Annotated in this window: 49 protein-coding genes (2 of these 49 cut by a window edge); 29 read left to right on the forward strand and 20 right to left on the reverse strand. The window is 71.4% G+C overall.

The annotated features are described in order from the left end of the window. Positions 1-269, reverse strand: the beginning of a protein-coding gene (locus tag OV427_RS13190) for an asparaginase (RefSeq protein ID WP_267856443.1). 727 nt of this gene lie to the left of the window's left edge; 269 of the gene's 996 nt are visible here — the first part of the coding sequence; it begins with the start codon at positions 267-269; its stop codon lies off the left edge, out of view. 204 nt (positions 270-473) lie between these two features. Between OV427_RS13190 and OV427_RS13195 the strand changes: the two genes are divergently transcribed. The 7 genes from OV427_RS13195 to OV427_RS13225 all read left to right on the forward strand — a co-directional run bounded on the left by OV427_RS13195 (position 474) and on the right by OV427_RS13225 (position 9894). Then, positions 474-1208, forward strand: coding sequence for a 16S rRNA (uracil(1498)-N(3))-methyltransferase (locus OV427_RS13195; protein ID WP_267856444.1), 735 nt, complete (start codon positions 474-476; stop codon positions 1206-1208). Positions 1209-1318: 110 nt separating this feature from the next. After that, a complete protein-coding gene (locus tag OV427_RS13200; RefSeq protein WP_267856445.1) occupies positions 1319-1585 on the forward strand; it encodes a GlsB/YeaQ/YmgE family stress response membrane protein in 267 nt (88 codons plus the stop codon). A 196-nt stretch (positions 1586-1781) separates the two neighbouring features. Next, positions 1782-3071, forward strand: coding sequence for an RDD family protein (locus tag OV427_RS13205; RefSeq protein WP_267856446.1), 1290 nt, complete (start codon positions 1782-1784; stop codon positions 3069-3071). A 51-nt stretch (positions 3072-3122) separates the two neighbouring features. Further along, a complete protein-coding gene (locus tag OV427_RS13210) occupies positions 3123-6098 on the forward strand; it encodes a FrgA protein (RefSeq protein ID WP_267856447.1) in 2976 nt (991 codons plus the stop codon). A gap of 58 nt (positions 6099-6156) precedes the next feature. Beyond that, positions 6157-6942 carry a phosphodiesterase gene (locus tag OV427_RS13215; RefSeq protein WP_267856448.1) on the forward strand — a complete coding sequence of 262 codons (786 nt, stop codon included), beginning with the start codon at positions 6157-6159 and terminating at the stop codon, positions 6940-6942. Between the two features lie 40 nt (positions 6943-6982). Next, a complete protein-coding gene (locus OV427_RS13220; protein ID WP_267856449.1) occupies positions 6983-8512 on the forward strand; it encodes an ATP-binding protein in 1530 nt (509 codons plus the stop codon). Then, positions 8509-9894 carry a sigma-54-dependent transcriptional regulator gene (locus OV427_RS13225; RefSeq protein ID WP_267856450.1) on the forward strand — a complete coding sequence of 462 codons (1386 nt, stop codon included), beginning with the start codon at positions 8509-8511 and terminating at the stop codon, positions 9892-9894. The genes OV427_RS13220 and OV427_RS13225 overlap by 4 nt, the downstream gene beginning before the upstream one ends. Before the next feature lie 9 nt (positions 9895-9903). Here the strand turns inward: OV427_RS13225 and OV427_RS13230 are convergent, their stop codons facing one another. From OV427_RS13230 to OV427_RS13250, 5 genes are all read right to left on the reverse strand, one after another. Further along, positions 9904-11283: a WS/DGAT/MGAT family O-acyltransferase gene (locus OV427_RS13230; RefSeq protein WP_267856451.1), complete on the reverse strand. Its 1380-nt coding sequence runs from the start codon at positions 11281-11283 to the stop codon at positions 9904-9906. 40 nt (positions 11284-11323) lie between these two features. Next, positions 11324-12121, reverse strand: coding sequence for a DUF4190 domain-containing protein (locus OV427_RS13235; RefSeq protein ID WP_267856452.1), 798 nt, complete (start codon positions 12119-12121; stop codon positions 11324-11326). Positions 12122-12181: 60 nt separating this feature from the next. After that, positions 12182-12991, reverse strand: a complete 810-nt coding sequence (locus tag OV427_RS13240) for a hypothetical protein (protein WP_267856453.1) — start codon at positions 12989-12991, stop codon at positions 12182-12184. An 84-nt stretch (positions 12992-13075) separates the two neighbouring features. Beyond that, positions 13076-14074: a class I SAM-dependent methyltransferase gene (locus tag OV427_RS13245; RefSeq protein WP_267856454.1), complete on the reverse strand. Its 999-nt coding sequence runs from the start codon at positions 14072-14074 to the stop codon at positions 13076-13078. Between the two features lie 153 nt (positions 14075-14227). Then, on the reverse strand, positions 14228-17317 hold the full coding sequence (locus OV427_RS13250; RefSeq protein WP_267856455.1) for an aminotransferase class I/II-fold pyridoxal phosphate-dependent enzyme: 3090 nt from the start codon (positions 17315-17317) through the stop codon (positions 14228-14230). 227 nt (positions 17318-17544) lie between these two features. Here OV427_RS13250 and OV427_RS13255 point away from each other — a divergent pair, with 227 nt between their 5' ends. From OV427_RS13255 to OV427_RS13265, 3 genes are all read left to right on the forward strand, one after another. Beyond that, complete coding sequence (locus tag OV427_RS13255; RefSeq protein ID WP_267856456.1) at positions 17545-17961, forward strand: hypothetical protein; 417 nt, start codon at positions 17545-17547, stop codon at positions 17959-17961. A gap of 309 nt (positions 17962-18270) precedes the next feature. Continuing rightward, entirely contained in the window at positions 18271-19662 is a 1392-nt protein-coding gene (locus tag OV427_RS13260) for a hypothetical protein (RefSeq protein WP_267856457.1), read from the forward strand. Between the two features lie 166 nt (positions 19663-19828). Then, complete coding sequence (locus tag OV427_RS13265) at positions 19829-21805, forward strand: rhomboid family intramembrane serine protease (protein WP_267856458.1); 1977 nt, start codon at positions 19829-19831, stop codon at positions 21803-21805. A gap of 7 nt (positions 21806-21812) precedes the next feature. Here OV427_RS13265 and OV427_RS13270 read toward each other — a convergent pair whose 3' ends face one another. Then, on the reverse strand, positions 21813-22970 hold the full coding sequence (locus tag OV427_RS13270) for a site-2 protease family protein (RefSeq protein ID WP_267856459.1): 1158 nt from the start codon (positions 22968-22970) through the stop codon (positions 21813-21815). A 205-nt stretch (positions 22971-23175) separates the two neighbouring features. Between OV427_RS13270 and OV427_RS13275 the strand changes: the two genes are divergently transcribed. From OV427_RS13275 to OV427_RS50580, 5 genes are all read left to right on the forward strand, one after another. Beyond that, positions 23176-23865 (forward strand): Coq4 family protein, encoded by a 690-nt coding sequence (locus OV427_RS13275; RefSeq protein ID WP_267856460.1) that lies wholly within the window; start codon positions 23176-23178, stop codon positions 23863-23865. Positions 23866-23876: 11 nt separating this feature from the next. Continuing rightward, positions 23877-25436 (forward strand): acyl-CoA carboxylase subunit beta, encoded by a 1560-nt coding sequence (locus tag OV427_RS13280; protein WP_267856461.1) that lies wholly within the window; start codon positions 23877-23879, stop codon positions 25434-25436. A 117-nt stretch (positions 25437-25553) separates the two neighbouring features. Then, positions 25554-26162 carry a hypothetical protein gene (locus OV427_RS13285; protein ID WP_267856462.1) on the forward strand — a complete coding sequence of 203 codons (609 nt, stop codon included), beginning with the start codon at positions 25554-25556 and terminating at the stop codon, positions 26160-26162. Positions 26163-26202: 40 nt separating this feature from the next. Beyond that, complete coding sequence (gene accC, locus OV427_RS13290; protein ID WP_267856463.1) at positions 26203-27714, forward strand: acetyl-CoA carboxylase biotin carboxylase subunit; 1512 nt, start codon at positions 26203-26205, stop codon at positions 27712-27714. A 33-nt stretch (positions 27715-27747) separates the two neighbouring features. Next, on the forward strand, positions 27748-28257 hold the full coding sequence (locus tag OV427_RS50580; RefSeq protein ID WP_324289957.1) for a biotin/lipoyl-containing protein: 510 nt from the start codon (positions 27748-27750) through the stop codon (positions 28255-28257). A gap of 66 nt (positions 28258-28323) precedes the next feature. Here OV427_RS50580 and OV427_RS13300 read toward each other — a convergent pair whose 3' ends face one another. Beyond that, positions 28324-29652, reverse strand: coding sequence for a ferritin-like domain-containing protein (locus OV427_RS13300; RefSeq protein WP_267856464.1), 1329 nt, complete (start codon positions 29650-29652; stop codon positions 28324-28326). 288 nt (positions 29653-29940) lie between these two features. Here OV427_RS13300 and OV427_RS13305 point away from each other — a divergent pair, with 288 nt between their 5' ends. Next, entirely contained in the window at positions 29941-30456 is a 516-nt protein-coding gene (locus tag OV427_RS13305) for a YfbM family protein (protein ID WP_267856465.1), read from the forward strand. Positions 30457-30463: 7 nt separating this feature from the next. On the opposite strand, the gene OV427_RS13310 is transcribed toward OV427_RS13305, so the two are convergent. Further along, on the reverse strand, positions 30464-31240 hold the full coding sequence (locus tag OV427_RS13310) for a TSUP family transporter (RefSeq protein ID WP_267856466.1): 777 nt from the start codon (positions 31238-31240) through the stop codon (positions 30464-30466). Positions 31241-31381: 141 nt separating this feature from the next. Between OV427_RS13310 and OV427_RS13315 the strand changes: the two genes are divergently transcribed. The 3 genes from OV427_RS13315 to yhbY all read left to right on the forward strand — a co-directional run bounded on the left by OV427_RS13315 (position 31382) and on the right by yhbY (position 35404). Beyond that, complete coding sequence (locus OV427_RS13315) at positions 31382-32194, forward strand: hypothetical protein (RefSeq protein WP_267856467.1); 813 nt, start codon at positions 31382-31384, stop codon at positions 32192-32194. A 969-nt stretch (positions 32195-33163) separates the two neighbouring features. After that, positions 33164-35041 (forward strand): J domain-containing protein, encoded by a 1878-nt coding sequence (locus OV427_RS13320; protein WP_420718264.1) that lies wholly within the window; start codon positions 33164-33166, stop codon positions 35039-35041. A gap of 72 nt (positions 35042-35113) precedes the next feature. Then, entirely contained in the window at positions 35114-35404 is a 291-nt protein-coding gene (gene yhbY, locus OV427_RS13325; protein ID WP_267856469.1) for a ribosome assembly RNA-binding protein YhbY, read from the forward strand. Positions 35405-35464: 60 nt separating this feature from the next. Here the strand turns inward: yhbY and OV427_RS13330 are convergent, their stop codons facing one another. Then, complete coding sequence (locus OV427_RS13330) at positions 35465-36253, reverse strand: crotonase/enoyl-CoA hydratase family protein (protein WP_267856470.1); 789 nt, start codon at positions 36251-36253, stop codon at positions 35465-35467. Between the two features lie 120 nt (positions 36254-36373). Next, the gene (locus OV427_RS13335; RefSeq protein ID WP_267856471.1) at positions 36374-37684 is read right to left on the reverse strand and encodes a neutral/alkaline non-lysosomal ceramidase N-terminal domain-containing protein; all 1311 of its coding nucleotides are present in this window, start codon (positions 37682-37684) and stop codon (positions 36374-36376) included. A gap of 144 nt (positions 37685-37828) precedes the next feature. On the opposite strand from OV427_RS13335, the gene purF reads away from it, so the two are divergent. Then, positions 37829-39214 carry an amidophosphoribosyltransferase gene (gene purF / locus OV427_RS13340; protein WP_267856472.1) on the forward strand — a complete coding sequence of 462 codons (1386 nt, stop codon included), beginning with the start codon at positions 37829-37831 and terminating at the stop codon, positions 39212-39214. 154 nt (positions 39215-39368) lie between these two features. Here the strand turns inward: purF and OV427_RS13345 are convergent, their stop codons facing one another. From OV427_RS13345 to wecB, 3 genes are all read right to left on the reverse strand, one after another. Further along, a complete protein-coding gene (locus OV427_RS13345; RefSeq protein ID WP_267856473.1) occupies positions 39369-39605 on the reverse strand; it encodes a hypothetical protein in 237 nt (78 codons plus the stop codon). A 73-nt stretch (positions 39606-39678) separates the two neighbouring features. Further along, a complete protein-coding gene (locus tag OV427_RS13350) occupies positions 39679-40698 on the reverse strand; it encodes an RluA family pseudouridine synthase (RefSeq protein WP_267856474.1) in 1020 nt (339 codons plus the stop codon). 131 nt (positions 40699-40829) lie between these two features. Further along, positions 40830-41960: a non-hydrolyzing UDP-N-acetylglucosamine 2-epimerase gene (wecB, locus tag OV427_RS13355; protein WP_267856475.1), complete on the reverse strand. Its 1131-nt coding sequence runs from the start codon at positions 41958-41960 to the stop codon at positions 40830-40832. Positions 41961-42065: 105 nt separating this feature from the next. Here wecB and kdsB point away from each other — a divergent pair, with 105 nt between their 5' ends. Continuing rightward, a complete protein-coding gene (gene kdsB, locus OV427_RS13360; protein WP_267856476.1) occupies positions 42066-42815 on the forward strand; it encodes a 3-deoxy-manno-octulosonate cytidylyltransferase in 750 nt (249 codons plus the stop codon). Between the two features lie 2 nt (positions 42816-42817). Further along, a complete protein-coding gene (locus OV427_RS13365) occupies positions 42818-43684 on the forward strand; it encodes a hypothetical protein (protein WP_267856477.1) in 867 nt (288 codons plus the stop codon). On the opposite strand, the gene OV427_RS13370 is transcribed toward OV427_RS13365, so the two are convergent. Continuing rightward, positions 43677-44525, reverse strand: a complete 849-nt coding sequence (locus tag OV427_RS13370; RefSeq protein ID WP_267856478.1) for an aldo/keto reductase — start codon at positions 44523-44525, stop codon at positions 43677-43679. The genes OV427_RS13365 and OV427_RS13370 overlap by 8 nt on opposite strands. A 107-nt stretch (positions 44526-44632) precedes the next feature. Between OV427_RS13370 and OV427_RS13375 the strand changes: the two genes are divergently transcribed. The 6 genes from OV427_RS13375 to OV427_RS13400 all read left to right on the forward strand — a co-directional run bounded on the left by OV427_RS13375 (position 44633) and on the right by OV427_RS13400 (position 50762). Then, positions 44633-46399 carry an ABC transporter ATP-binding protein gene (locus OV427_RS13375; protein ID WP_267856479.1) on the forward strand — a complete coding sequence of 589 codons (1767 nt, stop codon included), beginning with the start codon at positions 44633-44635 and terminating at the stop codon, positions 46397-46399. 310 nt (positions 46400-46709) lie between these two features. Next, positions 46710-46943: a hypothetical protein gene (locus OV427_RS13380; protein WP_163990590.1), complete on the forward strand. Its 234-nt coding sequence runs from the start codon at positions 46710-46712 to the stop codon at positions 46941-46943. A gap of 72 nt (positions 46944-47015) precedes the next feature. Continuing rightward, positions 47016-48656, forward strand: a complete 1641-nt coding sequence (locus tag OV427_RS13385; RefSeq protein ID WP_267856480.1) for a CTP synthase — start codon at positions 47016-47018, stop codon at positions 48654-48656. Continuing rightward, a complete protein-coding gene (gene kdsA / locus OV427_RS13390; RefSeq protein ID WP_267856481.1) occupies positions 48653-49492 on the forward strand; it encodes a 3-deoxy-8-phosphooctulonate synthase in 840 nt (279 codons plus the stop codon). The genes OV427_RS13385 and kdsA overlap by 4 nt, the downstream gene beginning before the upstream one ends. 34 nt (positions 49493-49526) lie before the next feature. After that, positions 49527-50129 (forward strand): KdsC family phosphatase, encoded by a 603-nt coding sequence (locus tag OV427_RS13395; RefSeq protein ID WP_163990584.1) that lies wholly within the window; start codon positions 49527-49529, stop codon positions 50127-50129. A 12-nt stretch (positions 50130-50141) separates the two neighbouring features. Further along, a complete protein-coding gene (locus OV427_RS13400; protein ID WP_163990582.1) occupies positions 50142-50762 on the forward strand; it encodes a response regulator in 621 nt (206 codons plus the stop codon). 105 nt (positions 50763-50867) lie between these two features. Here OV427_RS13400 and OV427_RS13405 read toward each other — a convergent pair whose 3' ends face one another. Together OV427_RS13405 and OV427_RS13410 are read right to left on the reverse strand one after the other, a co-directional pair. Then, the gene (locus OV427_RS13405) at positions 50868-51311 is read right to left on the reverse strand and encodes an Hsp20/alpha crystallin family protein (RefSeq protein WP_267856482.1); all 444 of its coding nucleotides are present in this window, start codon (positions 51309-51311) and stop codon (positions 50868-50870) included. A 216-nt stretch (positions 51312-51527) separates the two neighbouring features. Beyond that, on the reverse strand, positions 51528-51722 hold the full coding sequence (locus OV427_RS13410) for a CPXCG motif-containing cysteine-rich protein (RefSeq protein WP_267856483.1): 195 nt from the start codon (positions 51720-51722) through the stop codon (positions 51528-51530). 80 nt (positions 51723-51802) lie between these two features. Here OV427_RS13410 and OV427_RS13415 point away from each other — a divergent pair, with 80 nt between their 5' ends. After that, entirely contained in the window at positions 51803-52672 is an 870-nt protein-coding gene (locus tag OV427_RS13415) for a general secretion pathway protein GspE (RefSeq protein WP_267856484.1), read from the forward strand. 55 nt (positions 52673-52727) lie between these two features. Here the strand turns inward: OV427_RS13415 and serB are convergent, their stop codons facing one another. The 3 genes from serB to OV427_RS13430 all read right to left on the reverse strand — a co-directional run. Next, positions 52728-53930, reverse strand: coding sequence for a phosphoserine phosphatase SerB (gene serB / locus OV427_RS13420; protein ID WP_267856485.1), 1203 nt, complete (start codon positions 53928-53930; stop codon positions 52728-52730). Positions 53931-54004: 74 nt separating this feature from the next. After that, a complete protein-coding gene (locus tag OV427_RS13425; protein WP_267856486.1) occupies positions 54005-55648 on the reverse strand; it encodes a serine/threonine-protein kinase in 1644 nt (547 codons plus the stop codon). A 70-nt stretch (positions 55649-55718) separates the two neighbouring features. After that, positions 55719-56303, reverse strand: the 3' portion of a protein-coding gene (locus OV427_RS13430) for a TIGR02266 family protein (protein ID WP_267856487.1). 165 nt of this gene lie beyond the right edge of the window; only the last 585 of its 750 coding nucleotides appear in the window; its start codon lies beyond the right edge, outside the window — the gene reads right to left on this strand; the stop codon is at positions 55719-55721.

A 56303-nucleotide genomic window follows, 5' to 3' on the forward strand; every position in this document is an offset into this window, starting at 1 on the left:
GCGGCGAGCGCCCGGTGCATCGGCTCGCTGGAGTTGGAGCCACACGCCAGCGCCAGCTCGCGCGAGCCGAAGCCGTAGTGGTCCGCCGCGCCGTCCTGCACGAGCGGCAGCGCCTGGAAGGGCTTGGCCGCGGAGCGCCACCAGGTGAAGCGCCGCGGGTCCCCGGCCTGCGCGACGAGCGAGCCCTCCGTGTCCACCACCGCGACGGACACGGCGTGGACGGACTCGACCAGCCCCGAGCGGGTGGTCTCGATGGTCAGCGTGGACATGGCCCCGCGAGATACCAGGACCGGCGCCGCTTTGCTCGGTCCCTTCCCTGCCCGGGCCGGCCGCCTCCCTGCCTGCCCTACTCCACCCGACAGCCCGAGCTGACAGCGCGGAGAAGCGCGCTGGCGCGGGGCGGCGGCTTGCTGTTGAAGTCGCGCCCCTTTGCTTGTCGCGGGACGCCCCGAGCCCGCTGGAGGAAAGCCGCCGTGGTCCGCCTCTTCTGCCCGCTGCCGGAGCCCGCCCCCGCCGAGGTGGAGCTGACCGGAGAACGCCGCCACTACCTCCTCCACGTGCTGCGTCTGGAGGAGGGCGACGCGCTGGAGGTCTTCGACGGCCAGGGCCGCGCCTTCGAGGCGCGCGTGGCGGGCGTGGGGGCGGAGGCCGTGCGCGTGACGCTCGGCACCGCGCGCGTGGCGCCTGCCCGCCGCGCGGTGAGCGTGCTGCAGGGGCTGCCCAAGGGAGACAAGCTGGAGTGGGTGCTGCAGAAGGGCACGGAGCTGGGCGCCACCGCGTTCCTTCCCGTGGCCACCGCGCGCAGCGTGGTGAAGCTGGAGCCGAAGCGCGCGGAGGAGCGCACCTCGCGGTGGCAGAAGATTGTCGAGGAGGCCTCGCGCCAGTGCCGCCGCGACGACGTGCCGCGCGTGGAGACGCCGCGTCCCCTGCTTGAAGCGGCGCGCGCGCTGGCTCCGGGCACGGTGCTGCTGGTGCTGGATGAAGAGGAGTCCGCGGTGCCGCTGGGCGAGGCCTTCCGCGCGGCGGGCCCGGGCACGCCGGTGGCGCTGGTGGTGGGCCCCGAGGGCGGGCTTGCGCGCGACGAGGTGGATGCACTCGGCAAGCTGGGCGCTCGCAACGTCACCCTGGGCAAGCGCATCCTTCGAACCGAGACCGCGGCCCTGGCGGCTCTTGCGGTGATGATGCACCTGGACGGCGAACTCGGGTAGCGGGCGACCAGACGTGCGCCCGGGTTCGTCGGGTTCCCAATGTCGGATGGTGATTCCTAGGTTTCTGCCGTCCGGGACCACATGGGTCCCTCAACACAGGAGAGACACTCATGGGGATCATCGCATTCATCGTCATCGGCCTCATCGCGGGTCTCATCGCCCGCGCCATCCTCCCGGGGAAGCAGAGCATGGGCCTGGTGGCGACGACGCTGCTCGGCATGGTGGGTTCGCTCGTGGGCGGCCTGATTGGCTCGCTCTTCCAGCGTGACGGCCGCCTGTTCGACCTGCACCCGTCGGGCATCATCATGTCGGTGATTGGCGCCATCGCCGTACTCTTGTTGGTCGGGGCAGCGGGACGCCGCCGCGTCCATGCCTAGGGGTGAAGCGCCCCCCACACACGGAACGTCGCGAACGGGACGTGTCGATACAGCGGTTGACGAGCCCCTGACGGTTCCCCAAGCGAGGAACCTCGGGGGCTCGCACTTTTCTTGCCCCCCGCGCGTGAACGCCCTTTCATGTGGCTGTCGTTCAAGCCGGAGGAGTCCGTTGTCCAAGTGCCTGAAGTGCGGTGCCATGCTTCCGCCCGTGGGGGATTGCACCTCCTGCGCCTCCACACTCCATGACACCCCGGTGCCGAGCCTGCTCGACCGGGACATCCGGATTGACCGTCGCTCGGCGGAGCGCGCCTCGGAGCCGGCCTTCGTCGAGGCCGCGAATGCACCGCCGTCCGTGGCGCCGCTGGCCGCGCCGCTCCCGCCTCCCGCCGCGCCGCGCGCCGCCGCTCCGCAGCCCGGCCATCCGGGTGTCGCCGCGCCGCGCATGCCCGCGCCGCAGCCGGGTGTCGCCGCGCCGCGCGCCGCCGCTCCGCAGCCTCCTCCCGCCGCTCCGCGTGCCGCCGCGCCGCAGCCGGGTGTCGCCGCTCCGCGCGCAGCGGCTCCGCAGCCTCCTGTTCCGCCCGCCGCTCCGCGCATGGCGCCTCCGCAGGCCGCGCAGCCGCCAGCCCCCGCCGCCCCGCGCGTGGCACCGCCGCAGGCTCCCGCGGCTCCGCGCGCCGCACAGCCTCCGGCCGCCGGCTCTCCGATGACGCCCGCCTACGGCACGCCCACGGCCGCCGCTCAGCGCGCGCCCGCGGTTCCCGCGCCTTCGGGCCTGCCCCGCATGGAGGCCCCGGCCGCCGCGCCGTCCGGCCTGCCCCGCATGGAGTCCTCGGTCCCCGCGCCGTCCGGCCTGCCCCTCATGTCCGAGACGCCGGTGAGCGCGGCGCCGTCGGGCCTGCCTCGCATGGAGTCCCTGCCGCCGGCTCCCGCCGCCGCGGCCACCGTGGGCATCTCGCGCTCCGAGGCGATTCGCGCGCCCGCCGCGAAGAGCGTCTCCGCCACCGGCAACCCGGCGGAGGTGCACGCGCGTCCGGCCTCGCTGTGGCGCCGGCTGCTGTCCTTCACCATCGACACGGCGGCCATCGCTGGCGTCGCGGCGCTCTACATCACCCTCGCCTCCTCGGTGACGGGGACCAAGGCGCCCGAGCCCGGGCTGGTGGGCCTGGATGCCTTCGTCGCGTGGCTGCGCGCGTTCCACACCGTCCTGTTGCCGGGGTTTTTCCTGGTGCTGGTCCTGGCGCTCGTGTACTGCGCGGTGGCGGCCTTCCTCTGGAACGGGCGCACGCTCGGCCGGCTGCTCCTCGGCCTGCGGCTGGTGGATACGCACGGCGTCGCCCCGGCACCGGGTCGCGCCATCGTGCGCGCGATACTCGCCAGCCTGTCCTTCGTGCTCTTCCTGGGCGGATTCTGGATGGCGCTTTTCGACCGCCGCGGGCAGACACTGCATGACAAGCTGACGTCCACCTTCGTGGTCCAACCGAGCTGACCCTCCGTTTCATTGTGCCTTGCGGCCGCGGCCGTAAGATGCCGCGCCTACATGCCCGCCCGCCTCGCCCAGCTTCTCGTCTCGCGCATGCTTCTCTCACAGGAGAAGGCGGGGGACGTGCTGCGCCAGCACCAGGCACAGGGCGGGCACCTGGACACGGTGTTGTTGGAGCGCGGCGTCGCCGGTGAGGCGGACGTGCTCGCGCTGCTGGGCGAGGTCTCCGGCTTCCGGCCGGTGAACCTGATGGACTTCGAGCCCAACACGGACGTCGCCTCCTTCATCCCACCGAAAATCGCCGAGCGCCTGTGCGTGGTGCCGCTGTCCCTGGACGGCACCACGCTGCACGTGGCGTGCGGCTACCCGGTGCCGAAGAAGGAACTCGACGAGGTGGGCTTCCTGCTCGGCAAGCCGCTCGAGGTGTGGGTGGCCACCGAGGTGCGCATCCGCGAGTGGGTCTCCACCATCTACCGCCAGCCGCTCCCGCCGCGCTTCGCCCAGCTCGCGGCCGCGCTGGACTCCGAGCGCAACGCCGCCGCCACCACGCCCCCACCCGCGCCGGCCGCCCAGGAAGATTCGCTCACCTCGGACATGGTGGAGCGCCTGGCGCGCTCGGTGGCGCAGGAGCCGCTGCCCTCCGAGGTGCGCTCCGCGCCGCGTGAGCCGGCCGCGCCCGCGCGTGCCGAGCCCCCCTCGCGCGAGCCGCAGCGCCCGCCCCCGCCGCCCGCCGAGGCACTCACCCCGGCTCCGCCCGCCTTCGTCCGTGCACCTCTCCGGCTGAACATGCCGAAGGGCGAGCAGGCCGCGGCGCCGCAAGCGGCCCCTCCGCCCGCGAAGGCCGCGCCGCCCGTCGTCGCCGCTCCTCAGCAGCCCGCGCCGAAGGCCGCGCCGCCCGTGCTCACCACCGGCCCGCAGCAGCCCGCACCCAAGGCCGCGCCGCCCGTCCTCACCACCGGCCCGCAGCAGCCCGCCCCCAAGGCCGCGCCGCCCGTCATCGCCGCCAGCCCGCAGACCGCTCCTCCGGCCGTGGTCGCCAGCGGCCCGCAGTCCCCGGCGAGGCCCGCGCCGGTGGGTCAGCCCGCGGTGTCCCCGACTCCGAGCACCGCGCAGGTCCCCGCCAACGGTGCTCCCAGAGTCGCGACTCCGCCCACGCCTCCGCAGCGGCCCGCCTCGGGCCCGCCGCAGGTGTGGCCTCCCGCGCCCGCCTCCGCGCAGCCGGGTGCCAACGCCGTCACCGCCACGGGCGCGCCGCAGGTGTGGCCGCCGGGCACGCCCGCGCAGCAGCCGGCCCCCGAGTCCCCCGCCACGCTGCGCTTCCCCTCGCCGCTGGGCAGGGCCGACGTCCCGCCGACGCCCGCGCGCGCCGCGGAGCCCGCGTTCCTCGTCTTCCCCAACCCTGGCGCCGCACCGCGCTCGCGTCCTTCCGAGCCGGCCGCGCCCGAGGCCCGCCCGCAGCCTTCGGCGCCCGTGAGCCAGGACGTGCCGGACTGGACGCTGACCCAGGCGCGCGCCGCGCTGAAGGAAGCCACCAAGGACCGGGACCGGCTCATCGACGTCGCGCTGCGCTTCGGCCGCCGCACGTTCGACTACGTGGCCTCCTTCGCCGTGGTGCGCGGAGCCGCACAGGGCCTGGAGGCCCGCGGTGAGGGAATGGCGGGCGAGCAGCTCACGACGGTGTCCGTCCCGCTCGACGCGAGCAGCGTCTTCCGCACGGTGGCAGTCACCCGTGGCAGCTACGCGGGCCCACTGCCACCGGACGCGCTCACCCGGCACTACCTGGAGCTGTTCGGCCGGCAGACGCCGCGCACCGTCTTCCTGTACCCGGTGGAGGTGAAGGGCCGGCTGGTGGCCATCCTCTACGGAGACTGCGGCCAGAAGCCCATCAGCCAGCGCCGCCTGTCCGACTACATCCTGTTCTGCCAGGACCTGCCGGCCGCCTTCCAGGAGCTCATCCTCTTCCGCAAGCAGCGCGTGTCGGAGCTGCGCTCGACGGAGGAGGTGGAGCTGACCATCGACGTGGACGTGCCGGTCGCCGCCCTGCCGGCCCCCGCGCCCGCCGTCGTCGCGGGCCTGGGCTGGAGCCCCTTCTTCGGCCGTGGCGCCACGGGCAACATGGGCCGCGCCGCCGCGCTGCCGCCGCGCGCGCAGTCGCAGGAGGAGCGCCCGCCGCCGGACTTCGCGCCGCTGCTCAAGCGCCTCACCGGCCCGGACGCCGCGCAGCGCGCCAACGCCATGGCGGAGCTGGCGCGCTCGCCCGAGGCCAGCGCCAAGGTGCTGTCGCAGCACTTCCCCGGCCCCACCGCGTGGAGCCGCCTGCCCGTGGTGGAGCTGCCCGAGGCGGACGAGCTGGGCCCCATCCCCGGCGCCCTCTCGCGGCTGGGCCGTCCCGCCGCGCACGCGCTGGCGCCGCTGCTGGACTCGCACGACCCGGACACGCGCTACTTCGCGCTGCTCACCGCGGGCAACCTGCCCTACGTGGAGCTGGTGGACGGCGTGCTGCGCGGCCTGTTCGACCTGGAGCCGGACATCTCCAGCGCCGCGCGCGTGGCCGCTTCCGCCCTCAAGCAGCTCCCCCGGCTGGACGCGGCCCTCCGCGACTTGCGCCAGGAGCTGGGCAACCGGGACGCGATGCGCCGCTCGCTCGCCGCGCGGGCCCTGGGCGCGCTGCACGACCGCGAGGCGATTGAAGGCCTCATCCAGCTCACCGGCAGCGACGACGAGATGTGCGCCCAGGCCGGCGCCGAGGCGCTGCGCGAGGTGACACGCGCCACCTTCGGCCTCAGCCCGCGCCAGTGGTCGACGTGGTGGGCGGAGAACCGCAGCCGCCGGCGCGCGGACTGGCTCGTCACGGCGCTGCGCCACCGCGAGCTGGACGTGCGGCTGGCGGCGATTGAAGAGCTGAGCCGCGCCCTCAACGACACGCTCGGCTACTACGCGGACGCCCCCGAGGCCGAGCGCGAGGTGGCGGTGCGCCGCTGGGAAGCCGCGGCGGTGGACCCGGCCAACGCGCGCCGGCTGGGCATGCTGTAGGCCGCCTGCACGAGATGCCGGGGAGCTTGCCCCGGGCCGATGCTGGTAGCCTCCGGTCATGCTCCTCGCGCAGATCTCCGACCTGCACATCAGCACTCCCGACTCGGACGTGGAACGCACCTCCGACAGCTCCCCGTTCCTGGAGCGCGCGGTCCAGCACCTGTGTCGCCTGGAGCCACGCCCGGATGCGGTGCTGATAACGGGAGACCTCGTCCACGACGGACATCCCGAGGAGTACGTCCGGCTCGCGGCCCTGCTGAAGCCGCTGCCCATGCCCTGGTTCGTCATCCCCGGCAACCACGATGACAGGGAGCACCTGCGGGCCGCCTTCGGGCACCTCGGCTACCTGCCCGCGAAGGGCTTCCTCCACTACGTGGTGGAGCAGGGCCCGCTGCGGCTCATCGGCCTGGACACGCATGTGCCGGGCAAGCCGGGCGGGCTGTTGTGCGGCGAGCGGCTGGCGTGGCTCGACGCGCGCCTCGCCGAGGCCCCGAAGCAGCCGACGCTGGTGTTCATGCACCACCCGCCATTCCTCACCGGCGTGCGCGTCATGGATGGAATGGGGCTGGAGGGCGCGGGCGCGCTGGCCGAGGTGATTGGCCGCCATCCGCAGGTCGAGCGCGTCCTGTGCGGCCACCTGCACCGGCCCATCGTGAAGCGCTTCGCGGGCACGGTGGCCAGCACCTGCCCGAGCACCATGCTCCAGCTGGTGCTCGACCTGAAAGTCCCCGGTGGCCTCTCCATGGTCCGCGAGCCGCCCGCCTGCCAGTTGCACCTGTGGAGCGAGTCCTCGGGGCTCGTGACGCACACGAGCTACATCGACGACTTCCGGTCCCGCGCATGAAGCCGCTGTCGTCGCACTTCACGGCGTACGGGAGCACCGCATGACGGGCGCGATGGGGCTCAGCCTGGTGGCGTGCGTGGGGCTCCTCGCGCTGGCGGGAATCGCGCTCTCACGCGTGGGGCGCAGTCCGCTGGCGCTGCCGCTGTCGCTGCTGTCCATCACCCTGGCCACGTGGAACTTCTCCGGCTTCGCGCTGGAGCGCTCGGGCGACCCGGGCTGGCCGCTGGTGGGCTTCGCCGCGGGGCTGATGACGGTGCCCTGCACGCTGCACTTCATCCTGTCCTTCGTGGGAAGCCGGCGGCGCTTCGCGTGGGCCATGTTCGGCACCTACGCCGTCTCCAGCGCCCTGGGCATGGCGATGATTGCGGGACTGGGCGCCCCCTCGCTGGCGGAGCGCCTGCTCACGCAGCGCTTCGGCCTCATCGTGACGGCGCTGGTGGGGCCGCCGCTCGCCGGAGGCTTCGCGCTGCTGGTGCTGCACCTGCGCCGGGCACAGCACGCGGACGAGCGGGCGAGAGCAGGGCTGGTGCTGCTGGGGCTGACGCTGCTGGTGGCGCTGCTGTTGACGGAGCTGGCGGCGGAGCTGGGGCTCGAGGTTCCCCGGCTGGGCAACCTGGGCACGCTGCTGGGCGTACCGGTGATGGCCACGGTGGCGCTGCGCTTCGGCCTTTTCGGCCGGGACGCGGGCGCGCCGCGCATGGCGCTGCACGCGGCGGTGGTGGCGGGCGCGGGCGTGCTGGCGTACCTCGCCGTCTTCCGCCTCTTCGCCGGGCAGGCCGGCACGCTGGTGGTGTGCACGACGGCCGTGACGTTCTCCCTGGTGGCCGCCACGCGCCGGGGCGTCACCGCCTTCGTCACCCGGAGCGAGCGGATGGAGCGGCTGGCCACGCTGGGCCGCTTCTCCGCGCAGATGGCGCATGACCTGAAGAACCCCATCGCCGCCATGAAGGGCGCCGCGCAGTACCTCAAGGAGGAGCACGCGCGCGGGCAGCCCTGGGACGGGCACGGGGAGTTCCTCGACCTGCTGCTGGAGCAGGTGGAGCGGCTGGACCGGGTGGTGGACACGTACCAGCGCCTCGCCCGCGTGGAGCCACTGCCCCGTCCCGTGGACCTGGGCCGACTGGTGGAGGGCGTGCTGTCGCTCCAGTCCTTCGCGAGCCCGGGCCAGGTCTCCATCGTCCGCGAGCTGACGCCGGGACTGCCGCCCTGCTCGGGGGACGAGGACCTGCTCGCCAACGTGCTGGAGAACCTGGTGCGCAACGCCTTCGAGGCGATGTCGAAGGGAGGCACCCTCACGGTGCGCACGCTGCGGGACGGCGCGGGCGTGGCGATGGAGGTGGAGGACACGGGCGAGGGCATGGACGCCCGCACCCGTGAGCGTGCCTTCGACGACTTCTTCACCACCAAGGCCACGGGCAGTGGCCTGGGACTGGCTTTCGTACGGCGCGTGGTGGAGGCACACGGTGGAGAGGTGTCCCTGACAAGCCGGGAGGGGCACGGTACGGTGGTCCGCCTGCGACTGCCGTCAGGCGTCCGGCACCTGTCGAATGGGGAAGGAGAGGCCGCGTGAGCGAGCCATTGAAGGGGAACGTACTGCTGGTGGATGACGACCCGGCGGTGGCCAAGGTGTTGGGCGCGCTGCTGACGCAGGCGGGGCTGACGACGCACACCGCCCGCGACGGGCAGGAGGCGCTCGCGCTGCTGGGGCGCAAGCCCATCGACGTGGTGGTGAGCGACGTGCGCATGCCCGGCATGGACGGGATGCAGCTGCTGGGCGAAGTCTCCCGAAGCTGGCCGGACGTGCCCGTCATCCTGCTCACCGCGCACGGCACGGTGCCGCTGGCGGTGGAGGCGATGAAGGCGGGCGCGGCGGACTTCGTGCTCAAGCCGTTCGACCGGGAGGAGATTCTCTTCACGGTCCGCAAGGCGCTGCTGCGCGCGCAGGACGACACGGCGAGAGAGCCCCTCCGCGTGCCGGGCCCCTTCATCGGCCGCAGCAAGGCGATGGCGGACGTGCAGACGATGCTCGCGAAGGCGGCCACGGGCACGGCCACGGTGCTGCTGCGAGGCGAGTCCGGCACCGGCAAGGAGCTGGCGGCGAAGGCGGTGCACGACGGCAGCCCGAGGCGCGCAGGCCCCTTCGTGAAGCTGCACTGCGCGGCGCTGCCGGACACGCTGCTGGAGAGCGAGCTGTTCGGCTACGAGAAGGGCGCATTCACGGGCGCGGCCACGCGCAAGCCCGGACGGGTGGAGCTGGCGCACGGCGGCACGCTGTTCCTGGACGAGGTGGGCGACATCCCCCTCTCCATGCAGGTGAAGCTGCTGCGAGTCATCCAGGAGCGCGAGCTGGAGCGGCTGGGCGGCACGCAGCCGGTGAAGGTCGACGTGCGCTTCGTCGCGGCGACACACCAGCCGCTGGAGGAGCTGGTGAAGGCGGGCCGCTTCCGCGAGGACCTCTTCTACCGGCTCAACGTGGTGCCGGTGGAGCTGCCGCCGCTGCGCGCGCGCCCTGAGGACATCGAGCCGCTCGCCCGTCACTTCCTGGAGGCGCACACGAAGGCCAACGGCCGGCCGCCCTTCACGCTCACCGCGGAGGGGCTGGCGGTGCTCCAGGCGCAGCCGTGGCCGGGCAACGTGCGCCAGCTCCAGAACTTCCTCGAGCGACTGGTGGTGCTGTCGGACAGTCAGGTGCTCACCGGCGAAGAGGTAACGCGCGAGCTGGCCCGCCAGCCGGGCCTGTCCCCTGCCCCCGCCGTGGCCGCGCCCTCCGCACCGTCAGGAGGCGGCACGGATTCGGGGCTCACGCTGGAGTCCCAGCGCAAGGGCATGGAGCGCCAGGCGCTGGTGGACGCGCTGAAGCGCGCGGGCGACAACCGCACGCTGGCGGCGCGGCTGCTCGGCATCAGCCGGCGCACGCTCTACAACAAGCTGGAGGAGCACGGCCTGCTGTAGCCCACGCCTTCACCCCGGAGTCACCCCCGCCAGCGCCGCCATCTCCTCATGGAACGCGCGGATGAGCGCATGCGGGTCCGGCATCCGGGCCGCGTCCGCGGCCACGCCCACCGTCACCTGCCCCGCGTAGCTGAAGAGGCTCACCCCCAGGCCCAGGTGTCCGGCCTGGGGCACCCAGAACGTGAGCCCGCCCAGCTTCGTGCCCGCGACGGACACCGCCTCGCGCGGGCCGGGGACGTTGGTGGCCACCAGCGTGGCCTTGGAACCGAAGGCGTCCACCATCGCCCGCTCCACCGCCGCGGGCGCATACCCCAGCACCTCCAGCGCGCCGAACGTCAGCACCGCCTCCGGTGACTGCTTCACCTGCCCCATCCGCCGGGCCAGTTCGCGCAGGCGCCGCTGGGGCTCGGCGAGGTGCACCGGCAGTCGCAGGAACACCACCCCGAAGCGGTTGCCCAGCTCGCGAGGCACCGGCTCGTCCAGCGGCCGCAGATTCACGGGCACCAGCGCATGGACGTCCTCCGTCGGCGCCTGACGCGCTTCCAGGTAGCGCCGCAGCGCGCCCGTCACCGCCGTCAGCAGCACGTCGTTCACCGTGCCGCCCAACGCCCGGCCCACCGCCTTCACCTGCTCCAGCGGCACCGGGTCCGACCACGCCGCGAGTTTCTCCGTCCCCAGCGGCCCGCGCAGCGGCGTGTGCGGGTCCGGAGGAATCACCAGCAGCTTCCCCAGCGCCGCAGCGCCCCGGGCCCCCTGGCGCACCAGGTCTCCCGCGAGGATGGGCTCCGCCGCCAATTCCGCGCCCTTCTTCAGCACCGTCCTCGCCGTGCCCGCCACCAACCGCGCCCCGCGCATCCACCGCGCCAGCCCGCTCGACGACGCACGCCGCGGCTCGCGCAACTCCGCCGCCACGCCCTGCTCCGCCCCCTCGGTATCGGTGAGCGTCAGCAGCACCCGCGCCAGCGCAATCCCATCCGCGAGGCAGTGGTGCAGGCGGCACAGCAGCACGTCTCCGCCATCCGCGCCCTCCAGCACGTGGAACTGCCACAGCGGCCGCGAGCGCTCCAGGGGCGTGCTCATCCACTGCCCCACCAGCGTCTCCAGCGCGGCGCGGTCTCCCGGCGCTGGCACCGTCAGGCGCGGCAGGTGCGCGTCCAGGTCCAGCCCGGCCATGTCCTCCCAGTACGGAGCGGCCAGCCGCCCCAGCACCACGCGCTGGCGGAAGCGCGGGTAGCGCTCCACCAATCGCTCACGCACCACCGCGCGGAGCCGCTCGAAGTCCAACCGGCCCTCGAACCAGAGCACGGCGGTAATCATCATCAGGTTGGCGGGTTCCTCCATGTGGAACCACAGCGCATCCACGCTCGCCATCCGCTCCTGCGCCGCCATGGCTCCACGTCCCTCCGGGTGTGCCGGACTGCTCATGGACTCAGTGATTGAGCATCATGCTCAACATGAAGCCGCCCCAGGCCAGCGTGCCCAGTGCGCCAAGGATGATGCCCGCGATGGCCTGCCCCTTCCTCCCGATGGGAGGCGTCGCATCCGGGTTCACCCTCCGCAGTCCGATGATGGAGCAGATGAGCGCGAGGACGCCGACGCCAGGAATGAAGCTCAGCACGCCCAACATGACGCCCGCGCGCGCCATCGTGTTGTTCATGTAGAGGTCCCACGCCGTCTTCAGCGCCCCGGCCGGAACCTCCAGCTTGAAGAAGAGCTTGTTACGGGTGTCGTTGTAGATGGCGATGGTGACGAGCAACGGGATGATGCCGCGGGCCAGCGCCGACGGGGCGCCCCCCGCCATCCCCAGCGCCATGGAAGCAATGGGCACGCCGATGATGGCCGTGCGGGCCCAGGGGATGCCCAGCCAGAAGCAGGCCCCCACCACGCCCGCCACGAGCCCGAAGACACCGAAGACAATCGCCTCCTCGGTCACACCCGACGCGAAGCTGGCGAGGCCGCTGATGACGTTGAGCACCGAGCCGAAGCCCACGAGCCAGGCCCAGGAGTCACGCTTGCCCCAATACTTCAGCCGGAAGCCCTCCAGGTAGTCCACCTCCGGGCGGACGGAGCACGCCTCGCAATAGGTCTTCCCATGCACCACCTGGCGGTCCTGCTCGCAGTAGAAGGTGCCACACCGGGCACACGTCCCCAGGGCGGGCCGGTCCGGGTGGGCATGGCAGCGGCTTCCCTCGACGTCGGGCGTGTTGGACAGCGGCTGTGCGTTCATCGCTTCCCCCCTCCAGAGAGTCACGAGAGTTTCGCACAACCCACGGCCCGTCCGCGTCCCCTACTTCTTCTCCGGCTCCGGGGGCCTGCGCTCGAACTGGAAGGTCTGCTTGCTGGCGTCATCCACCATCAGGGTGAGGAGCTCCTCCTCGATGTCCCAGCGGAACGTGCCGCCGCGGAACTTCAGCTTCTTTCGGGTGAGCGGGATGACGCGCTTGTCGCCGCACACCGGGCCCACCGCCTGCCCGTCCTTCGTGCGCAGCGTCACCCGGTCCTTGCCGGACAGCTCCACCGTGCCCCAGGCGCGGACCACCAGCTCATTGCCCCGCCCCAGCGTCGCCTCCTCCAGCGTGGTGCGCAGGATGAAGCAGCCGCCGGGCGTCACCTGCAGCGAGCGCTCGTAGTCCGCGCGCGGCTGCGCCTCGATTCGCTCGGGCCCGCCGTCCACCTCCTCCGGCAGGCTGGCGGCGGACAGCGTCCAGATGCCCACCAGCTCCTCGGGAAGCTTCGTGGTGGAAGCGGGCAGCCCCTGGCATGGGTCCGCCCTCTCCTTTTCCGGGCTCGGGGGGGCCGGCTCGAAGGAGCGCTGGCAGGTGTTGCCACACGTGCGCTTCGCGCACTGCGTGTCGTCCGGCGCGCAGCCCGCCTTCTCCGTGCACAGCTTGAGCTGCGCCAGCGCCTTCTCGCAGTCCTCGCGCAGGCACCGGTCCACGCACTCTGCGTCGATGCACTCGGCCACGCACGCCCAGTTGGTGGCGCCGCACACGCCGGCCACTGTGCGCGGGCGCTCGGCGCTTGTCTGGGCGGCGGCCAGCACCGCGACGCCCAGCGACAGGGACACGACGACGAGGAGGACTCGGGAAGAAGGCATGCCTCGGTTCAAGCTAGCCACGCCCCTCCCGGCGCTCAGCCTCGCGTCTCACGGGCTGTCCACCCGCGAGCACTGGGAATGCCCTCAGGTGAACTGCCAGCGCCAGGTGCGCACGTCGCCCGGGTCCACCAGCTCCAGCTCGAAGGAGAGCGTGTCGAAGCGCTCGAACTCGCGCGAGTCCACGCGCAACAGCGTCATGCCCGCGTGGTTCTGCCCGCGCAGCGGCGACACGGTGAAGGACAGCTCCGCGTCGAAGGCCACCTTGTAGAAGAGGCAGAAGCCGTCCACCCGGCCCTCGTCCACCACCGGCCGCTCGTAGCGCACGCGGTGCGGCAGGCCGTCCGCGGCCATCGTCTCCAGATCGAAGGCGAAGGCGGGCTCCGGGTCGCACAGGAGGTGGTCCACTTCATACGAGCGGATGACGCGCGTGAAGTAGGACGGGTTCATCGCCTCGCGCAGCGTCTGCAGGCAGCTGTAGTCCACGCTGGGGAAGCGCTGGCTCCAGATGAAGGGGATGCACGCCTCGTCGCGAAGCTGCACCGGCTCCACGAAGACCTCGAAGCGGTTGGGGAGGATGCGCCCGCCCGGCTTGAGCATGCGGGTGCGCAAATCCAACATCCTCGGCACCAGCCCCGCGTCGAAGAGGGCGTCGCCCAAAAGCTCGTGCAGCAGCACGTCCACCTTCTCCGGCGGGTGGTACTGCCACGGGTGCGAGCGCACGAAGTCGATGTGCTCCAGCCCGTTGCGCCGCGCCACCCACTGCGCCGTGTCCAGCAGCCGCGAGCCGTCCACCGCGTACAGCTTCTTCGGATGGCGGCTGGCCGCCAGGAAGGTGCGCAGCCCCGTGCCGGTGCACGCATCCATCACCACCTGCCCGGGCCGCACGTAGCGCTCGCACGCCTTCTGCCAGACCTCCACCCGCTCCGGGTCCGCCAGCGCGTGGTCCTGCGGCGCCGGGCTGGAAAGGGACAGGAAGTCCGGCGTCACGTTCCGCAGCGGGAACTGTGACACCAGCGGCAGATGGCTCAGGCGTGAACGCAGGTCCATCAATGCCTGTCGAGGCAGGTCGAGCAGATTCGGCATGGCATCCCCCCGGATGCTTGGATGTTTCGAGCCACAGACCCCGGCCGGTCCTGGCACCGGGATTTCCTACCATGCGGGACTTACCAGCCAGGGCCCATCGAGCGAAGGGGCAGGATGACTGTCCCCGTGTGAACAGGCCTCCGCCCCTCCGGCCTACGAGGGCGAGCGCAGCTTCGCGCCGAAGGCCAGCAGCCGCTCGCGGGCCTTCAGCAGCTTCTCGCGGGGGATGGAGAATACCGCGCGCACGCGCTCCGAATCACCACACCACGGACCACCGTTGAGCACCACGTGGGTGTGCGCATAGACGAGCGCGGGCAGGTTCTCCGGCGTGAGGCGCTCGCCGTCCACCTCGCGGCCCAGCCACGCCGTCATTCGAGGCGCCAGGAAGAGGCCGCCCGCGTCGCTCGCGTCCGAGCGCCCGTCGCCCGGCAGCGCCTGCGCCAGCAGCTCGCGCTTCTCCGCCAGGTCCCGGCGCATCTTCGCCAGGAAGGTGCGCAGCGCGCGGTGCCGTGACGGGTAGAGGAGCTGCCCGTCCGGGCTGCGCGCATAGGCCGCGTAGAGGTACGCCGCGGCGCGCGCCGTCACCAGGTGCAGCACGCCCGGGCCGCTGTCGCGCACGGCCGCGGCCAGGGCCCTGTCGCGCGTGGCGAGCCAGCCCACGCGCAGGCCACCCGCGGCGAACTCCTTGGACAGGCCGCCCAGCAGCACCGTACGCGCGCCCACGCCGGGCACCGCTCCCTCCAGCGTCACCGGGCTGTGCACCGTCTCCGCCGTGGGGCTGGTGAGGTTGACCAGCCCGAAGATTTCGTCCGACACCAGCAGGCAGCGCTGCTCCACCACATAGGTGGCCAGCGCCACCAGTTCCTCCTGTGCGAGGTAGGCGCCGGTGGGGTTGGACGGCTGCGAGACGACGACCGCATCCGGGGCCGCACCGCCCTGCCCCCGCCGCGCGAGCAGGCCGGACAGCGGGCCCTGCTCCACCTCACAGCCGGCGGACACGAAGGTGGGCGGCAGCACGCCGTAGCAGGGCGTGACCAGGAACACGCGCGGCACGCGCCCCAACCGCTGGCGCAGCGCCACGCCCAGGTGGTGGATGAGCGGCCAGACGCCGGGCGCCACCGCCAGGTCCTCCGGCGCGTAGCGCGCGGCGCGCGACTCCAGCAGGAAGGCGGCCACCGCCTCCGTCAACCCCGTCTGCGAGCCCGAGTCGCGCGGCGCCGTGCCCGCGGCGATGAGCCCCTCCACCAGCGGCGCGGGCAGCGGCCCCTCGTTCTCCCCGTAGTCCAGCCGCACCAACTCCGCGTCGTCCTCGCGGAACACCTTCGGCGCGAAGGCGGGGAAGCCCGCGAGCTTCGCGATGCGCTTGGAGCGGGGCAGCGGTACCGCCGGAGGCTTCCGGGCCGCGGGCACCTCCGGCTCCTTGAAGGAGATGCGGAAGGACAGCAGGTCCGCGAAGGTGCGCTCGTAGAACCACTCCGCCAGCGTGCTGATGCGCGAGTACGTCACCTCCGCCGCCACCTCCAGGTCCGCGCGCAAGGGCTCCGGCACGGGCAACAGCAGGGTCAGCTCCAGGTCCGGCCACACCGCGTTCTTGATGAGGCCGTAGAGCACGACGAGGTTCGGCGCGTACGGCTCGCGCGCGAGGAACTCGAAGAGCGTGCGGGGCTCCACCGCGCCGGTGATGTTGAAGAAGGCGCTCTCGTCCAGCACCACCCAGATGCCCCGCCGCGCCGTCTCCGCGAGGATGTCGCGCAGCACCGCCAGGTTGGTGCGCTCGCCCGGCTCCACCGTCAGCAGCACCAGCTTCACGTCGAAGGCGGCCAGGAGCCGGCGCACCTCCTCCAGTGTGGTGTGCGTCACCGTGGCGCGCACGCCCGCCTTCTCCAGCGCCCGCGCGTAGAGCGGGTGCAGGCTGCGCGACACCAGCACCTCGTCGCCCGCGTCGCACGTGGCCATCAGCAGCGAATAGACGGCCTGCTCCCGCTCGGGCGCGACGAACAGCTCCTCCTCCGCCAGCCGCAGCCCGAAGTACCGCTCCAGGTAGCGCACCACGCGGCGGCGGAAGGACGCGTCCCCCGCCTCGTGCGCGTACGGCATCAGCGGCCCGCGCGACAGCCGCGCCGCCAATTCCGCCACGAAGCCGAGCTGCTCCGCCGACGCCGCGCCCAAATCGAGCTCCTCCTGCAGGGACGCGGCGCCCAATTCGCGCAGGGCCGCGCGCAGGGCCAGCGTCTCGCGGGGCAGCGCGAGCTGCGCTTCCCACACCGCCACCTCGTGCCACACCGGGTGGCCCGCCTGCAGCCAGCCCAGCGCCGTGGCCGCGCGCAGTGGCTCCGGGCTGCGGGCCTCCATGAAGAACTCGAACTCGCGCCCGGTGCGCTGCTCCAGCGCCACCAGTGGGCGGATGTCCGTGTCCGCCGCCTGCATCACCCGCCGCGCCACGCGCACCTTCGGCGTGAAGCCGCGCCGGGTCAGCATGCGCTGGATGATGGGACGTCCCGGCCGGCCCGCGAGGTTGAGCAACAGCCGCCCGCCCGGCGCCAGCCGCTCCGGTGCTTCATCCAACAGTCGCGCGATGAGCCCGAGCCCGAAGTGGTCCTCGTAGACGTTCTGCAGCGTGCAGTAGTTGGACAGGTCGTACAGCGCCTGCTCGTCGGCCTGGGACAGCTCGGCCGGCAACTCCTGCTCCTCCCCGCGCAGCACCTGGGGGATGCAGCCCACCACGAAGTCCCACGGGGCCTCCGAGGGTATGCCGCGCAACAGGTCGCTCTCCCCGAAGGACAGGCGCGACACCAGCGCCTCGTCGCCGTTGAGCCACGCGTTGCACCGCGCCACCACGGGTGAGTGCGGGTTGAGGTCCGCGCCGTGCACGTGCGCCAGCCGGGTGAACTTCGCGAGCGCGATGCAGATCCACCCCGAGCCCGCCCCTACTTCCACCAGCCGCTTTCCCGCGTACTCGTCCAGCGGCACGCTCATCAGGCCTTCCATGAACGTGTAGGCCCACGCCTCGGGGGCGAAGATGGACGGCAGCAGGAACAGCTCCAGCCGCTCCTGCGACGCCCCCACCGCCACCGTCACCGTCACCAGCCGCAGCGGCGCCGTCTCCGGCCGGTTGCGGGCGGCGTCGGCCAGCTCACGCAATTCCGTCAGCGCGCGGGGACGTCGGTCCGGGTGGGACAGGTCCTCCGACAGCGCGCGCAGCAGGTGGAAGGCATCGCGAGGTGAGGCGGGGTAGGTAGCCATGGCGCGCGGACTGTCCCGGGGGACCAGGGCCCTGTCAACGACGACACCCATCCCCCGTCCACGAGACTCCTGGCGCCCCGACGCAACAGGTTGGCGCCCAGGGGCGAGTCAAGAATTCAAGGCATGGCCGTAATAAGGGGTGAGCAGTCCGGCGCGCGGGACTGACGAAGAAACATCGATGTCGCTCATGCCTGTGGATGGAACCCCGTAGTGGAGAGGGGGCAGTGATGGAGATGAACATCTGGTCGCCGGTGTTGACCGGCATGGTGGGGATGACGAGCGCGCAGCCGTTGAAGCAAAGGGTCCCGAGGGACCCCGCGCGCAAGCGGTGGGAGGCGCAATCGTGGCGTCGGCAGCTTCGCAACCCGGGGGAGTACGAGACACCGGTGGCGCGTGGCGCGTTGGTGCAGGCGCTGGTGGCGGAGGGTTTCACGGTGGACGCGGAGGTCGCCCGTTTCGCAGGGGCGGCGGAGGACCGGGCCTGCATCAGCATCGCGCAGGTGGTCCGCTTCGCGGACACGCTGGCCCTGCGCATGGCGCTGGCCCGCACGGATGACCAGGTGCTGCAGCTTGCGCACCTGCGCCGCAACGCCGAGGAGCTGGCGGAGCGGATGATTGAGTGGGCCAACGTCGGCCGCCTCTAGAAGGAGGCACGGCGGGCGCCCACATGAGGAGCAGCGGCATGATGAGGGCAGCCCGTCCCAGACAGACGCGCCGGGAAGTTCCGGCGAGCAACACACTCGCGGGGCCACGCGCCACCCGGCCACACGCGCCCGGTGCGCTGCGGCGGCAGGTGCTGCGGAGCGCTGCCGGGGAGAAGACGGCCGGTACTCCGGACGGACTGGCGCCGCCCTGCTGGCTCGCCCGCCTTCTCTCGAACGGGTGACACTCCGGGAGAGGGAGCGGGCGCGTCATCCTTGACAGCCCCGGAGCCCGGCTGTTCTCACGGGGACATGTTCTCCTCGCTCGTCCTGGCGGCCACCCTGGCCGCGGCTCCCGCTCCCCGCTCCGCCGCGTCGGCCCAGACTGTCGTCCACGTCCCGAAGCTGGATGCGATGGCGGGCCTGTCCGCCTTCCTGGAGCGCGCGGGCACCCACGCGCCGGTGCTGCGTCCGTCCGCCTGGCGCGGGGAGCTGCACCCCTTCCTCGTCATCGACCCGACGAAGCCCGAGACGCTCTCCGCGGCCGGGTTGGACGCGGCGGGCCCGGCCACGGTGTCCCTGCGCGAGGACGGCCGCGTGTCCTGCCTGCGCGTGAAGGACGCGAAGCTCTTCCAGACGAAGGCCGCCGAGGCCATCACCGCCGCCGGTGGCGACGAGCCGAAGCCCGCAACGTCGAAGGGCGTGACGACGGTGAGCGTGTCGCGCGCGGCGGGCGGCGCCATGGGCTATGCCCTCAAGGGCCAGGACGTGTGCTCTTTCGGCGCCACCGATGCGGGCGGGCCCGCGCTGCTGAAGGAGGCGGTGAAGCTGGTGGGCAAGGCGCCCACGCCGGACGCACGGCTGGGCAAGGTGACGGGCGTGGCGTACCTCGCGACCGGCGGCACGGTGGTGGGGCTGGACGGCACGGGCACGGCGCTGAAGGTGGATGGCACCGCGTTGAAGCTGCCGCTGCCTCCCTTCCAGGCGAAGAGCACCAGTCCCTACGGGGCGATGAAGGCGGACGGCATGTTCTTCTCGCGCGCGGCGGTGGCGCCCGCGGGCGTGGCGCAGGCAGTGGGCTCGCTGCGCGCCACCATCCAGTCCGTGTGCCCCGCGTGCCCGAAGGAGCAGGTGCAGGCCATGACGGACACGGTGGCGAAGCAGCTCACCGGCAACCTGCTGGTGAACATGATGGACACCGTGCAGGTGCGCGGCTCCCTGCGGGCGCCGGAGACGCGCTTCTTCGCCGTGCGTCAGGCGCTGGCCGCGGAGGTGACGGACGCGGCGGCGGTGAAGTCCGCGCTGGCGCCCATGGGCAGCTTCCCGGGCGCGAAGGCGCTGGCGGACGGCTGGGCCCTGACGGTGAAGGGCGGCAGCCTCTTCGTGCGGCTCAAGGACAAGCAATTGGTGGTGGGCAACGACGAGACGGTGACGCAGGCCACGCTGGCCGCGCTGCCGGCGGCGGGCGCGAAGCTGGAGCGCGCGGCCGACTTCTCGCTGGACCCCAAGCGCCTGACGCGCGGGCTCAACCAGGTGTCGCTGGCGGACGTGCTCGCGGACGAGCAGCTCGCCGCGCTCTTCGCCATCAGCTCGGAATTGGGCCCGCTGCTGGAGCAGAGCGAGCGAATCACCGGGTGGATGGACAGCGTCCCCGGCGGCGCGCACCACTTCTCCCTCACCTGGACGCTGCCGGCGGCGAAGTAGGCCCGCCCGTCTCCCCCCCACCTGGAGCGCCGCCCCGCTGTGACGGGGCGTGCCAGACGCCAGGGAAGCGCGGCATGATAGACGACGGGAGCGCACGCGCCGGGAGACTCCGGGCATCGCGTGACTCGTGGGGCGCCGTTGCCGCCCCTTGGGGGGACCTGCCGCGATGATGATCTTCCTGCCACTGGGTGTGGACGGAGCGGAGCTGGACCGCCTGCCCCGCGTGTCCATCGGCATCGCCGTCGTGTGCGCCCTCGCGTTCGTCGCCACGTGGGTCATCCCCTCCGAGCCCCTGGGCGTGGGCGATGAAGACATCAACCAGTTGGCGGAGCAGTCGCTCACGCACTCCGAGCTGGTGTTCCCCGCCGCCTGCTCCGAGCGCTTCCTGTCCGACCACGGCCGGAAGCTGATTGCGAAGCTGCGCCAACAGGCGAAGGAGAACGACGACCCTTCCGTGGACGTGGCGAAGCGCCAGCAGCAACTGGACGCGCGCTGCGATGAGCTGATGGTCAGGACCGACAGCTCGTCGCTGCGGCGCTTCGCGCTGGTGCCCGCGCGAGGAATCGCCCAGCCCGGCTGGCTGACGTGCATGTTCCTACACCTCGGGTGGATGCACCTGCTGGGCAACATGCTCTTCTTCTACGTCGTGGGCCTGCTGCTCGAGGACGCCTGGGGACGGCCCCTCTTCGCGGCCTTCTACCTGGCGGGGGGCCTGGTGGCGAACCTCGCCCACTTCGCGATCGAGCCCTCCTCGCAGGGGGTGATGGTCGGCGCGTCCGGCGCCGTGGCCGCGTGCATGGGCGCGTTCTGCCTGCGCTTCGCGCAGCGCCGGGTCCGCGTGGGCTACTTCATCTGGATTCTGCGCATCTGGCGCGGAACCGTCCCCGTGCCCGGCTGGGCCTGGGCGGGCCTGTGGTTCGGCAACGAGGTGCTGAACTACCTCCTCTGGGGCAACGACACGGGCGTGGCGGTGATGGCCCACATCGGCGGCTTCGCCTTCGGCTTCGCGGGGGCCTCGCTGATGCGGGCCACGCGCCTGGAGGAGCGCGTGGTGGCGCCCGCGCTCGCGGCGGCCCAGGGTGGCTGGGTGGCGGACCCCCGCGTGGCGGAAGCGCAGGCGGCGCTGGACCGGGGAGACCTGAAGGAAGCACGAGAGGGCTTCACGCGCGTGCTGTCCGGCCAGCCGGACCACACGGACTCGCTGCTGGCCCTGGGCCGGATGGACCTGGAGGACGGGAAGCTCCAGCTCGGCCTCACGCGGGTGGAGCGGGCGCTGAACCTGCTGGCCGGGCGTGCGTCGGCCGAGGCCGTCTGGGGCGCATTGGAGCAGCTCGGCACGCTGCTCCCCCTGGAGCGGCTGCGCCCCGCCACCGCCTGGCGCGTGGCGCAGTCCCTGGAGGGAGAGGGCGCTCCGCCCACCGCCGCGCCCACGACGGAAGCGCTGTACTCCGTGGCCGGCACGGGCTCGGGCACCGTCGCCGTGCGCGCCCTCATCCGGGCCGCGGAATTGCGGCTGGCGCAATACAAGCACCCGGAGAAGGCGGGCGAGTACGTGGCCCGCGCGAAGACGCTGCTGACGGGAGACGCCGCCACGCTGGCCGAGCACGTCCAGGCCCTGGAGCAGCAGGTGGAGCGCTCGCTGGACGAGCGCGGCCGGCGTGGGGTGGAGCCGGGACAACCCGTGCCCGCCATCGACGCGCCCGCCGCGCCTCCGCGCATCATCCCCTGCCGCATCCTGGGCCTGAGCGACAAGGCCCTGAGCCTGGAGTCCGCCAACGGCCAGCGCCGCACCCTCGCGGTGACGGAGGTGCTGGCAGTGGCCGTCGGCATGCTGCCCATCGCTGGGGCTCCGGGTGCGCCGCCCCGCCAGACGGTGCTCACCGACCTGGTGGTGTCCTGGGGCAGCGGCGCCCAGGGGCCGCTGGTGCTGCGCATCAACGTCCCGGGGCTGTCGCTGCCGCAGCTCTACCCGGGCCTCGCCCAGCGCGACGCGTTCGCGAAACTCATCAGTGACCTGCTGGAGTACTCCTCCGCCACCGCGCTGCCGGACAGCACGTCGCTCAAGCAGGGGAAGTACCCGAAGTTCGCCAGCGAGGCCGAGCTGAGCCAGCAGTTCTACGGCGTGGGCTCCGCGGCGGCCTGACGCATCGTCACGCCGGGCGCTCCTGCTGGAAGTCCCGCGGCCTGGGCCCGGCGCGCTCCTCCCGCGCCTCGTACAGCGCCAGCCCGCGCTGCACGTCCGCCAGGTCCAGGGTGCCCACCAGGCTCCCGTTCGCCGCCACCACGGCGAGGTGCGGCACCTCGTTCTCCGCCATGCGCCGCAGCGCGGTCCACCCGTCCTCCTCCATCTCCGCCACCAGCGCCGGCCGCATCAGCTCGCGCGTGGTGCGCGTGGCCCGCTCCGCCTCCGGCACCTGCTGCACCGGCTCCAGCCACACCCAGCCCACGGGCCGCCCGTCCTCCGTCACCGGCAGCACCAGTCGCCGCGCCTGCCGCAGCGCCCACATCGCCTCCCACAGCGAGGACGACGCCTCCACGCCCGCCAGCCGCGGCGTCATCAGCGCCGACACCGGCACGCGCGCCAGCGTGGCCTTCATCCGCACCTGCCGCGCCTCGCCCTCCGCGCCCAGGTAGATGAACACGGCGATGACCATCATGAACGGGTTGAGCGTCAATGCGCCCCCCAGGCCGAGCAGCACCGCGAAGCCCTGCCCCATCAGCGACGCCACCCGCGTCGCGCGCACCGCGCCCAGCCGCCCCGTCAGCGACGCGCGGACGATGCGCCCGCCGTCCATGGGGAACGCGGGCAGCAGGTTGAACACGCCCAGGAAGAGGTTGAGGCTCGCCAGGTAGAAGCACGCGAACTGGAGGTTGAAGGAGCGCGTGCCCTGCAGGAGCCACGTCACGGCCCCGAAGACGGCCGCCAGCAGGAGGCTGGTGAGCGGCCCCACCAGAGCCATCAGCGCCTCGTCCCTCGGGCGCGGCGGCGCCTCCGTCAGCTCCGACACGCCGCCCACCATCATCAGCGTAATCGAGCGCACCCGCCCGCCACGGGCCAGCGCGTAGACGGTGTGCGCCAGCTCGTGCACGAACACGGAGAAGAACAGGCCCACCGCCACCCCCAGCCCCCACCATGCGGGTGAGCCGAGCAGCCGCTCCGGTGGCACCTCGGCCACCTCCGCCGCCCGGCGGAAGGCCCCGCCGAAGCTGAACGCCAGCAGGGGCAGGATGAGCAACAGCGAGAAGTGGACGCGGATGGGAATGCCGCGGAACGCGCCCACCTGCAGAGAACCTCGAGCAGCGCGCATGGCGGACCTCCAGACTCGAAACGTCCGTCCCCCCAACCCGGTCCGCACGGACCCGGGAGTTGCCCGTTCGGCCGCCCGCCTCCTGAGTGTCCGCTCCCGGGCGCTCGGGATGTCCGCCCGCGAGCACCGCTCCGACGCATGCGCCCTCCTCCGCCCCATCCGGCGCGTACCCTGGGCGTCGGACCCCACAGCTCGAGAGGCAGGCATGCGCAACCCCGTCGCGTATGCCCGGACGGCGTGGCGCATGGCGCGCGCGCTCCGGGACCCGGAGCAGCTCCAGGACATCCTGGAGCTGGCGGCGGTGCTGGCTCCGCCCGCCGCCATGCGCAGGCTGGTGGAGCGACTGATGCGGCACGACTCCGCCGCCCGGGCCTTCGTCGAGCGCCCGCGCGTGGGCTTCCTCCACCCGGCCTCGCTGTGCCACCTCCCGGAAGGGACGCTGGGCCGCGCCTACGCGGACCACCTGTTGGGGAACGGGTTGGACCCGGACGCCCTCCCCGCCCTGGAGGCCCACACGGACGAGGAGTACGTGCGGGCCCACATGCTGGAGTCCCACGACGTCTGGCACGTCCTCACCGGCTTCCACACCGACGTGGCCGGAGAGCTGGGCATCCAGGCCTTCAGCCTCGCCCAGGTGGGCAGCCCCTTCGCCCTGGGCATCCTCGCGGGGGGGCTGGCCAACACCCTCCTCTACGCCTTCTCCGAGCGGGACGTGCGCATGCGCGCCATCGTCCGGGGGTGGCTGCTGGGCCACCGCTCCCGCCTCCTCTTCGGCGCGCCCTGGCGCCGGATGTGGGAGTTGCCCCTTGCCGAGGTGCGGCAGCGTTATGGCCTGGACCTCGCGGCGGTGGACGCCATGCTTCCGGGGAGCGCGGACCCCGCCCAATCGTGCTAGAGGGGGCGCACATGGACGAGACCTCCGAGAACCCCCTCCGCGCACGGCTCCAGCAGCTGGAGAAGCAGGCCGAGCTGGGCGGCGGTGCCGACCGCATCGCCAAGCAGCACGAGGCCGGCAAGCTCACGGCCCGCGAGCGCATCGACCTGCTGCTCGACCCGGGCTCCTTCTGCGAGCTGGACAAGTTCGTCACCCACCGCTCGAGCGACTTCGGCATGGGCGACAAGAAGATTCCCGGCGACGGCGTCGTCACCGGCTACGGCACCGTGGAAGGCCGCAAGGTCTTCGTCTTCGCCCAGGACTTCACCGTCTTCGGCGGCTCGCTGTCCGGCGCCTATGCCCAGAAAATCTGCAAGATCATGGACATGGCCACCCGCGTGGGCGCGCCCGTCATCGGCCTGAATGACTCGGGCGGCGCGCGCATCCAGGAGGGCGTGGAGAGCCTCGCCGGCTACGCGGACATCTTCCTGCGCAACACGCTGGCGTCCGGCGTCGTGCCCCAGATTTCGCTCATCATGGGCCCGTGCGCGGGCGGCGCGGTGTACTCGCCGGCGATTACGGACTTCATCATGATGGTGAAGGACACCTCCTACATGTTCATCACCGGCCCGGACGTCATCAAGACGGTGACGCACGAGGAGGTGACGAAGGAGGCGCTGGGCGGCGCGCTCACGCACAACCAGAAGTCCGGCGTGGCGCACTTCGCGGCGGAGAACGAGCAGGCCGCCATCGTCATGACGCGCGAGCTGCTGTCGTTCCTCCCCTCCAACAACCAGGAGGACCCGCCCGTCCAGCCGTGCGAGGACGACCCGTTCCGCGCCGAGGCGTCGCTCAAGGACATCGTCCCGAGCAACCCCAACAAGCCCTACGACATCAAGGAAGTCATCAAGGCCGTCGTCGACGACAAGCACTTCTTCGAGGTGCAGGACCAGTTCGCGAAGAACATCGTCGTCGGCTTCGCGCGCATGAACGGCCGCAGCGTGGGCGTCGTGGCCAACCAGCCCGCGGTGCTGGCCGGCGTGCTGGACATCGACGCGAGCGTGAAGGCCGCGCGCTTCGTGCGCTTCTGCGACTGCTTCAACATCCCCCTCATCACCTTCGTGGACGTGCCCGGCTTCCTCCCCGGCACCTCGCAGGAGTGGGGCGGCATCATCACCCACGGCGCCAAGCTGCTGTACGCCTACGCCGAGGCCACCGTCCCCAAGGTCACCATCATCACCCGCAAGGCCTACGGCGGCGCCTACGACGTCATGGCGTCCAAGCACATCCGCGCGGACATCAACTACGCCTGGCCCACCGCGGAAATCGCCGTCATGGGCCCCGAGGGCGCGGTGAACATCATCTTCCGCAACGAGCTGCTCAAGGCCCCCGACGCCGCGGCCGAGCGCGCGAAGCTCACCGCCGAGTACCGGGAGAAGTTCGCCAACCCGTTCAAGGCGGCGGAGCTGGGCTACATCGACGAGGTCATCCGTCCGGAAGACACCCGTTCGCGCATCATCCGCGCGCTGGAGATGCTGAAGGACAAGCGCCAGGAAAACCTGCCGCGTAAACACGGCAATATCCCGCTGTAGGGTGTTCCCTCGGCGGCAGGGCTGCCCTCCCCTGGCTGGAGGGCAGGCAGGCACGCGCCATCCTGGAAATTTGAGGGTGGCGCGCGGGCTTTCAGGTTGCCAGGAAAGGAACCCATTTTGTCCCACCGCCGACTCATCCTCTTTCTCTCCGACGTTGAAGGTAACCTCACCGCGCTGCGCCAGACGCTGAAGCGCGTATGTGAGGCGGTCGACCTGCCCACGCCTGAAGTGAAGTGGCTGGAGTCACCGCCCGAGGGCCTTTCCGAGGCGGGCTGGCACGCCGCCGAGCTGGAGCTGCCCCCCGCCCCCGGCCGCAAGGCGCGCAAGTCCGAGCAGCCCTTCCTGGAGGAGCAGCTGGACGCGATGACGCAGGCCCTGGCGCAGGACTTCCGCGACAGGGCGCTGGGCATCTTCGTGGACCGGGAGCACAGCTACGCCCGTACGTGCGTCAGCGGCCCGGGCCGCCCCTCGAAGGCCGTGGAGGGCGAAGTGCTGGACGTCATGCGCCAGGCCGCGCGCTGGCTGGACGTCGAGACGGGCATGCTGGCAAAGCTGTTCGGCGGCGGCAACGCGGCGCGCAATCTGCTGGCCGCCGCGGTGGACTTCGGGAACGAGCCGGGCAAGCCGATGCCCCCGCCCGAGCCGGACGAGGATGACCGCTTCGTGGAGGCCAAGCTGGCGCAGGCCAAGGTCTACATGGAGCAGTACCTGGGCAACCGGAAGTAGGGGCGCGAAATCCGGGTCGCCCCGTGCTAGAGGGGCGACCATGCCCAAGATCCGCAAAGTGCTCGTCGCCAACCGCGGCGAGATCGCCATCCGGGTGATGCGCACCTGCAAGGAACTCGGCATCGCCACCGCGGCGGTGTACTCGGAGGCGGACCGCTCCGCCCTTCACGTCCGCACCGCGGACCAGGCGTACTTCGTGGGGCCCCCGCCCTCGCGTGAGAGCTACCTGGTCCAGCAGCGCATCATCGACGCCGCCAAACAGGCCGGCGCGGATGCCATCCACCCCGGCTACGGCTTCCTCTCCGAGAACGCCTCCTTCGTCCGCGCCTGCGAGGCCGCCGGCATCACCTTCATCGGCCCGCCGGCCTCCGCCATGGACGCCATGGGCGAGAAGACCCGCGCCCGCGCGAACATGATCAAGGCCGGCGTGCCCGTGGTGCCTGGCTCCACCGAGCCCTTCGCCACGCTGGAAGAGGCGCGCGCCTACGCGGAGAAGATTGGCTTCCCCGTCATGCTCAAGGCCGCGGGCGGTGGCGGCGGCAAGGGCATGCGCAAGGTGGAGCGCGGCGGTGACTTCGACTCCTCGTGGCGCGCCGCCAAGAGCGAGGCGATGAACGCCTTCGGCAACGACGCCGTCTACATCGAGAAGTACCTGGAGAAGCCACACCACGTGGAGATCCAGGTGTTCGCCGACCAGCACGGCAACACCATCCACCTGAACGAGCGCGAGTGCTCGGCGCAGCGCCGGCACCAGAAGGTGGTGGAGGAGACGCCCAGCCCCATCCTCACGCCGGAGATGCGCGCGAAGATGGGTGAAGTCGCCGTGAAGGCGGCCAAGGCCGTCAACTACGTGGGCGCGGGCACGGTGGAGTTCCTCGTCGACGTGCACCGCAACTTCTACTTCCTGGAGATGAACACCCGCCTCCAGGTGGAGCACCCGGTGACGGAGTGGGTGACGGGGCTGGACCTCGTCGCCCTGCAGATTCGCGCCGCCGAGGGCGAGAAGCTCCCGCTCACCGCCGCGCCCGAGCCGCGGGGCCACTCGATTGAAGTGCGCGTCTACGCGGAGGACCCGTCGCGCAACTTCATGCCCAGCCCCGGGAAGATTACGTACCTGCGCGTGCCGGGCGGCCCCAACGTGCGCGACGACTCGGGCGTGTTCCCCGGGTACACGGTGCCCAACTTCTACGACCCGATGATTTCCAAGCTGTCCGTGTGGGCCCCCACGCGGCGCGAGGCGATTGCCCGGACGCAGCGCGCGCTGTCCGAGTACGTGGTGAAGGGCATCACCACCAACATCCGCTACCTGAAGGCGATTCTCGCGCACCCCGAGTTCATCGGCGGCGACTACGACACCAGCTTCCTCACCCGCGAGCACGACACGCTGCTCGGCGTGGAGGACGCGAAGCTGAGCGAGATGGCGCTGCTCGCCAGCACGGTGCACGCGTACCAGAGAGACCAGAAGCGCGCGAAGTCGCTGCCCTCCGCGAGTGGCCAGGGCGGCGGCAACGGTGGCGTCTCCCCGTGGAAGCTGGCGCTGCGCCGCCGGTAGTCCCTTCCCCTTCGAGCTTTGGAAAAGACCTCCATGCGTTACTTCACGAAGCAGCAGGGCCAGAAGGAAGCCGTGCCGGTGGACCTGGAGCCACTGGGCAATGACCAGTACAGGGTGACGGTCAACGGCAAGACGTACCAGGTGGACGCGCTCATGTTGGAGCACGGCACCATGACCATGCTGGTGGACGGCCAGTCCTACGGCGTCGAGTTCGAGGAGAACGGCGACGAGGTGGGCGTCCTCCTGCGCGGCCAGGTGAACCGCTTCGACGTGGCGGACGAGCGCCGCCTGCGCCTGCGCGCGGGCAACGCGGCCTTCTCCGTGGAGGGCAAGCAGCTCGTCACCGCGCCCATGCCCGGCAAGGTGGTGAAGGTGCTGGTGAAGGTGGGCGACGAGGTGAAGGAGGGCCAGGGGCTGGTGGTGGTGGAGGCGATGAAGATGGAGAACGAGCTCAAGAGCCCCAAGGCCGGCAAGGTGACGGAGCTGTTCGCCAAGGAAGGCACCGCCGTGGAGAACAACGCGAAGCTGGTGGTGGTGGAGTAGCCGCCGGGCCCGGACGCGCGGGGACGGCTTCCTCTGTGGAAGCCGTCACCCGTCCGGGGAAGCACCTCACGCCCAGAGCTGAGCGGCCAGCGTGTCCACCAGGGACGCGGCGACTTCCGGCGCCGGCATGCCGGCCTCGGTGACGAGCGCCTCATCGAGCGGCGCGGCCACCTCCGCGCGCAGCTTCTCCACGGCCTCCCGCTGCGCGGCGCGCAGGGCTTCGAGCTCGGACGCGGTGAGCCGCTCCCGCGCCCAGCCGTCAATGGCCCAGGACAGCTCGGCGTGCCGCGTCTCGTCGTCCGCGATGCGCACCATGGCGCCGCGCACCTCCGCGTCCCGCGCATGCAGGGCCTGGTGATGCGCCACCAGCGCGCCGAACGTCTCCCGCACGCAGCCCTCCACCGCGTTGTCCAGCGCCACCTCGAACAGCGAGCGCAGCGGCAGCGCCTCCACCTCGGGCGGCCGGGGCGTGCCACCGAAGCGGCGGGCCAGCCGCGTGCTGACGTCGGTGTGCAGCACCTCTTCCATCGCGCTCTTCAGCGCCGCGTCCCGCAGCGCGACGTCGGCGCCGTGCAACTCCAGCTCCTCGCGCAGTCGCAGGAAGGCGTTGATGGAGGCCGCCTCCAGGTGCGCCACCACCGCGAAGTGCTGCCCCAGCGCGTCCGAGCAGGCCACCGGGGCCGCGCCGCGCAGGCCCACGGGCCGCCGGCCGATGGAGCAACCCGGGTCCCCCCGCTCGAGCACCTTGCTGCTCACCTCCCGCACCGAACCATCTGGCGACACCTCCAGCACGAAGCGCGTCACCGCCGTGCCCTCTCCGCAGGCGAAGCCCGTGGTGCCGATGACGCTGAAGCGCCCGTCGGGCTCCGCCCGCACCGCCCCCCGCGCCAGCGTCTGGCAGGACAGGTCATAGCCCTCGGCGAAGGCGAGCAGCGCCGCCTCCTGCGTCGTGTCGATGGTGCCCAACAGGGCCCGGAGCGCCTCCAGGGACGCGTGGGCCTTCACCTCGTCACCCCGCGTCGTCGCCACGTAGAACGCGGAGCACACGTCCAGGCAGGACGTATTGAAGCCCGTCTCCGAGGTGAGGCTGGCCAGGGCCGACGTGCAGGCCGGCACGTTGGAAGCCGTCGCGCACGGCGTCCCCGAGGAGCTCACCACCGCCTCGCGATGAGGGTCTGCCGAGCCGGGGTTGGACCCGATGCCGCGCAACTGCACGACGTCCACCGGCGTCGCGAGCGACAACCCGCTCACCGCGAGGGAGCCATCCTCACATGCGGGCGCGGAGTAGCCCGTCAGGTCCAGGTCGTCCCCATCACACCCGGCGAGCACCAGCGGCGTTACGAGCGAGGCGCGCAGGGCGCGGGAGAAGAGTCGGCGCAGCGACATCGGGGTCATGGACGGACTCCAGCAGGCGGAGTGAGGCCTCCCGTAAGAGCAACACGGATGCCAGGGCCCCTTCCCAGGAGGAGCAGGCACCGGGTGGCCTGGCGCCTGCGACGGAGGAGGCGCTCCGGCTCAGATTTCTGAAGCCCACGGTCCGTGGCCAGCGTGCCGGGCCAGGGCGCGACGTTCACAGTCGAGCTACCGCTGAGCTCGGACGCCTCCCTTGTTGTTCCGTTGGTGAGCAGCGGGCGGTAAGGTCCGCCCCGCGCTCGTCGACTCACGCGCCCCCGAGGTCACCGCATGGAGATGCTCTGCACCCTTCGCAGCGCCACGGAGGCGCAGCGCAACGCCCTGCTCCAGGCGCCCCAGAGCCTGGAGGCCTTCCTCGACGACGAGGAGGACTTCGGCGATTCGAAGGGCGCGGCATTCGTGGAGCTGGACATCGGCGAGGCGTGGCACGGCCTCCAGTACCTGCTCACCGGCACGCCCTGGGAAGGCGCGGCGCCGCTGGACTTCCTGGTGCGCGGCGGCGAGGACGTGGGGGACATCCCCTCGGACGAGGGCACCGCGCGCATCTTCACGCCCGCGCAGGCGAAGGCGCTCGCCCAGGCGCTCCAGAAGGTGCCCGAGGCCACGCTGCGCCGCCGGTATGACCCGGTGGAGATGCAGGCCCAGGACATCTACCCCGGCACCTGGGAGGAGCCCGAGGAGGACGTGGACCCGCTGGAGGAATTGCTCTCCTACTTCGAGGAGCTCCAGAAGTTCGTGGCCACGGTGGCGAAGCGCGGGGACGCGCTGCTGGTGCACATCGGCTGAAGGGGCGTCAGCCCATCACCACGTCGCGCCCCAGCTTCAGCACCAGCGCCAGCACCACGCCGAGCACCACCCTGCGCACCAGCTTGTCGCCGCCCTTCACCGCGAGGTGGGCGCCGACGTACGCGCCGGAGAACTGGGCCGCGGCCATGGGCAGCGCCACCTTCCACAGCACCACGCCCTTGAGGGCGAACATCGTCATGGAGGCGAGGTTGGAGGCGAAGTTCACCACCTTCGCGTCCGCGGACGCGCGCGCCAGGCCGTGGCCCAGCAGCGTGGAGAAGGCCACGATGAGGAAGGTGCCGGTGCCCGGCCCGAAGAAGCCGTCATAGGTGCCCAGCCCCAGCGCGATGAGCGCGCCAATGGCCTGCGCGCGCGGGCGCGGCCCGGGCTCGGGCGCGTCGCCGGGGCGCGGGGCCTTGCGGAAGGTGAGGAACACCGCCACCGCGATGAGCAGCACGAGCACCAGCGGCTTGAGCACCTCCGGCTTCACCAGCAGCACCAGCGCGGCTCCCGCGAGGGCGCCCGCGAGGCCGAAGGGGAACGTCACCCGCGCCAGCTTCCCGTCCACCAGCCCGGCGCGGGAGAAGCGCACCAGCGCGGCGAAGGTGCCGAAGACGGACTGGCCCTTGTTGGTGCCCAGCGCCACGTGGGGCGGCAGGCCGGCGGCCAGCAGCGCGGGCAGGGTGATGAGCCCGCCGCCCCCGGCGATGGCGTCCACGAGGCCCGCCGTCATCGCGGCGAGACAGAGCAGGATGATGTGCAGCGTGCTGACGTCCACGTCCACCGGGGCCTACCTCCGCGTGGGAGGGCGCCTGGGTACCACGCCCCGCCCGCGCCGTCGCGGCCGCCCGCTTCTTGCGTCCCCGCGCGCCTTGGGCGTCAATGGCCGGGCCCCACCGCTTCTCCCCCGCCCGAGGTCCCCCCCGTGCTCGCTTCCCTCGTCACCGTACTGGCGCTCACGCTCGCCTCGGTTCCGCAGTCGCAGGACCCGTCCGCGCCCACCTGCCGCTCCATCGACGGACAGGTGTCCTGCGGCTATGGGTGCAAGTCGGACGGACAGCGGGTGCGGTGCGCGCAGACGCCGCAGGGCCGCTGCCAGGTGGTGGACGGGCAGGCCGTGTGCTTCGACCCGCCGGCCTACGTGCTGAAGGCGTACGGCGACTCGCTGCCCGCGCCCGAGTGCAAGAACATCGATGGCGTGGTGGCGTGCGGCTACAACTGCGCGACGCAGCCGGGCAAGGTGAAGTGCGCGAAGTCTCCGGCGGGCGTGTGCAAGGGCCGTAGCGGGGACGTGGAATGCTTCGACCCGCCGGCCATCGTCTTCGCCGTGTACGGCCGCGAGACGCCCCAGGCGGACTGCCGCAGCAATGGGATGCAGTTGACGTGCGGCTATGGCTGCGTGAATGCGCCGGAAGGGGTGCGCTGCGCCCGGACGCCCGCGGGCGTGTGCAAGCTGGCCAGCGGCCGCATCACCTGCTTCGACCCGCCCGCCGCTGCGCTGTGCGCGTGGAAGCGCACGCTGCCCGCGCCCGAGTGCAAGAACAGCGAGACGGGGCCGGTGTGCGGGTATGGGTGCACGACGGCGTTCTCGAAGGCGGCGTGCGCGGCCACGCCCGCGGGGCTGTGCAAGGTGTTCGACACCGAGGTGTTCTGCTTCGACCCGCCCGCCGAGCAGAAGGCGGATGCGGCATGTCTCGCCGCGTTGGGGCTGGCGGCGCTGGACGGTGCGACGCCCTGACGCGGAGTGCGGGCCTGACGCCCGGTCGTATGCTTTGAGTCGAGGGAGGACGGCGGTAGGGTTCTCCTTTCCCTTTTCTGAACACCTACTGGAGTCGAGCGGCGCATGGCCGAGGGTGAGGTCCGGCAGTACTGGGTTCGCAACGACAGGGGCACCATGTGGGGGCCCCTCACCCTGCCGACCATCGAGCTGCTCGTGGAGAGCGGCTCCATCAAGGGCAAGCTCCAGGTCTCCGAGGACGGGCTCAACTTCGCCTTCCCCTGGCGCTTCCCCGAGGCCCGCGACGCCTTCCCCCGCGCCATGTGGGGCGATGGAGCGCCAAACGCCCCGGCTCAGGCGCCGGGGGCCAGCTCGCCCGGCCCCACGCCCGAAGCAGGCACCGGAGGGATGCCCGGTGCCGCGACGCCGGGTGCTGCGCCCATGGCCGGTCCGGGTGCGGCTCCGATGGCAGGTCCCGGTGCGGCACCCATGGCTGGGCCCGGCACAGCTCCGATGGCAGGTCCCGGTACGGCGCCGCGAGCAGGCCCTGGGGCCGCTCCGATGGCAGGCCCCGGTGCGGCGCCGATGGCCGGCCCGGGTACCCGACCGATGGCGGGTCCGGGCGCAGCGCCGATGGCGGGCCCGGGCACCCGTCCGGTGGCGGGCGCCGCGCCCATGGCCGGTCCGGGAACCCGACCGCCCGTGGCCGGTCCGGGAGCCCAGCCCAACGCGGACCCCGCGCGCCGTCCTGCTGTCCCCCCTCAGCCCGGTGTCGCCGGAGCCGTCCAGCGGCCGCCCGTCGCCGGAGCAGCGCCGGGCGCCCCGGGAGCCACCGCTCCGGGCGCGGGCCCCGGCACACCGCCGGGAGTCGCCGGGGCGCCAGGGGCCGTGCCGGGACGACCGCCGGTGCCGCCAGGCGCGCCTCAACCGGCCGGGCCCGCCGCCGCGCGCAGCGCCACTGCGCCCACCCCTGCTCCCTTTCCGAACCCCATGGCCGCGCCGGCCGCGCCCGGCCCCGCCGTCGTGGCGGCGGACGCCTCGCCCTTCGCGGTTCCGTCCCAGGGACAGCTCGACCAGCTCTCCCCCATCCGCCTCTATGGCCGCGTCGCCGCCGGGGAGCAGACGGGGCTGCTGTTGCTCACGCTGCCGGACCGGGTGGTCCACATCCACTTCCGCAAGGGCAACCCGGAGTTCGTCGACTCGTCGCATCCGGAGGACGCGCTCGGCACGTCCCTGATGGGAGCGAAGCTCCTCACGCCCGAGCAGCTCCAGCAGGCAGAGTCCGCGCGAGCGCGCTTCGGCGGGGACCTGCTCGCGGCGCTCTTCGGGCTGGGCCTCTTGCAGCCGGCCAGCGCCTTCACGCACCTGGCCCAGCGCGCGGTGCTCATCCTGGCCAGGGGCCTGCGCGCCGACTCCGGCTCCTTCACCTTCGAGCCGCGCGACCTGCCGGGGCAGAAGGCGATGCCGCTCGGGAACCGCTGGGCGGTGCTGAGCGATGCCGTGCGCCGCCTGCCGCCCACGGACCTCAAGCGGCGGCTGACCCCGGTGCTCCAGCTCCCCATCATGAAGTCCGGCGGGCTGGTGGCCGCGAGCGAGCTGCGCCTCACCCCGCATGAGGTCCGCACGCTCGCCGTCATCGACGGCGTGCGCTCGGTGACGCAGCTGCTGAACGACTTCCCGCAGGACGGCGACCACCTGCTGCGCATCGCCTTCCTGCTCCGGGAGCTGGACGCGGTGTCCTTCGCCGCGCCCGCGAGGAGCGCCGCTGTCGCGCCGCCTCCCGGGGCCACGCCCCAGCCCGCCGCGCCCCAGCCCGCGGCCGCCGCAACGCCGCAGCGCCCTGCCGCGCCCCAGCCCGCGGCCGCCGCCACGCCGCAGCGGCCCACCGCGCCCCAGCCCGCGCCCGGCGCGCCTCGCCCGCCGCCTGTCGTGGGCCCGACCGCCGCGAGCCCGCCCCGCCCCGCTGGCGCCGCTCCAGGCGCACCCGCCCAACCCGGCGCCGCGCGTCCCGCTCCGCCCGTGATGCACGCGGCCCCCGGAGCCGCCGCGGCGCCCCGTCCCGCGAGCCCGCCGCCCGGAGCCGCGCGGCCTCCCGGAGCGACGCCTCCCACCGTCACCGCGACGCAGCCCCGTCCCGCCAGCGCGGCGCCCACCGCCCCGGCGGCGCCCGCGACAGGCCCGGGCGCGGAAGAGATTCCCGCGCTGCGCCAGCTGGTCATGGCGCTGAAGCAGCAGAACCACTTCCAGCGGCTCGGGCTGACGGAGCAGACGAACTCGAGCGCGGTGAAGATTGCCTACTTCCGCCTGGCGAAGCTGTACCACCCGGACACGCTGCCGCAGGGCGCGCCGCCGGAGCTGGAGAAGCTGAAGGCGGAGGTCTTCGCGTACATCGGCGACGCCTACCGGATGCTCTCGGACGACAAGAGCCGCGCGCAGTACATCGAGGATTTGAAGGCGGGTGGCGGCGCCGGCACCGAGGTGGACATCAACTCCATCCTCATGGCCGAGGAGCTGTTCCAGAAGTCCTGCATCCTCGTGAAGGCGCGCAAGTTCGCCGAGGCCGTGAAGATGCTGGATGAGGCCATCAGGCTGAACTCGGAGGAGGCGGAGTTCTACGCGTGGCGGGGCTACGCGCGCTTCTTCACGGCGGCGGACAAGAAGGCGGCGCAGCCGGAGGCGTCCCGCGAAATCCAGAACGCCATCAAGCGCAATGAGCGCTGCGCGCCCGCGCACTACTTCCTGGGGGTGATTGCCAAGCTGTGTGGCGACGCTCCGGGAGCCCTGAAGCACTTCAAGCGGACCGTGGACCTTCAGCCAGACCACATCGACGCGCAGCGGGAGATCCGCATGGCGACGCAGAAGAAGTAGGGTGCGTCCCCCGTCGCTGCCGGCCGGGGCCAGGAGCCCCGGCCACACACCCAGAAAGAGGAGTCGAAGAACGTGCCGCTCACCGGGAAGCAACGTCGCGCCCTGCGCGCGCTAGGACACCACCTGGAGCCGGTGGTCATCGTCGGTCAATCCGGCGTCACCGACGGCGTCATCGCCGCGGTCGATCAGGCCCTGAATGACCACGAGCTCATCAAGGTGAAGATCAACGAAGGCCCGGAGACGCGGCAGGAGGCCGCGGCGAAGATGGCCGAGAGCACCCACTCCGAGCTGGCCCAGCTCCTCGGACGCACCGTGCTCCTCTTCAAGAAGCGCAAGGAGAAGTCGAAGTTCGAGAAGTTCTAGGAGGCTCTCCTGGCCCCCCCGGCCGGATGACCCCGTGTCATCCGGCCGTGCGGGTCCCGCTCAGCGCCCGGTGAAGCGGGCCTCGCGGCGCTCGATGAAGGACTGCACGCCCTCGGCCGCGTCCTCGGAGCCGACCAGCTCGAGCAACCTGGGTAGCAGGGACTTCGCGGCGGCCTCGGGGCCCTCGTGGAGCGTCTGCCGTGCGGAGGCGAGCGTGGCCTGCACACCGAGGGGCGCCTGCTTCGCCACCGTCGCCGCCAGGGCCAGCGCGCGCTCCAGCTGGCGGCCGCGCTCCACCACCTCCTGCACGAGCCCGATGCGGTGCGCCTCGCGCGCGTCGAACTCGTCACCGGTGAGCAGCCAGCGCATGGCGTTGCCCCAGCCGGCCACCTGCGGGAAGCGAATCGTCGCGCCACCGAAGGGGAAGATGCCGCGCTTGATTTCAATCTGTCCGAAGCGCGCGTCCTCGGAGGCCACGGCGATGTCCGCGGCGAGGACGAGCTCGATGGAGAGCGTGAGGCACAGCCCCTGGACGGCGACGATGAGCGGCTTGGTGCGCACCTCGCCCTGGGTGGCCCACGGGTCGATGGAGCCCTTCGGAGCCAGCCCCTCACCCTGGGCGAGCGCGGGCGCCACGTTGGCCAGGTCCAGGCCGGCGGAGAAGTGGTCTCCGACGGCGTAGACCACCATGCAGCGCACGTCGGGGTTGCGGTCCGCCTGCGTCATCGCCTCGGAGAACGCGCGCAGCATGCCCACGTCGAACGCGTTGCGCTTCTCGGGACGGTTGATGCCGATGACGGCGATGTGGCCACGCACTTCCAGGGTGATGCGGGGGTCGGTCTGGCTCATGGGGCTCCCGAGGGGTGAAGAGTCGGCCCGCATCTTCACCCGGCCGGAGGACGCCGCGCACCGCCTCGTGGGCGGAACGCGGTGGAGCATCGTCCACGGCACATCACTCGCGCCCCGGCGTCAGCGCGTGAAGCCCGCAGTGCGCGCCGCCAGCTCCGCCGCCACGGCCAGCCGCTCCAGCAGGGCCGGCCCGAAGTACTGGCGCATGGACTCACCACGCCCGTCCTGCACCAGCGCCGGCGCCTCCACATAGCCCACGTACCCGTCCGTCAGTCCCAGCACGCCCGTGGCGCCGGTGCGCCGCACCAGCTCCGCGCCCGCGTCCACCGTGGGCTCGCCCGGCACGGCCAGCAGCTCCAGCGGCCCCAACGCCAGCGCCCCCACCTCCGCCACGCGCTGTGCGGAGCCGCACAGCAGGTTGTCCCCGGCGGCGCGAGTCAGCGACGGCACCAGCCGCGACGCATCCGGCCGCGGCATCGCCACCTCCACGCGCGCCAGCGACAGGCGCACCGGGTCCCCCACTGGCGACAGCGCCACCTTGCCCGCCAGCGCCGCCAGCGCCCGCGCGAAGCCGGACACGCGCTCCAGCCCCTGCCCTTCCGAGAAGGCCACGGAGGCATTGCCCACCGTCCCCTGCAACAGCAGCGTCACGCCGCTGCCCTCGGACTCGCGCAGCGAGCTGAGGCGCCCGGGGTAGTCCGGGTCCACCGACGTCCGCTGGCGCGGCACCATCGTCGGGTGCGCGGCGAACAGGAGCAGCTCCGCCACCGGCCCCGCCGGCCCCCGCAGCACCGCGCGCGTCAGCGCCCCATCCGGAGCCGTCCCGCCGCTGCGCGTGTAGACGAGGCCCGGCTCGCGCACCTCCCCCACCTCCAGCTTCACGTCGGTGAGCGACGCCGCCGCCCGGGTCAGCGCCGCCACCGCCGCGGTGGTGATGGCATCCACCGACTCCTGACGGTACCGGCCGGTGCCCACGAGCTGCGCCACCAGCCGCGAGTCATAACCTCCCATGGACGAGTGCGTGTGCGTGGCCATCACCAGCACCTCGCCCAGCCCCGACGCGGAGGCCTGCGCGCGCACGCGCTCCAGCACCTCGCTGGTGACGGACAGCAGCTCCAGCGACACCAGCCCCACGCGCGTCCCACCCGCCTCCAGCACCACCGCGCGCGCGTGCAGCGGAGGGTCCGCCTGGCCTGCCTCGGGACGGGGCGGCGCGTAGCCGGCCACCACCACCGGGAAGGGCGGCACGAGCGCCACCCTCGCCGCGCCCGCGCGCAGCGGCCCTTCGCCATGGGCTTGAGAAAGAAGCACGGGCGCGCGCTCCGCCCAGACGCCACACCAGTTCCAGGACGCCAGCGAGTACGCGGCGCCCACCGTGAGCAGAACCAGGGGAATCAGGGAACGCCAGGGAACGCGTCGCAGGAAGGACATTCGCTGGCCAGACTAACCGCACACCGACGGAGTCGGGAGGCTCGACTGCCCACATCGGACGACTCTGGCGGCGGGTGGAATACCCACCAGAGAGGCATGCGTTCCTGTTCCGCTCACCGCCTGAAAGGAGTAAGGCACCGCGCCATGTGCGGCATCTTCGGAATCGTGGGGCACGCAGAGGCCTCCAACCTGACGTACCTGGGACTGCATGCCCTCCAGCATCGCGGGCAGGAGTCCGCGGGCATCGTGTCCTCTGACGGCAGCTCCCTGCGCGCACACCGGCAGATGGGGCTGGTCGCGGACATCTTCGACGCGCCGGTGCTTGCTGGCCTGCCTGGGCAGGCGGCAATCGGGCACGTGCGCTACTCCACCGCGGGCGGCAGTGCGCTCAAGAACGCGCAGCCCCTCTTCGTGCAGTACGCGGGCGGCCAGTGCGCCATCGCGCACAACGGCAACCTGGTCAACGCGGCCGAGCTGAAGGGACTGCTCGAGGCCGACGGCGCCATCTTCCAGTCGGACGCGGACACGGAGGTCATCATGCACCTCCTGGCCCGCTCCAAGCAGCCGACCTTCGAGCAGAAGCTCGTGGAGGCGCTGCGCCGGGTGAAGGGTGCGTACAGCATCCTGGTCCTCACGGAGAACAAGCTCGTCGCCGTGAGAGACCCGATGGGCATCCGCCCGCTGGTGCTGGGGCGGATGAAGGAAGGCGCGTACGTGCTCGCCAGCGAGACGACGGCGCTGGACCTCATCGAAGCGGACATCGTGCGCGAGCTGGAGCCGGGCGAGCTGCTCGTCATCGAGAACGGTGTCATGCGCACCAGCCGGCCCTTCGAGGAGCCGAAGCGGCTGGCCCAGTGCATCTTCGAGCACGTGTACTTCGCGCGCCCGGACTCCACGCTGTTCGGCAACAACGTGTACGAGGTGCGCAAGCGCCTGGGCATGCAGCTCGCGCGCGAGCAGCCGGCCGAGGCCGACCTGGTCATCGCGGTGCCGGACTCGGGTGTGGCGGCGGCCATCGGCTACTCGCAGCAGAGCGGGATTCCGTATGACGTGGGCCTCATCCGCAGCCACTACGTGGGCCGCACCTTCATCGAGCCGCAGCAGTCCATCCGTCACTTCGGCGTGAAGCTGAAGCTGTCGGCGGTGCGGCAGGTGCTGAAGGGCAAGCGCGTGGTGGTGGTGGATGACTCCATCGTCCGTGGCACCACGAGCCGCAAGATCGTGAAGATGATCAAGGCCGCGGGCGCGGTGGAGGTGCACCTGCGCATCTCCTCTCCGCCGACGAAGTGGCCCTGCTACTACGGCATCGACACGCCGAGCCGCCAGGAGCTCATCGCCGCCACGCACACCACCGACGAGATTGCGAAGTACGTCACGGCGGACTCGCTCGGCTACATCTCCATCGAGGGCCTGGGCGAGGCGGTGGGCGACAAGAAGCGCGACAAGTTCTGCACCGCGTGCTTCTCCGGGCAGTACCTCATGGGCGAGCTGACCGCGCCCGCGGAAGCGCCCACCAAGCTGATTGCCTGAGGCCCCGCGCGTCCCGCGTGAATGGCCCTACAAGGCCCCCTGCCCTCACGGGTCGGGGGCCTTGGCGTTTCCGGGCTTCAGTGCGCGTTACACGTGGACACAGCCACGAGGCCCGCCTGCCCTCACAGGGCAATGGCCCTGGCGTTTCCGGGCCTCAGTGCTGGTTGTCGAACTTGATGCCCTCGCGGACCTCGTTGAGGGCGCCCTCGGTGAGTTCGATGGCCTTCACGCGGTGGCCGCCCTTGTCGGCGTTGGCGTTCTTCAGCGACGTGAGGGCCCGCTCCAGGTGGGCGAGCGCATCGCGCATCTTCGGCTGGCGGTCGGCGTACGCGTGGTTGGCAAAGCCGCCCAGGAAGAAGGCGGCGGTGGCGGCGACGAGGGTGCGGCGCATGGTGGGCTCCTGGAGGAAAAAAGGGTGTCTTCCCTCCTGAACCCGGGTGCCCGCCGGAAGTTGCGCGGCGCGCTCAGGCCGCGTCCGTCTCCGACTCCGGCCGGGCGCCAGGAAGCGGCCTGCCGTCGATGAAGTCGGTGAGGTCCGCGGGCAGCGGCGCCTCGAAGACGACCTCCTCCCCCGAACCCGGGTGCGGGAAGACGATGCGCGCGGCGTGCAGCGCGTGCCGGGGCAGGCGCAGGCGGGGCCACGCCTCGGGCTCCAGACAGTGCTTGCTGAAGCGGTCGAAGTAGCCGGGGTCCGGCCCGTACATCTTGTCGCCCACGAGCGGGAAGCCGGCCTCGCGCAGGTGGATGCGAATCTGGTGCTGCCGTCCCGTCTCCGGGAAGCAGCGCAGCAGCGCGAAGGGCTCGCCGTCGCGGGTGAAGCGCTGGAGCACCTGGAAGCGCGTGCGGCTCTCCTTCCCCTCCACGGGGTCGATGCGCACGGCGATGCGGATGAGCTCGGTGCCCTCGGCGATGGGCGCGTCCACGACGAAGGAGTCCTCGGGCGGGTGTCCCTCGCAGATGGCGACGTATTCCTTGTGCACGTCGCGCGACATGAAGAGCCGGCCCAGCACGCGACAGGACTCGGTGGTGCGGCCGCAGACGACGAGGCCGCTCGTCTCCCGGTCCAGCCGGTGCGCGGGCTCCGCGTGCCGCTCTCCGAAGCGCTCGCGCAGCAGAGTGACGAGGGTGCCCTTGTGGTAGCGCGCCGTGGGGTGGATCGGCAGCCCCGCGGGCTTGTCGAGCACCATCAGCCACGCATCCTGGAAGACCACGGGCAGCGTGGTGGGCGTCTCGGGCTCCTCGCTGGCGCGGCGGCGGAGGCGGAAGGTGAGCCCCGGGTAGACGGGCGTGGACGGCTTGAGGCGCCGCTCATCGCAGAGGATGCCGCGCCGGATGACGCCCTGCAGGCGCTCGCGCGTCATGCGGCGGATCTTCTGGCCCAGGTACCGGTCCAGCCGCCACCCCGCGTAGTTGGGCTCCACGACGAAGACGATGTCGACGTAGCCGTCGGGCGCTTCGGTGGGTATGTCCTGCTCGCTGTGCATGGGCCGTTACGCGCGCTCTAACACGCCCGGCCCCGGCGCACAGTCCACCAGACATGCGAACGGGCACCACCCCGCTCCCCCGTGGAGGAGCGAAGCCGGTGCCCGTCAGGTGAGTCCGAGAACCTCCGGCCTCAGGCCAGGGCCACGCGCAGCGGAGCGCCCTCTACCTTCAGGTAGCGCGCGAACAGGTCGGCGATGCGCTCGCTGGCGCGACCGTCCCACAGGTCCGGGATGCGGCCCTTCTTGCCCTGGCCATCGAGGACGCGGTCCGCGGCCTGGCGGATGCGGTCCGGGTCGGTGCCGACGACTTCGTTGGTGCCCTGCTCCACGGTGATGGGGCGCTCGGTCTGCTCGCGCAGGGTGAGGCATGGCACGCCCAGCGCGGTGGTCTCCTCCTGGAGGCCGCCCGAGTCAGTGAGGATGAGCTTCGCCTGCGACGTCAGCGCGACGAACTCCATGTGGCCCATGGGGTCCACGGGGCGCAGGTTCGGGTGACGCTCGAACCAGTGGCCCAGGCCCTGCTCGGCAATCATCTTCCGCGTGCGCGGGTGCACCGGGAAGATGACGGGCAGCCGCGTGGACACGTGGGCCACGGCGGACAGCAGACCGCCGAGCAGCCTCGGGTCATCCACGTTGGAGGGCCGGTGGAGCGTGCACACCGCGTAGCCGCGCGGGGTGATTCCCAAATCCTTCAGCGTGGACAGCCGCTCCGCCTTCTCCTTGGACGCGATGAGCGAGTCGATCATCACGTTGCCCACGAAGTGGATGCGGTCCGGGTCGCAGCCCTCCTTGAGGAGGTTGGCGTCCGCGTCGCGCGAGGGCGTCAGCAGCAAATCGGACAGCCGGTCGGTGACGACGCGGTTGACCTCCTCCGGCATGTGCTGGACGAAGCTGCGCAGGCCCGCTTCGACGTGGGCCAGGGGAATGGCCAGCTTGGACGTCACCAGCGCGGCGGCGATGGTGCTGTTCACGTCGCCCACCACGGAGACGAGGTCCGGCTGGTGTTCCAGGAAGACCTTCTCCAGCTCCACCATCATCCGCGCGGTCTGCTGCGCGTGGCTGCCCGAGCCGATGCCCAGGTGGACGTCCGGAGCCGGCAGGCCCAGGTCGGAGAAGAAGACGTCGCTCATCTTGACGTCGTAGTGCTGACCGGTGTGGACGAGAATCTGCTGGAGCGAGGTGCGCGCGGCGATGGCCTTGTAGATGGGGGCCACCTTCATGAAATTCGGACGCGCACCGACGATATGGATGACCTTCTTCATGTCGAATCCGAAGCTAGGCACTGCCTTCCAGGTGACCAGTGGTTGAAGGTGGGCACTCCGGGGAGTGGCGGAGATGCGTCCTGAATCTGATAGACGGGGTGTGTCATGCCCGCGTCGCCCGCCTCCAGGACTGTCGCCGTCATCCCCGCCCGCCACGCCAGCACGCGCTTTCCGGGCAAGCCGCTCGCCCTCATCGCCGGCCGGCCGATGATTGAGCACGTGTGGCACCGCTGCCAGGAAGCCACCGTCTTCGACGAGGTGGTGGTGGCCACCGACGACGAGCGCATCCGCGCCACGGTGGAGGGCTTCGGCGGCCGGGTGGCCATGACGAGCCCCGACTGCGCCACCGGCACGGACCGCGTGGCGGAGGTGGCGCGAGGGCGTCCGGACGTGGACGTCTGGGTGAACGTGCAGGGCGACGAACCGCTGGTGGACCCGGCCGCCCTCCGGGTGCTCGCGAAGCTCTTTCAGGACACCACGGTGCGCATGGGCACGCTGGTGCGTCCCCTGGAGCCGGACGAGGCGGGCAGCCCCAACGTGGTGAAGGCGGTGCTCGCGCTCAACGGGGACGCGCTCTACTTCAGCCGGAGCCTCGTGCCCTTCGTCCGCGAGCCGGGCACGCCCGTGAAGCGCTGGGGGCACATCGGCCTCTATGGCTACCGGCGGGACGTGCTGCTTTCGCTGGCGGGCCTGGCGCCCACCCCGCTGGAGGAGGCGGAGAAGCTGGAGCAACTCCGCGCGCTGGAGCACGGCATCTCCATCCGCTGCGCGCAGGTATCCTGGCGCACGGTGGCGGTGGACGTGCCCGAGGACGTGGCGAAGGTGGAGGCCGTCATGCGCGAGCGGGGACTGTAGCCATGGGTTTCTGGAGCGACCTCTTCGGCGGCGGAAAGAAGCAGGAGCCTGACGCCGGCACACCGGGCACGGAGCCACCGGCCGCGAAGGCGGAAGGCGCCCCGGCGCCGAAGCCTGAACCCGCACCGAAGCCGAAGCCGAAGCCGGAGCCCCGCAAGCAACAGCAGCAGCAAGAGGAGGACGAGGACATGGAGGGCGTGCAGCGGCTGTTGTCCCGGAAGGTGGAGCGGGTGCTGGAGCAGCTCGGCGCGCTGGCGGCGCGGGCGCGCACGGGTGAGGAGGTGCCGTCGCTCACCGTCACGCTGCACCTGGCGCACGGGCACTCGATGACGGGCGAGGTGGTGGACTACGTCCCGCGCGAGTCGGTGCTGATGGCGCTGGGCAAGGAGGGACTGCTCCGGTCCGCGTCGGTGGCCTACGTGGACCTGACCACGGTGGTGGCGGTGTCGGTGGGCAACGCGGACAAGCTGCTGGACCTCGCGCCGCTGGTGCGGCCGAACCCCACGCGGCAGGACCTGATGTCGCTGATGGAGAAGCTGCCGCACGCAATCACCGAACAGTTCTGGCCGGGCGAGGCGGCGCTGGGCGGCCGCCCGCTGCGCTTCGAGGTGGACTGGGTGGGGCTGGACGACGAGCCGGGCCGCCGCGCGCTGGAGGCGGCGATGAATGTCGCGGGCCACGCGCTGCGCGCGCTCGCCCAGGAGCAGGGGCGCGAGGTGTTGCGCCGCATCATCACCGTGCGCTTCATCAAGGGGCGCGACACGCGCGCCGCCGTGGAGGGAGAGACGGGCACGGTGACGGTGGCCCCGGGCTCCGCGGACCCGACGGTGTCCAGCTTCCGCAAGGCCTTCGCCGCCGCCCTCAGATGACGGGCAGCTCGCCGCTGTCGGGGCCGAGCGGGAAGGCCGCGTCGATGCGGGCCAGCTCCTCGGCGGACAGCTTCAGCGACGCGGCCGCGGCGTTGTCGCGCATGTGGGCCTCGCGGCTGGCCTTGGGAATGGCGAACAGCGAGGGCCGGCGCACGAGGAACCGCAGCGCCACCTGGTACGGGCTGACGCCGTGCGCGCGGGCAATGGCCCCCAGCACCTTGCCGCCCTTGCTGTCAGGCTGGGGGAAGTTGCCGTTGCCGAAGGGGCTGTAGCCCACCACCGCCACGCCCCGCGCCTCGCACCACGGAAGCACTCCGTGCTCAATCGCCCGCTCCTCCAGGTGATACAGCACCTGGTTGCAGGCGATGCGGCCCGGCCCTGACAGGGCGAGCGCTTCTTCCAGTTCCTCCACGCCGAAGTTGCTCACGCCCCACGAGCGAATCTTCCCGTCCGCCACCAGCTTCTCGAAGGCGCGCACCGTGTCCTCCAGCGGGTGCGGCCCCGGCCAGTGCAGCAGGTAGCAGTCCAGCCTGTCGGTGCGCAGCCGCTTCAGGCTCCGCTCACACGCGGCCAGCGTGCCCGCGTAGGAGGCGTTGGAGGGCATCACCTTCGACACGAGGAACACCTCGTCGCGGCGGCCGGCAATCGCCTCGGAGACAATGGTCTCCTCCACCCGGCCGTGCCCGTACAGCTCGGCCGTGTCCACGTGCGTCAGGCCCAGGTCCAACCCGGTCCGGAGCGCGCGGATGGCGCCTGCCCGGTCGTCCTCCTCCATCTGCCACGTCCCCTGCCCCAGCACGGGAACCCGCACACCGGTGCCACCAAACGGGTGCTTCTCCATCACACACCTCGCTGTCGAGCCATCCGCCCGAGAAGGATTAACACCGCCCAGGAGGACTGGCAGCCCCCTGGAGTGCACGCCCGGAGGGCCCGCGTTAGTCTCCTGCGGTGTCTTCCCCAGAAAAGTCCGCCACGCCCCAGCTCCCCGCCAGCGTCACAGTGAGCCGCCTGCTCGCCCTGGCGCGGCCGGAGATTCCCACCCTCATCGCCGGCACCTTCTTCCTGCTCGTGAGTAGCGCGTCGATGCTCGCCTACCCGCGCGCCGTCGGCGACCTGGTGGACGAGGCCCTCCACACGCGCAGCCAGCAGATGCTCAACGGGCTCGCGCTGACGATGCTCGCCGTCTTCGTGGTGCAGGGCGTGGCCATGGCGCTGCGCGCCTACTACTTCAACACCGCCGGCGAGCGCGTGGTGGCGCGGCTGCGCAAGGACCTCTTCCGCGCGCTGCTGTCGCAGGAGATTGCCTTCTTCGACGGGCGCCGCACCGGCGAGCTCACCAGCCGGCTCGCCTCGGACACCACCGTCCTGCAGAACACCGTCACCGCCAACATCTCCATGGCCCTGCGCTACACCATGCAGATTGTCGGCGGCGTGGCGCTCCTCTTCTACACGTCCGCGCAGCTCACCGGCGTCATGCTCGCCACCATCCCCGCCGTGGCGGTGGGCGGGGTGGTCTACGGCCGCCGCGTGCGCGCCATCTCTCGCCAGGTGCAGGACGCGTTGGCGGCCAGCAACGAGGTGGCCGAGGAGGACCTGTCCGGCATCCGCACCGTGCGCTCCTTCGCCGCCGAGCACACCGAGGTGGAGCGCTACGGCACCGCCATGGACCGCTCCTTCTCGCTCGCCCGGGAGCGCACGCGCCAGTCCGCCATCTTCATGGGTGTCGTCTCCATCGTCGGCTACGGCGCCATCGCCGCGGTGCTCTGGTTCGGCGGCCGGCTGGTGGTGCAGGGGCAGTTGAGCGTGGGCGAGCTCACCTCGTTCCTCATGTACACCATGCTGGTGGCCTTCTCCTTCAGCGCCCTGGCGGACCTGTGGGCGGACTTCATGCGCGCCAGCGGCGCCGCGGACCGCGTCTTCGAATTGATGGACCGCAAGCCCGCCATCGCCTCCGGCGGCGCGAGCCTGCCGGAGGTGCGCGGCCACGTGGAGTTCCGCGACGTGCGCTTCGCCTACCCCACGCGCCCCGACATCACCGTGCTCCAGGGACTCAACCTGGAATTGCGCCCTGGTGAAGTGGTGGCGGTGGTGGGCCCCTCGGGCGCCGGCAAGTCCACGCTGGCCTCGCTGCTGTCGCGCTTCTATGACCCACAGGGCGGCGCGGTGCTGCTGGACGGCCACCCGCTCACCTCGCTGGACCCGGAGTGGCTGCGCCGCAACATCGGCATGGTGGCGCAGGAGCCGCAATTGTTCTCCTGTTCCATCGCGGACAACATCCGCTACGGCCGGCCGGACGCCACCGACGCGCAGGTGGAAGAGGCCGCCCGCGCCGCCAACGCCCACGCCTACATCCAGCGCTTCCCGGAGGCCTACCGCACCCAGGTGGGCGAGCGCGGCGTGCAATTGTCCGGCGGCCAGAAGCAGCGCGTGGCCATTGCCCGCGCCGTGCTGAAGGACCCGCGCCTGCTCATCCTCGACGAGGCCACCAGCGCCCTCGACGCGGAGAGCGAGCACCTGGTGAAGGACGCGCTCGAGCGCCTCATGAAGGGCCGCACCACCCTCATCATCGCCCACCGCCTGTCCACCGTGGCCAACGCGGACCGCGTGCTGGTGCTGGAGGGCGGCCACATCATCCAGAGCGGCACCCACTCCGCCCTCATGGGCCAGGACGGCCTCTACCGCCGGCTGGTGGAGCGTCAGTTCGTCGCCGCCTGAACGCTTGCCCTCCCTACAGCCCCGGTAATGGGGCCAAGGAGTATGGCGCGGGATTTCGGGCGGGATTAGATCCGGGTCCTCGAAAGGAGGTGATGCCTTGACCGACAGCAACTCCAAGGCGTCCACCTCCGCTTCGCTGGCCTGAAAAGGCCGCGCAAGCGGTGGCAGACGCTGGCAGTTCGGGCCCGTTCCCGCCTCGGTGGGGACGGGCCTTTTTACGTCTGCCCGGGAATGCCCACCCGACCTCCCTGTTCCGACGCCCCGGGGGGAGTGGCCGACCCATCACGTTCCAAAGCCGGGAGTCTCCGCCGTGTCCATCACCCCTTGCCCCAGCCCCCTGCCCACCGCCCTCCGTGACGAGGAGGCCGTGGATACGCAGCGCAACCTGTTCTGCCCCAACTACGACGCCTGCCTGCACCTGGTCGTCAAGCGCGGCTGGGAGGGGTGGAGCTGCCGCAACTGCGACCTCCGCCAGTTCCGCGTCGGCCAGCCGACCGCCCGGGAATTCGCCCAGTCCCGCCCCGGTGGTTGGGACGGCAACTGACGCCGACCTGCCCGGTCGTCCGCCCGAAACAGATTAATTGACGCATCCCTACCTGAGTTGGCAGAACGGGACATGCGCTCCAAGAAAACCAAGTTCATCTTCGTGACGGGCGGAGTGGTCAGCTCCCTCGGCAAGGGCCTCGCCTCGGCTTCCATTGGCGCCCTGCTGGAGAACCGCGGGCTGGCCGTCACCCTTCTCAAGCTGGACCCGTACATCAACGTGGACCCGGGCACGATGAGCCCGTTCCAGCATGGCGAGGTGTTCGTCACCGAGGATGGCGGTGAGACGGACATGGACCTCGGCCACTACGAGCGTTTCACCAACGCCCGGATGAGCCGGCTCAACAACTTCACCTCCGGCCGCATCTACAACTCCGTCATCATGAAGGAGCGGCGGGGCGAGTACCTGGGCAAGACGGTCCAGGTGATTCCGCACGTCACCGACGAAATCAAGGCCAACATCCGCCAGGCCGCGCAGGACGCGGACGTCGTCATCGTCGAAATCGGCGGCACCGTGGGCGACATCGAGTCGCTGCCCTTCCTCGAGGCCATCCGCCAGATGCGCTACGACGTGGGCAGTGAGAACGTCGTCTACGTCCACCTCACGCTCTTGCCGTACATCGGCGCGGCCGGCGAGGTGAAGACCAAGCCCACGCAGCACTCGGTGATGAAGCTGCGGGAAATCGGCATCCAGCCCGACTTCCTCGTGTGCCGCACGGACCGCGAGGTGTCGCGCGAGCTGAAGGACAAGATTGCGATGTTCTGCAACGTGGACACGCGCAGCGTGTTCACGTCTCCCGACGTGAAGAGCACCTACGAGCTGCCGCTGGAGCTGCACCGCCAGGGCCTGGACGAGCGGCTCGCGGAGGTCCTCAACATCTGGAGCCGCGCGCCCCACCTCGAGCGGTGGGAGAACATCATCCGCAAGGTGTACGAGCCCGGCCGCGGCCAGGTGCAGGTGGCCATCGTCGGCAAGTACGTGAACCTGACGGAGAGCTACAAGAGCCTCAACGAGGCGCTGCTCCACGGCGGCATCGCCAACGACGTGAAGGTGAACCTGCACTTCGTGGACAGCCAGGACGTGGAGGCGCAGGGGCCGGAGAAGCTGCTCGCTGGAGTGGACGCCATCCTCGTGCCCGGCGGCTTCGGCGTGCGCGGCACCGAGGGCAAGATTGCCGCGGTCCGCTACGCGCGTGAGAAGAAGGTGCCCTTCTTCGGCATCTGCCTCGGCCTGCAGATGGCGGTGGTGGAGTTCAGCCGCACGGTGCTGGGGCTCGCGCAGGCCAACAGCCTGGAGTTCAACGAGCACACCCCGCACCCGGTGGTGACGCTCATGGAGAGCCAGGTGAAGGTGCAGGACAAGGGCGGCACCATGCGCCTGGGCAGCTACGCATGCGCGCTGAAGCCCGGCTCGCTGGCGCACAAGCTCTACGGCGAGGACCACATCCAGGAGCGCCACCGCCACCGCTACGAGGTCAACAACGCCTACCGCGGCCGCCTCCAGGAGGCGGGGCTCGTCATCTCCGGCCACAACCCGGAGCTGAACCTGGTGGAGATGATTGAGCTGGCGGACCACCCGTACTTCGTCGGCTGCCAGTTCCACCCCGAGTTCAAGAGCAAGCCCTTCGCTCCCCATCCCCTCTTCTCCGGCTTCATCCGCGCGGCGCTCGAGCAGCGCGACGCGAATGCGGCGGCCGGCCAGGTGCGCGCATGAGCAGCAGCACGCTTCCCATTGAGCTCTGTGGCTACAAGGTCGGCCCGGGGCAGAAGCTCTTCGTCATCGCCGGCCCGGACAGCATCGAGTCCGAGGACATGGCCCTGCGCCACGCGCGCATGCTCAAGGAGATTACGGGCAGGCTGGGCGTGCCCTACGTCTTCAAGTGCTCCTACGACAAGGCCAACCGGACCAGCGGGAAGTCCTTCCGGGGCCCGGGCCTCAAGGAAGGGCTGCGAATCCTGAAGCGCGTCCGGGATGAAGTCGGTGTCCCGGTGCTCACGGACGTCCACGAAACCAGCCACGTCGGGCCTGCCTCGGAAGTTGTGGATATCATCCAGATACCGGCCTTCCTGTGCCGGCAGACAGACCTGGTGGAAGCCGTGGCGAAGACTGGAAGGGGCGTCAACCTCAAGAAGGGCCAATTCGTGGCCCCCAAGGACATCGTCCACTCGGCGCGCAAGGCGTTCGAGACGGGCAACCCCAACGTGCTCGTCACCGAGCGCGGCTCCACGTTCGGCTACAACAACCTCGTCGTGGACATGCGGGGCCTCGCGCAGATGCGCGAGGCGGGCCTCGCCGTCTGCTTCGACGCCACCCACTCCGTGCAGTTGCCCAGCGCGGGCAACGGCGAGACGGCCGGCGAGCGGAAGTTCGTGGCGCTGCTCGCCCGTTCTGCCGCAGCTGCCGGGATTGACGCGTTGTTCACGGAAGTCCATGAAGATCCGGACCGTGCCCTGTGTGACGGTCCGTGTTCCCTGAATCCACAGATGTTCGAGGACGTGGTACGAAACGTGCTGAACATCCGCCGGGTGTTGGGACACGAGCCCGGTTGATGCGGCTGCGATACGGGGAGGAGCCAGGCAAGCCATGGTGACGGAAGCGCCTTCCAAACCTGGAAAGGAAGAGCTCACGTCTCGCGCGGCGAGGGTCCGCCTGCTCGTCTTCGACGTGGACGGGGTCCTCACCGATGGCGGCCTGTATTATGGCGCCCAGGGTGAGCTGATGAAGCGCTTCGACGTGAAGGACGGACACGCCCTGGTCATGGCCCGCCTGTCGGGCCTGCCCGCCGCCGTCCTCACCGCCCGCACCTCGAGCATCGTGGAGGTCCGCGGACGGGAGCTGGGGTTGGCGGCCGTATTCCAAGGCCGCCGCGACAAGGGTGCCGCACTGGACGAGCTGCTCCAGCAGCTCGCTGTCCCCCCTGAGGCCTGCGCCTACATGGGAGACGACCACAACGACCTGGCCCCGCTTTCACGCGTGGGGCTGGCCGCGTGTCCCGCGGATGCGGTTCCAGAGGTGCGTCAGGAGGTCCACTTCGTTACGCAGAGTCCAGGCGGCAGAGGGGCCGCTCGGGAGCTCGTGGAGCTCTGCCTCAAGGCCAGTGGCCGCTGGGACGACGCAGTGGGTCTCATGAGAGGGGCTGATGGACGCGGTGCGCAGAGAGTTGAACAAACCCCGTATTCAAGGTAGGTGAATTACTCCATGGGCAGCGGAATGATGCAGCAAGAGGGGAGTACGGCGATGACGGACCAGCTCTACACGACGCACGACATCAGTCGTTTGCTTCAGGTGGATCCGTCCACGGTGAGCAAGTGGATTGACCGCGGCATCCTGATGGCTTTCAGGACGCCGGGTGGCCATCGCCGGGTGCGCTCGGCGGACCTGCGCACGTTCCTCATCACCCATCAGATGCCGGTGCCCGAGGAGCTGGGCAGCGGGACGGTGCGGCTCTTGGTGGTGGACGACGAGCGTCCGGTGCTGGAGGCCATCAAGCGCGCGTTCAAGCCGTATGCGGCGCAGGTGGAGCTGCAGACGACGACGAGCGGCGTGGAGGCCCTGCTGCTGGTGTCCGAGCAGAAGCCGCACGGCATGATCATCGACCTCAACATGCCGGACATCGACGGCCTCGAGGTCTGCCGGCGCATCCGCGCGCGCAAGCAGATGGAGGGCGTGCGGCTCATCACCATGACGTCCCTGCACTCGCCCGAGGTGGTGGACCAGTCGAAGCAGGCCGGCGCGCTCGCGTGCATGGCCAAGCCGCTGGACGTGCAGGAGGTGCTGGAGCTGTTCCGCGTGCCGCTGGCGCTGAGCGCCAAGCGCTAGGAATACAAGGCTTCCGCAACCCCTCGCGGAAGCCCCAGGGAAGTGGAGAGGAAGCCGCGCCCGTCATGCTGGCAGCGGCCTCCGTGGAACGGGTCTGCGCGCGGGTCAGCCCTGGACCTTCACTTCGATGACGCGGGGCTTGGACTCCTCGCGCCGGGGCAGCGTCAGCGTCAGCACGCCCTGCTCGTACTTCGCCTCCACCTTGGAGGCGTCCACGGTGTCCGGCAGCGCGAACGAGCGCGCGAAGCCGCCGAAGCCGCGCTCCTGGCGGCGCACGGTGACGCCCTCGGCCTTCGGCTCCGCCCTGCGCTCGGCCTGCACGGTGAGGACGTCGTTCTCCACCTTCACCTGGATGGCCTTCGCGTCGAGCCCGGGCATGTCGAGGTGCAGCGTCAGGCCGGCCTCGGACTCGAGGATGTCCGCCGCGGGCACGCGCTCACGCGGGGCCTGGCGCCACACCGGCTGCGTCAGCTCGCGGAAGAGGGAGTCGAAGTCGCGCATCAGCGGGTTGACGACGACGGCGGAGTTGAACGGGTTGCGGGTCTGCATGGTCTTCTCCTGTTCGTGTCGCCCGTTCGGGCGCACGTCATGAACGGCAAAGGGTTGTCCTGGTTCGCGGTCGCCGCGGCCCCCACCGGGCTCCAGCGCCGCCTCACAAGACTCAAGAGAACCATGGTTGAAGACGTGTCAAGCAACGCCCCCGCGCCGCGGGGCGCCCCCTCCACGCGCGTCCTGCCCGCCCGCCTGCCCTCCTGCCGGGCCGCCTCAGTCGTCGTCGCGCCCCAGGTGGACGGAGACGCTGTCCTCCTCGCGGGACACGTGGACATTCCAGGGCCGGCAGCACACCGGACAGTCCTCGACGTACGTCTCCGAGTGGGCGCCAATGGGGTCCACGTCGACCTCCACCTCCTCACCACAGTAGGGACAGACCCGGGAGGCGGCTTCCGCGAAGGGTTGCATGGGGTGCTTCCTGCCTTTCGGGGCGGGCATGTGCGTCATGGACTGAGCGTCCGCCCTTTCAGACGGTAGACTCCCGGACCATGGCTGCTCCTTCCCGGAATCGCATCGGAGAAATCCTCGTCAAGGCACGCGTCATCGACGACCTGCAGCTGCGCAGCGCGCTCGCCACGCAGGACCAGTGGGGCGGACGCCTGTCGCGCATCGTCGCGGACCTGGGGCTGGCCAGCGAGGAGACCATCGCCGAGGCCATCTGCCAGGGCATGGGCATGCAGCGCGTGCAGTTGGGCAACATCACCCGGGACGCGGGCGCGCTCGCGCGGGTGGACGTGAGCCTGGCGGAGCAGAAGGGCGTCTTCCCGGTGGGCCTGAAGGACAACGGCAAGACGCTGGTGCTGGCCATGGCGGACCCCACGGACCTGGCCACCATCGACCAGGTGGTGGCGAAGAGCCGCGCCCGCGTGGTCGTCATGGTGGCGAGCGAGCGGGAAATCGAGCACGCCATCCTGCGCCACTACCGGGGCCAGGAGCCGGTGTCGAGCACGCGCGCTGGCGGCTTCCGGCCCCAGAAGAACAGCAGCGAGTTCGAGGACCAGGGAGACGACGACGACTTCAAGGTCGTCGACATGAGCGGCAAGACGGTGGTGAAGCGCATCGCCGACATCCTCCCGCCGGAGTCACCCGCCGCCGCGCCCCCGCCTCCTCCCGTCGCCGCGCGCGCCGCGGAGAAGCCCGCCCCGCCCGTCGCCAACTCGAGCGCCGCGGACATCCTCGATGAAATCCTCGCGGGCGGCACGCCCACGTCCGAGTGGACGGACGAGGACCTGCAGCGGCTCCAGACGGTGCAGCAGAACCAGGAGAAGAGCTCCAAGATTCTGCGCGCCCTGCTGGAACTGCTCCTGGAGAAGGGTCAGCTCCAGCAGAAGGAGCTGGCGGCTCGGATGCGGATGTAGCTCGCGCAGGACTTGCGCGTGCACGCACGGACGCGCAGGACTTGCGCGCGTCGCTTCAGCCCGCTTCCTGGAGCTCCCGCGCGGTGAGCCCCAGGAGGTAGAGGATGGCGTCCAGGCCGCCCGCGGAGATGGACGTGTCGGCCGCCTCGCGCAGCTTCGGCTTCGCGCGGAAGGCGATGCCCAGCCCGGCCTTCTCCAACATCAGCAAGTCATTGGCGCCGTCGCCCACGGCGATGACCTGGTCCAGGAGGACGCCCTCCTGCCTTGCGAGCGACTCCAGCAGCTCCGCCTTGCGGCGTGCGTTGACGATGGGGCCCACCGTACGGCCGGTGAGCTTCCCGTCCTGCTCCTCCAGCACGTTGGAGTACGCGTGGTCGATTCCGAGCCGCGCCTTCAGCGCCTCGGCCGCGACGGAGAAGCCGCCGCTGATGACGGCGGTGCGGTAGCCCAGGCGCCTGAGCACGCGAATCAGCGTCTCCGCCCCTTCCGTGAGCGGAAGGTTGTCCGCGATGCGGCGCAGCACCGAGACGTCCAGGCCCGCGAGCAGGGACACGCGCTGGCGCAGCGACTCGTCGTAGTCCATCTCCCCGTGCATGGCGCGCTCGGTGATGCGCGACACCTGCTCGCCCACGCCGTGCGCGCGCGCCAGCTCGTCGATGACCTCGATGCGGATGAGCGTGGAGTCCATGTCCATCACCACCATCCGCTTGCCGCGCCGGAAGAGGCTCTCGCGCTGCAGCGCCACGTCGAAGGAGCCCGCCTCCATGGACAGCGCGAGCAGCGCGCGCTTGAGCGCATCCGGTGCCGTCCCCGGAGGCAGGGTGAGGTGGAACTCCACCGAGCCCAGGTGCGTGTCGGTGAGGCGCGTAATCCGCTCGATGTTGGCGCCGTGCGCGGCCAGCCGCTGCGCCACCGCGTGCAGCTCGCGGGCGCCCAGCGCGCGGCCCACGGCGGTGACGACGTAGCGCACGGGCCCCGTATCCGGGGCGGGGGCCGGGGGCGGCGCGTCCACCACCTGGAAGTCCAGCGCCACGCCCAGCTCGTGCGCGGCGAAGAGCAGCTCCTTGAGGACGCCGCGCGCCTCGGGCAGGTGCACCAGCAGGCAGAGGGTGAGCCGGCCCTGCACCACCACCTGCTCCACGTCGAGCAGCTCGGCGCCGGAGTCGGCGAGCAGGCCGGTGAGGCGGGAGGTGATTCCGGGAGCGTCTCTCCCGGTGACGGTGACGAGCACTCGCTCGGACGACGGGCGCGGAGTCATGGGCGGCCGTCAGTGTGGCAGCCCCGCCCGCGCCCGGCGAGCCCGGAGTGGGGCGCCAGGCCCCCTCCCGACGGTTACTCCTTCGGCGCGTCCGAGGAGAGGACGAGGTCGCCGCGGCCGAGGAACTCCCGGTCCGGGAAGGCCTTGTAGAAGTCCTCCAGCATGGCGTCCACGTCCGGGTAGCGCTGCTCGCGCTTGTCCTGGGTGGCCTTGTCGAAGAGCTGGTCCAGGCCGCTGGGGGCCTCGGGGTTGACCTCGGAGGGCAGCGGCGAGCGGCGGCCCGGAATCTGCCCGGTGAGCATCTCGTAGAGGAGGATGCCCAGTCCGTACACGTCCGCGGCGGCGCCCGGCTCCTTGGCCCCCCGGTTCATCAGCTCCGGCGCCATATAGGCCATGCCGCCGGTGCCCACGAAGACCTGGGGCATGCCCTTGGTGGCGTCCACCTCCACCACGCGGCCGAGGCCGAAGTCGGCCAGCTTCGCGTTGCCGTACGCGTCGAAGAGGACGTTCTCCGGCTTGAGGTTGTGGTGCGTGAGGCCGGCGGCGTGCGCGGCCCTGAGGCCGTAGGCCATCTGCAGGAAGGCGCGCAGCGCGAAGGGCACCGGCACGCCGTTGCCACCACCCGCCTCCAGTCGCTCCTTGAGGCTGCCGTGCATCAGCTCCAGCACGAAGTAGGGCCGCGACGCTTCCACGTTCTGGTCCACCACCTGCACCACGCCCGGGTGGCGCACCTGGGCCTGGGCGCACAGCTCCTTCTTCAGGCGCTTGAGCACCTCGCCGCGCTGGAGGAAGGAGAAGTAGCCGAAGATGTCCTTCAGCTCCTTGAGGCAGATGTCCAGCCCCAGCGCGGTGAAGCGGCCCTTGAAGACGGTGCCGAGCGGCCCGGTGCCGATGGGGTCGAACTTCTGGTAGCGCAGGTCCAGCTCCGCGCCCTTCGAGGCAGCAGGAGCAGCGGCGGCCGGCGCGGCGGCGGGGGCGGGAGCGGCGGGAGGAGGCATGGGGGCGGCGGCGAGCGGCGAGGTGATGGAGGGCAGCGGCGAGGTGCCGGGCGCGGGCGTGGTGGGCGCGAAGGGCGCGGGAGCGATGATGGTCGCCTCCCTGCGCGGTTCGGGGGCGGGCGCTTCCACCCGGGCCACGGGCGCGGGCGCGGCGACCGGGGCGGGAGCCGCGGGCGCGGGGGGCGGAGGCAGCGGGAGCGGCGTGGCCTGCGGCACCGTCACCTCCAGCGCGGGCATGGCGGTGCGCGAGGGGCGCTGGGCCGGGGGCACGGGCGGAGGTGGCGCGAGCGGAGCCGGCGGCTGTGGCGGCGCCATCACCTCCGTTTCGTCCAGCAGCAGCTCCGGCGGGGGAGGCGGCACCAGCATCGGCTCGTCGGCGGTGCCCTGCGCCACGGGGGGCTCGTCCTCGTCGGCGGGCACGAGCTGATCCGCGAAGAACTCGCCCACCTCGGTGGTGAAGCGGTCCTGCATGTCCCCACCGACCACGCGCTCGCCCTGCTCGGTGAGCTTGAGCTGGGCCTCGCGGTCCATGGCGATGTAGTGGAACTTGCGCAGGAAGAAGAAGTAGTTGTCGAACTCCAGCGACACGGACGGCTCGAGCGCGGCCTTGACGTCGGCCAGCTTGTTCGAGCGTCCAAGACGGCCGTTCTCCCTCAGGTTGCGGAGGATGAACAGCGCCTCGCCACTGACGGTGTCGCGGTTGATGGCGGGCTTCGGCATGGGTGGGAGACTCTACGCCGTCCCCGCGCCACCGCTCAACGTGGGACTGCCGGTAAAACGCGCAGGGCCGCTACTTGATGCGCAGCAGCTGCTTCACCGTCTCCAGCACTTCCACGAAGCGCACCGGCTTGCGCAGGTAGATGTCCACGCCCAGTTGCATGGCGCGATCCTGCGCCTCTTTGCCGCCAGCGGAGATGGCGATGATGGGGATGGCCCGCAGGGCCTCCTCCTCGCGGATGCGCTCCACGAGCGCGAAGCCGTCCATCACCGGCATGTACAGGTCCGTCATCACCAGGTTGAAGCGGCCCTCGCGCAGCATCAGCAACGCATGGTGCCCGTCCGGTGCGAAGTGGACCTCCAGGGGCACCTTGCCGTGCAGCTCCCCGCTGGCCAGCTTCTTCAGGACGTAGCTGTACATCTCGATGATGTGCGGGTTGTCCTCGACGATGAGCACACGGTACCCCTCGTGCTCGGCGTGGGACACGTGGCTGTCTGCTCCTGCCGCACTCAAGATGTCACCCAGTTTCCGCCGGTCCTCTTCGCGCTCCACGCGGACGCCAACGCCCCCGGGATGATCGGAGGCCGCCGGCCTGACCCAGGCCACGATTCCGGTGACTTCTACCGGATCCAGCAGTCCCGGGAAAGAAAGTGCGAG

Origin of the sequence: Pyxidicoccus sp. MSG2 (assembly GCF_026626705.1) — a bacterium.
GTDB lineage: Bacteria > Myxococcota > Myxococcia > Myxococcales > Myxococcaceae > Myxococcus.

Excerpts from the sequence above, each read along its gene's own strand:
- OV427_RS13200 (WP_267856445.1), top strand. The coding sequence starts at position 1,319 with ATGGGGATCATCGCATTCATCGTCATCGGCCTCATCGCGGGTCTCATC.
- OV427_RS13205 (WP_267856446.1), top strand. The coding sequence starts at position 1,782 with ATGCTTCCGCCCGTGGGGGATTGCACCTCCTGCGCCTCCACACTCCAT.
- OV427_RS13210 (WP_267856447.1), top strand. The coding sequence starts at position 3,123 with ATGCCCGCCCGCCTCGCCCAGCTTCTCGTCTCGCGCATGCTTCTCTCA.
- OV427_RS13215 (WP_267856448.1), top strand. The coding sequence starts at position 6,157 with ATGCTCCTCGCGCAGATCTCCGACCTGCACATCAGCACTCCCGACTCG.
- OV427_RS13220 (WP_267856449.1), top strand. The coding sequence starts at position 6,983 with ATGACGGGCGCGATGGGGCTCAGCCTGGTGGCGTGCGTGGGGCTCCTC.
- OV427_RS13230 (WP_267856451.1), bottom strand. The coding sequence starts at position 11,283 with ATGGCGGCGCAGGAGCGGATGGCGAGCGTGGATGCGCTGTGGTTCCAC.
- OV427_RS13235 (WP_267856452.1), bottom strand. The coding sequence starts at position 12,121 with ATGAACGCACAGCCGCTGTCCAACACGCCCGACGTCGAGGGAAGCCGC.
- OV427_RS13240 (WP_267856453.1), bottom strand. The coding sequence starts at position 12,991 with ATGCCTTCTTCCCGAGTCCTCCTCGTCGTCGTGTCCCTGTCGCTGGGC.
- OV427_RS13245 (WP_267856454.1), bottom strand. The coding sequence starts at position 14,074 with ATGCCGAATCTGCTCGACCTGCCTCGACAGGCATTGATGGACCTGCGT.
- OV427_RS13250 (WP_267856455.1), bottom strand. The coding sequence starts at position 17,317 with ATGGCTACCTACCCCGCCTCACCTCGCGATGCCTTCCACCTGCTGCGC.
- OV427_RS13255 (WP_267856456.1), top strand. The coding sequence starts at position 17,545 with ATGGAGATGAACATCTGGTCGCCGGTGTTGACCGGCATGGTGGGGATG.
- OV427_RS13260 (WP_267856457.1), top strand. The coding sequence starts at position 18,271 with ATGTTCTCCTCGCTCGTCCTGGCGGCCACCCTGGCCGCGGCTCCCGCT.
- OV427_RS13265 (WP_267856458.1), top strand. The coding sequence starts at position 19,829 with ATGATGATCTTCCTGCCACTGGGTGTGGACGGAGCGGAGCTGGACCGC.
- OV427_RS13270 (WP_267856459.1), bottom strand. The coding sequence starts at position 22,970 with ATGCGCGCTGCTCGAGGTTCTCTGCAGGTGGGCGCGTTCCGCGGCATT.
- OV427_RS13275 (WP_267856460.1), top strand. The coding sequence starts at position 23,176 with ATGCGCAACCCCGTCGCGTATGCCCGGACGGCGTGGCGCATGGCGCGC.
- OV427_RS13280 (WP_267856461.1), top strand. The coding sequence starts at position 23,877 with ATGGACGAGACCTCCGAGAACCCCCTCCGCGCACGGCTCCAGCAGCTG.
- accC (WP_267856463.1), top strand. The coding sequence starts at position 26,203 with ATGCCCAAGATCCGCAAAGTGCTCGTCGCCAACCGCGGCGAGATCGCC.
- OV427_RS50580 (WP_324289957.1), top strand. The coding sequence starts at position 27,748 with ATGCGTTACTTCACGAAGCAGCAGGGCCAGAAGGAAGCCGTGCCGGTG.
- OV427_RS13300 (WP_267856464.1), bottom strand. The coding sequence starts at position 29,652 with ATGACCCCGATGTCGCTGCGCCGACTCTTCTCCCGCGCCCTGCGCGCC.
- OV427_RS13305 (WP_267856465.1), top strand. The coding sequence starts at position 29,941 with ATGGAGATGCTCTGCACCCTTCGCAGCGCCACGGAGGCGCAGCGCAAC.
- OV427_RS13320 (WP_420718264.1), top strand. The coding sequence starts at position 33,164 with ATGGCCGCGCCGGCCGCGCCCGGCCCCGCCGTCGTGGCGGCGGACGCC.
- OV427_RS13330 (WP_267856470.1), bottom strand. The coding sequence starts at position 36,253 with ATGAGCCAGACCGACCCCCGCATCACCCTGGAAGTGCGTGGCCACATC.
- OV427_RS13335 (WP_267856471.1), bottom strand. The coding sequence starts at position 37,684 with ATGTCCTTCCTGCGACGCGTTCCCTGGCGTTCCCTGATTCCCCTGGTT.
- purF (WP_267856472.1), top strand. The coding sequence starts at position 37,829 with ATGTGCGGCATCTTCGGAATCGTGGGGCACGCAGAGGCCTCCAACCTG.
- OV427_RS13345 (WP_267856473.1), bottom strand. The coding sequence starts at position 39,605 with ATGCGCCGCACCCTCGTCGCCGCCACCGCCGCCTTCTTCCTGGGCGGC.
- OV427_RS13350 (WP_267856474.1), bottom strand. The coding sequence starts at position 40,698 with ATGCACAGCGAGCAGGACATACCCACCGAAGCGCCCGACGGCTACGTC.
- wecB (WP_267856475.1), bottom strand. The coding sequence starts at position 41,960 with ATGAAGAAGGTCATCCATATCGTCGGTGCGCGTCCGAATTTCATGAAG.
- kdsB (WP_267856476.1), top strand. The coding sequence starts at position 42,066 with ATGCCCGCGTCGCCCGCCTCCAGGACTGTCGCCGTCATCCCCGCCCGC.
- OV427_RS13365 (WP_267856477.1), top strand. The coding sequence starts at position 42,818 with ATGGGTTTCTGGAGCGACCTCTTCGGCGGCGGAAAGAAGCAGGAGCCT.
- OV427_RS13370 (WP_267856478.1), bottom strand. The coding sequence starts at position 44,525 with ATGGAGAAGCACCCGTTTGGTGGCACCGGTGTGCGGGTTCCCGTGCTG.
- OV427_RS13385 (WP_267856480.1), top strand. The coding sequence starts at position 47,016 with ATGCGCTCCAAGAAAACCAAGTTCATCTTCGTGACGGGCGGAGTGGTC.
- kdsA (WP_267856481.1), top strand. The coding sequence starts at position 48,653 with ATGAGCAGCAGCACGCTTCCCATTGAGCTCTGTGGCTACAAGGTCGGC.
- OV427_RS13395 (WP_163990584.1), top strand. The coding sequence starts at position 49,527 with ATGGTGACGGAAGCGCCTTCCAAACCTGGAAAGGAAGAGCTCACGTCT.
- OV427_RS13400 (WP_163990582.1), top strand. The coding sequence starts at position 50,142 with ATGGGCAGCGGAATGATGCAGCAAGAGGGGAGTACGGCGATGACGGAC.
- OV427_RS13405 (WP_267856482.1), bottom strand. The coding sequence starts at position 51,311 with ATGCAGACCCGCAACCCGTTCAACTCCGCCGTCGTCGTCAACCCGCTG.
- OV427_RS13410 (WP_267856483.1), bottom strand. The coding sequence starts at position 51,722 with ATGCAACCCTTCGCGGAAGCCGCCTCCCGGGTCTGTCCCTACTGTGGT.
- OV427_RS13415 (WP_267856484.1), top strand. The coding sequence starts at position 51,803 with ATGGCTGCTCCTTCCCGGAATCGCATCGGAGAAATCCTCGTCAAGGCA.
- serB (WP_267856485.1), bottom strand. The coding sequence starts at position 53,930 with ATGACTCCGCGCCCGTCGTCCGAGCGAGTGCTCGTCACCGTCACCGGG.
- OV427_RS13425 (WP_267856486.1), bottom strand. The coding sequence starts at position 55,648 with ATGCCGAAGCCCGCCATCAACCGCGACACCGTCAGTGGCGAGGCGCTG.